The following is a 57,671-nucleotide window of genomic DNA, read 5'->3' on the forward strand; positions in this document are numbered from 1 at the left end:
GGCTGCCGCGCGATCCTTGCCGCGAAACATGGCGTTAGTGGTGGATAGCGTCGATGGCAGAATGCAGGCTCCACCCACGCCTTGCACCACGCGGGCCACAATCAGTGTGGACACGGAGCTGGAGAGTGCGGCCAGGATCGAGCCGCTAGCGAAGATACACAGCCCAGCGAGGAAAAACTTACGCCGGCCGTAGCGGTCCCCCATGCGTCCGGCGGCGAGCAGCAGGGCGGCGAATACCACCGAGTAGACGCTGCTGACCCACTGGGCTTCCGAAAGATCAAGGTTAAGTTCGCGAATAATCGTGGGCATGGATACACCCACGATGGTGCCATCGAGCACGATCAGCGCCAGCCCCACCGCGAGGATGATGAGTGCGCGCCACTTATGCGGGGTGGCGGCGTCCTCCTTCGCGGACGCTGCCTCATCTATAGAGTTATGTGCCATCATGATGTTTCAGCATAGTCGCCACTGCTACACCGCTTTATCTTCACTTGTATCGATGGCCATCACACACACGTGCAGCGGCCCCGCAGCGGTGGTGTGTGCGCTCCGGTATTAGACCACTGCGGCTTCCACCGTGATGGTGGAGAGCACCAGCCATGTCACCATGGCTGCAGGCAACATGCCGTCGAGGCGGTCCATGAGTCCCCCATGGCCGGGCAAGAGCGCAGACATGTCTTTGATGCCGAGTTCGCGTTTGAATTGGGATTCGACGAGATCACCAAGAGTCGCGCAGATAACGAGGCCGAGGCCGAGAAGAATGCCCGCCCAGATTGAGCCGGCGAGCAGCAGGGTGACACAGAGTGCACCGGTGATCGTGCCGAGGACGATCGAGCCGGCGAAGCCTTCCCAGGACTTCTTGGGGCTGACCGCCGGCGCCATGGGATGCGAGCCGAAGAATACGCCGGCGGCGAAACCACCGACATCGGAGGCGACCACGCACAGCATGAAGGTGACCACGTACCACTTGGGGTCCGCGGGCCCATCGTTGAGTCTGGAGATGAGCGCGGCGAAGGTGCCGAACATGGGGATCCAGGTGAGCACGAAAATACCCATGCTCATATCGCGGAGATAGTTCTGGGGGGCGGTGCTGCGGCCGCGGTGAAAGAGCCGGCCAAACATCAGCGCGAGGACCGTGGTGACATAGGCGGCGGCCATCCCGTCTACCCCGAAGGGCCAGGACAGCCAGACCATGCCTTGGCCGCCGATGATCAGCACCCAGTGCGGGACCACATAGCCGTGCTCGCGGAGGCGGTGCACCACCTCCCAGGTGCCGCCGGCGACGGCGAGCGCCACGAGCGGATACCAGCCATAGGGGATGAGGACGATGCAGGCGAGCACGAGAGCACCGAGGCCCACTCCCACACCGATGGCGGTTTTGAGGTCACGGCCCGCCTTGTTTTTCGGCTTCGGCAGGTGCTCCCCGCTGAGACCAAGGGGATTTTTGATCAGCTCGCCCCGGTTCTTCTCTTCCACTGCCCCTCCAAAGTGTGCAGTTAACGCGCTGAGCGCCACGCACTACCCGCCGGTAGGGCCGCAACGCTCAACAGGAGGACACACCGGCGCTGCACTGGCCTCGTACCGTGGCGGCGACTCGGCGATAAAGCGATTCGGGGTGCCCTCAGGATTGTCCTGCGAGGTGAAGGCCTAAACCTCCATCAGCTCGCTTTCCTTGCGCTCGACGTGCTCGTCCACCTTGGCCACGTGCTTCTGGGTGATCTTATCCAGCTGCTGCTCCGCGGATTTCACTTCATCCTCACCGGCGTCGCCATCTTTTTGAATCTTCTTCAGGTGCTGATTGCCATCGCGGCGGATATTGCGGATGGCAATCTTGGCGTCCTCTCCCTTGGATTTAGCCAATTTCACCATGTCGCGGCGGCGCTCCTCGGTCAGCTGCGGAATGGTCACGCGCAGCACCTGGCCGTCGTTGGTGGGGTTTACGCCCAGGTCGGAGTTGCGGATGGCGTTTTCGATCTCGCTCATCAGGCTCTGCTCATAGGGCTTGATCAGCAGCATGCGCGGCTCCGGAACGGAAATGGTAGCCATTTGGGTAATGGGGGTCATCGCCCCGTAATATTCGGCCATCACGCCGTTGAACATTGCGGGGTTCGCGCGACCGGTGCGGATAGTGGTGAGGTCCTCGCGGACAAACTCCACGGACTGCTCCATACGGCCTTCGGCGTCGAAGAGGATCTCCTCGATCATCTCACTCATGGTGTAGTTCTCACTTCTCTATATGTGGGTGCGCGGACGAGCGCGCGGTGGGCGTTCACTCAAGTGAGCAACAGACCGGCCCCGACGCCGCGGCACCTGAGACGGTCTGCTTCTCACAGGTTCATCGTCCCAATCTATCAGGATTGGACGAGAGTTCCGATGGACTCGCCCTTGATGGCGCGGGCGATATTGCCCTCCTGCAGCAGATTGAACACGAGAATCGGCATGTTGTTGTCCATACACAGGCTAAACGCGGTGGCATCGGCCACCTTCAGGCCGCGCTCGATCACTTCGCGCGGGGTGATCTGAGTAAAGAGTTCGGCGTCGGGGTTGGTGCGGGGATCATCCGAGTACACTCCGTCCACGGCCTTGGCCATGAGCAGTACCTCGCAGTCGATCTCCAGGGCTCGCTGCGCGGCGGTGGTATCGGTGGAGAAGTACGGCAGCCCCATGCCGGCGCCGAAGATCACCACACGGCCCTTGTCTAGGTGGCGCTTGGCGCGCAGCGGCAGGTAGGGCTCGGCCACCTGCGCCATGTTGATGGAGGTTTGCACACGGCAGTCGATGCCGGCGCGCTCCAGGAAGTCCTGGAGGGCGAGGCAGTTCATCACGGTGCCGAGCATGCCCATATAGTCCGAGCGGTTACGGTCCAGACCGCGCTGTTGCAGCTGGGCGCCACGGAAGAAGTTGCCGCCGCCAATGACCACGGCAACCTCCGCCCCCTCGCGGGCGACACTCGCGATCTGCTGCGCCACGTTTTCCACCACATCGGGATCGATGCCCACAGTGCCACCGCCGAACATCTCACCCCCGAGCTTCAGCATGACGCGCTTATATCCCTCACGAGTGGCACCCTCGGCCATAGTTGTCACCTTTCGTCGACGCGGTTGGTTCGTTTGCGTATTCTACCCGCCGCCCCGATGACGTGCTCCACGCACTCGGCTTATCGACGCCACCCTCGCTCTTCCTGCTCTAAGGACAAGAAAAAACCTGCACCCCGTGGCTACGGGATGCAGGTCTACTCGGCGCTCAGCGCCTAGAGATTAAGAGGAGTGCTGGCCAACCTCGAGGCGACCGAAGCCGGTGAGCTTCACGCCTGCCTCGTCCATGACCTGCTTGACGGTCTTCTTGTTGTCAGAAACAGAAGCCTGGTCCTCCAGGACGACGTCCTTGTAGAAGCCGTTCATACGACCCTCCACGATCTTGGCGATAGCCTGCTCCGGCTTGCCCTCTTCGCGGGTGATCTTCTCCTGGGTAGCACGCTCGGACTCGACGATGTCGGCGGGGACCTCGTCGCGGTTGAGGTACTGCGCCTTCATGGCGGCAACCTGCATAGCGGCGGCGTGAGCGGCCTGCTCGGCAGCCTCGCCCTCGCCGGTATAAGCCACCAACACGCCCACTGCCGGCGGCAGGTCGGCTGCACGCTGGTGCTTGTAGACGGCGATGTTCTCGCCCTCGAGGGTGACAGCGCTGGAAAGCAGCAGCTTCTCACCGATCTTGGCGGAGAGCTCCTGGATAGCCTCGCCGGCGGTGGAGCCGTCCAGCGGTGCGTTGTTGAGCTCCTCAGCGGAGTTAGCCTTCACAGCGGCAGCGGCGTCAGCCACCTTGGCTGCGAATTCCTTGAACTCGGCGTTCTTGGCCACGAAGTCGGTCTCAGAGTTGACCTCGATCATCGTGGAACCGGAGACGGCAATCAGGCCCTCGGCGGCGGTGCGCTCGGCGCGCTTGCCCACGTCCTTAGCACCCTTAATACGCAGCAGCTCGACAGCCTTGTCGAAGTCGCCATCGGTCTCAGAAAGAGCCTTCTTGCAGTCCATCATTCCGGAGCCGGTGAGCTCGCGGAGCTTCTTAACGTCAGCGGCGCTGTAGTTCGCCATACGTGACGATCCTCCTTGGTTTTGTTGGATGTTTAGTTGTCCACAACACGTGCGTTGCGGTCCCGCAGTATTCACGGGCCATCGCCCACTAACCCTAGATGAGAGCATGCCGCTCTGCAGTGAAGTGGAGTGGGCGTCGATACGCACTGCGCATGATGTGGTGTTATTCAGGGCGAATAACACAGCCCCCACCGCACAACCAACGACAGTGAAGTTGTATCGCAGTGCGAGTGAGGGCTCTGTGTGAGTGTGAGCTCGGTGAAGTTACTTCTCTTCAGCCGATGCATCGGCAGCTGCCTCAGCAGCCTCGGATGCCTCAACCTTCGGTGCAACCTCTTCGCCGGCCTCAGCCTTGGGGGCAGCGTCCTTGTCCCCAGCGGCTTCCTTGGCTGCGGCGAGCTCGCGCTCTTCGCGTGCCTGCTTACCAGCGATCACGGCCTCGGCCACGATCTTGGTAAGAACGTTGATGGAGCGGATGGCGTCATCGTTACCCGGAACCGGGAACTGGACCTCATCGGGATCGCAGTTGGTGTCCAGGATGGCAACGACCGGGATGTTGAGCTTCTTCGCCTCAGCAACGGCGATGTGCTCCTTGTTGGTGTCTACAACCCACATGGCAGAAGGGATCTTCTTCATGTCGGCGATACCGGTGAGCACGCGCTCCAGCTTCTGACGCTCACGGGTGAGCATCAGGATCTCGCGCTTGCCGCGGCCCTTATAGCCGTCCTCAGCCTGGTCCATGGCCTGCAGTTCTTTCATGCGGTGCAGACGCTTGGACACGGTCTGGAAGTTGGTGAGCATACCGCCCAACCAGCGGTGGTTCACGTAGGGCATGCCAACGCGCTCGGCCTCGTTCTGCACAGCCTCCTGGGCCTGCTTCTTGGTACCGACGAACAGAATGCTGCCGCCGTGAGCCACAGTCTCCTTGACGAACTCGAAAGCCTCGTCAATGTAGGTCAGGGTCTGCTGCAGGTCGATGATGTAGATGCCGTTGCGCTCGGTGAAGATGAAGCGACGCATCTTCGGGTTCCAACGACGAGTCTGGTGACCAAAGTGCACACCAGCATCGAGAAGCTCGCGCATGGTTACAACTGCCATGGGAATGCTCCTTTTCTGGGAAAATCTAGATTCGGTTAGTGTCAATTGTGCAGGTTTTTATCCTGCACCCTAGCGGCCACTTTTCACCTCACTGCACCCCGCACCTGACGGCGTGGGGACCATGCAGCTATGGCGGCACCCTTTAAAGGCAAGGGCACACGCGACCGCGCGTAGTCAGTAGGCCCGTCGGTGCATACGCAGCCGATGGACACACTGCTGGCTAAACATTAGCCCACGATGTGCGTGGGAGCAATTCCGCCTTTCCTTGCCACAATCATGCGTGTGCACAGCTCAGCGGCGAAATCGTCACATGCGCACCACCATGCACAGATCGCGCCCATCCGAGACGCGACAGAAGGAATCTCTCGCCAGAATCCCCCACCCTCGTGAGCATGACTCGTTTTCTTGTTGTTCTGGCCGTAATCGCGCTGCACGTTGTCACCGCACCGGTGGCCGTGGCCTACGTGGATCCCACTACGGGCCTGGCCCACGCCTCGCACGTAATTCGGCCTTTTGCGAAGCCCGCCCAGAATTGGCTTTCGGGCCACCGCGGGGTGGATTTAGCTGCCGATATCGGCGCGGCAGTCCGCGCCGCCGAGGAGGGCGTGGTGGCTTTCGCTGGGGTGGTGGCCCGCACCCCGACTGTCTCGATCGATCATCCAGATGGAGTGCGCACCACCTATCAGCCCGTGCACTATACGGTACGGCGCGGTGATCGGGTGCGCGCTGGAGAGATTATCGGCAGACTCGCCGCCCCCACCACCCACTATCCGGGACTGCAGTGGGGTGCACGCCGCGATGGCGAGTACATCAATCCTTTAAGTCTTCTCTCCCGCCCCACGATCCGGCTCAAGCCCATTCGCGGGACGGCCACTACATTAGTCCGCCCGGGGATGGGCGTGGCGGAAGGCCTCGTGCAATCGCGCCGTGGAGACGTGGGTATAGATCTGCGTGGTCTGCAAGGAGGCGTGCCCCAACAGTTCCTGCACTTCTCTTAAGTCCGCTCCCCCATCGAGCATGTGGGTGGCGGCGCTGTGCCTAATCTCGTGCGGACTGAGCGGCGCCAGACCGGCCTCGAGGGTGAGCGCTTCGACGACGCGCCGCACTTGGCGCTGATCGATGCGCTTGCCGCGCACGCCCACAAAGAGCGCTGTCTCCTTAGGCTGGGTGAGCTGCGGGCGACCCCGCTCCAGCCACTCGCGGAGCGCGCGGCGCGCGGGCGCCCCAAAGGGCACCACCCGCTGTTTATTGCCCTTACCCGTCACCGTGGCCTTCCCCGCCGGGATATCCAGATTCTCCCTATCGAGCGCGCACAGCTCGGCCACACGCATACCGGAGGCATAAAGCAGCTCCAGCAGCGCCCTATCGCGCAGCTGCACCGGGGTGTCGGTGGGCAAGTCGCTCAATAGCTCCTCAGCTTGGGCAACACTGGCGACGGTGGGTAAATGACGCCCCGGTTTCGGGGTGTGGAGCTTATGGCCCACATCCGTCGAGATATAGCCAGCCTTGTAGGCCCAGGTAGAAAAGGAGCGCAGTGCGGCGGTGCGACGGGCCATGCTTGCCCGCGAGAGCCCTTGCTCGAGCGCCTCGGCCAGCCATAGGCGCATGGTGCTGAGACTAAAGTCCGACCACGTGCGTAGTCGAGAAAGATAGCCCACAAGATCGGAGCGATAGCCACGGACGGTGGCGGTGGATCGATCGCCGACATAGGAGAGGTGATCGCAGTAGTCGTCAAGAGCGACAGTGAATGCTGGAGCCATAGTATGAGAACACGCTAGCGGAGACGTCGCGACAGGAGTATTCGACGTCTCCGCTGAGCGCTGATGTTCACCCATAGTGCACAGCTTAGCTATTAGCGGGAGTCAGCCCGAACCCGCTAACTTCTAACTTAGGCTGCCCTTGTATCGTAAGTTAAGGCATACCTAATGCGCAACCCCTTGGGTAAAACTTTTTTATTTTATTTTTCCAGAAATCCTCTTTGCCCAGTTCACGCCGTCTCTATGGGCGAGTCCGCGGCGCTGCAGCTCCACCAGAAGATGCACTGTCAGCGCCACACTAAGCCCAGCACTCTCCGCCACCTGGGCTGCCGTGCGGCTCTGATCGCTACGGCAGGGCAGGCTGTCATAGACCCTGAGTTCATTGCGGCTGAGTTGCTGGATCGGGTCGCTGGGAAAGGCCAGTTCGCACTGCCCATCCACGTCGACCTCCCCGATCCTGCCCACCAGCCCCATGATGTCGGCCGCACTGACAACCAATTGCGCATCGCCGCGCTTGATTTTGTCGTGGCAACCAAGGGAGCCCGCCCCAGTGATGGGGCCGGGCACCGCCATGGCGACAGCGCCGAGCCCTTGCGCCCAAGCCAGCGTATTCAGCGCGCCGGAACGCCAGCCGGCTTCGACCACCACAGTGCCTGCGCTGAGCGCTGCCACGAGCCGATTCCGGGTGAGGAAGCGATGCCGCGCCGGCGGGGTCAGCGGCGGGTATTCACTCACCCAGCAACCGCCGGAGCGCACGATGCGCTCGATAAGGGCCGTGTTTTTCGCCGGATAGCAGCGTCCCGCCCCGTGGGCGCCGACGGCGACGGTGCATCCCCCAGCGTCGAGGGCCGCGGTATGAGCGGCAGTGTCTACCCCCAGCGCGGCGCCGGAGATGATGGTCCAGTGCTGCTCGGCTAACTGGCGGCTGATCTCTCCGCTCGCGCGCTGCCCATAGGAGCTCATAGCGCGGGTACCGACGATCGCCACCGAGCGCGCCACCGCCGCAGAGAGATCACCGCCGCGCACCCATAGGCCATGGGGTGCAACAGCATCGGCCGCATAGCTTCGCAGATGCTCCGAGGTGCCGGAGGCGGCGAAGCCGAATGCGCGATCGAGTTGTTCCCGGGGCCACTCCGGATCATCGGGGCAGATAAAGCGGGTCTGCAGCTGCTTAGCCTGCCGCAGTAGTTCGTGTTCTTCGCAGAAGTGCGCGCGCCGTTCGGCACTGCGGGAGAGGACGCCCACCCACTGCTCCCCGTGGCGAATGCCGGCCGCTATTTTTTCAGGGCTGTGCCCTGCTGTTAGCAACGCGTGCAGGGCCCGGGAGGGGCCTTCGAGAACGTAGTTGAGATACACCCAGGCGTGGAAACGTTCGGAGTTTTTCATCGCTGTAGTTTTCCTTCCTCGGTGCGCAGTTCTAGAGCACGGGCCATGTGGTCGAGGGTGGGCCGCGCGGCGGCGCCGGCACCAGTGTCGTCGAGGTCTCTGAGCGTCCACGCCAACCGCAGGGCCTTATCCACCCCGCGTTGGGAGATCTCCCCCGCACTCAAAAAGGCCCCCACATAGGCCATGGCTTCCTCGTCCGCGGCATAGTGTCGTCGCAGCAGCGGCGCGGGAATCACAGCATTCGTGCATCCGTGAGGGTTCACCGGGGCCCAGCGCCGGGCCGCGATCTCCCGCGCTACGGCGACGCGCTGGCGCACGGTATCGGAGGTTTCGGAATTGTGATCGCTAAGCACCCCGCCTACCCGGTGGGTGCGGGCGATGACGTCGATGCGATCGCGGATGGGGCCGGAAATATTGTTCAGATACCGGGCGCGGGCCGCACCACTGCAGGTACACGCGGAATCGCTATCCGCCCCGCAGGCGCAGGGATTAGCGGCAAGGACTAGCTGGAATCTGGCGGGCAGGGTGACGACCTTGTCGCTGCGGTTGAGCACCACGGCGCCGTTTTCCAGCGGCACGCGGAGGCTATCCAGCACGGATGCGGCGATCGCATTGGCCTCATCGAGAAAAAGCACGCCATTATGGCTTAAGGAGATGGCACCGAGTTTCACCTTCCCGGAGCCGCCGCCGATCAATCCAGCGCTGCTGACGCTATGGTGCGGGGCGATCAGCGGCGGACGGGTGATGATGTCCTCGCAGCCGTGGGTGGAGACAGAATGCGCGGCCGTGGTTTCAATCTGTTGGTGGCGGCTCAGCGGCGGCAGGATGGAGGGCAGCGCTGCGGCCAGCATGGATTTTCCGGAGCCGGCCGGCCCCACGAGAAAGAGGTGGTGTCCCCCAGCAGCGGCCACCTCGACGGCGTGCTTCGCTTCCTTCTGGCCGGCAATATCCGCAAGATCGACCGTGGAGCGGCTCGACTGTGCGGTGTGCTCGGTGGGGCTTATCCGCTGTAGCCCACCGCTACCGTTGATCCAGTCATAGACCTCGCGGAGGGTATCGGCCACCAGTACCGAGGGAGTATCGATGAGTTCGGCCTCCCGCGCGTGGGCACGGGGAATCACCACCGTTTTCACCCCTACCTCGGCGGCTGCGCGCAGCATGGGAAGGATGCCGCAGCAGGGTTTGAGCTGGCCATCGAGTCCGAGCTCGCCGAGGAACATGGTGTGTTCCAGTGGCGTGGCAGTGCGCGCCCCCAATATCGCCATGGCGAGGGCTAGATCGCATTGGGCGCCGGACTTGCGCACATTCGCCGGCGAGAGATTAACGATGATCCGTGTCTTGGGCCATGGCAGATCGCTATTTTTCACGGCGGTGCGGATGCGGTCGCGGGCCTCGTTAATGGCCGTATCGCCCAGCCCCACTATGTCTGTGCGCGGCAGGCCGGGGCCAATGTGGGCTTCCACCGTCACGCTAAATGCCGTGACGCCATCGAAGGCGGCGGAGATCGTCTTAGCGAGCGCCATGGTCCACCCCACTGAACAATTCCACGCCCGCGGGGCTGATGAGCACGACATCGAAGCGAATCGGGGTATAGGGCTTGCGTTCGAGCCAGCGCAGCGCCGCGCGCTGCATGCGGTGTAATTTGCGGGCCGTCACGGCCTCCGCCCCACCGTAGTGGGTGCCGGTGCGGGTTTTGACCTCCACAAACACAATGGTGCCGTCGAGATCTTCCACGATGAGATCGATCTCGCCGCATCGGTAGCGCACGTTGCGGGCCACCACGCGGGCGCCGGTGGATTCATACAGCCGTGCGGCATGCTCTTCTCCGGTACGGCCGATCCGCGCGTTGTGCGCGGAGGAGGCCGCGGCGGGCCGCGGCGGGCGCTGGTGTGGGGTCAGGGAGCCGTCGCTGGACGTAGCTAGTGTCATCGAATTCTGCCTTCAGGTGTCGATTCAGAGGTATAGGGACCATCGCCTCGCTGTGGCGGGGATGCGCCCCTAGTGTGATTCCCGATCGAGCATCCGGCAGGGAAAGAAGAAAGATAAGAAAAAATCTGTGGATAGCGGGGTGCGCTATCCACAGAGTGCAGTACTACTCGGTGCCGCCGAGGCTATGAGCACGGCGGCGGCTCAGCTGTTAATCGATCATCATCATCTCTGGCTTATCCAGCTCTTCGATGTTGACGTCCTTGAAGGTGATGACGCGCACGAAGCGCACGAAGCGAGCGGAGCGGTACATATCCCACACCCACGCATCGGACATGCGCACCTCGTAGTAAACCTCGGCGCCTTCGGTGTGCGGGATGAGCTCCACGGCATTGGCGAGGTAGAAGCGACGCTCGGTTTCCACCACATAGGAGAACTGGCTCACCACATCGCGGTATTCGCGGTAGAGGCTCAGCTCTACTTCTGCTTCGTAGTTTTCCAGCTCTTCGGCGCTCATCGCGTTTCCTTCCACGTGCTACAAGCTTCCTGAATGTTTCTGTAACTATAGCGATGAACTGGGCTGGGTCCTTTGAGGCGCACCGCGTCCATGTGGAGTTTCGTGCCATAGCCCTTATGCCCGGCCAGTCCATAGCCGGGATAGCGCTCATCGAGCTCGAGCATGAGGGCGTCTCGTTCATGCTTGGCCAAGACGCTGGCCGCCGCAATGCAGCGCGCCGCGGCGTCGCCGCTGATCACGCGCAGGCTGGGCCGGGCGAGCCCGGGCACGCGGTAGCCGTCGATAAGCACAAATCCAGGGGCGATATCGAGGGCATAGATGGCGCGCCGCATTCCGGAAATATTGGCATGTTGCAAGCCGCGGGCATCGATATCGGCGGCGGAAATGTGGATCACTGACCACGCCAGGGCGTGGTGTTTAATCAGCGGCGCCAGCCGAGCGCGGGCGGCTGGGGTGAGTTTCTTGGAATCGGTGACCTCCGCTAAGGGGCGCAGAGGCCGATCGGGGAGCACGCAGGCAGCGATGGTGATCGGGCCGGCGCAGGCTCCCCTCCCCGCTTCGTCAACGCCTGCGACTGGACCAAGGCCGGCTGCAGTGAGCTCTGCCTCGTAGGTGCGCAGGTATTTCTTTTTCCGCACGCTGCTGTGGGGCGTTGGGCTAGTCGACGCCGCCAATGCGGGACAGCGGCAGGATGATGAAGCGTACCTTGCCGATGATGTTCTCCTCGGGCACCGTGCCCTGGTGCTGGTCGCCGAGGTGATAGCGGGAGTCGGCCGAGTTGGTGCGGTTATCGCCCATCATGAAGTAGTGCCCCTCCGGCACCTCGACGGGGCCGAAGTAGGCGCCACCGCAGGCATCGGAGCCATTGGCGCTATCCACCGGATAGGTCGGGGGATCAAGCACATAGGAATCATCCACCTTCGTGCCGTCGACCATCACGCCGGGATCGCCTTCTTGGCAGGACACGGTCTGTCCACCGGTGGCAACGATGCGCTTGACCATGTCATTCTCATCTGGGGCGACCACGCCCACAAACGCGCCGATATTCTGCAGGCCGCGAATGAGGGTATTCGACGAGCGGGTGGACACGAAGTTCTGGTTCCAAGACTCCGGGCCCTTAAACACCACCACATCGCCCTGTTCAGGCTTGGTGAAGTCATAGGTGAGCTTGTCCACCACAATGCGGTCCCCCGTGCACTCGGGGCAGCCGTGCAGGGTAGGCTCCATCGACGCCGAGGGAATGAGATACACCCGACCCACGAAGGTCTGGAGCACGAAGACGATCACCAGGGTCACGGCGATGACGAGAGGAATCTCGATGTACCACGGCTTGCCGCCATCGTCCTCCTCATCCTCCGCGTCATCCTCGGCAGCCGTGTCCGCCGCGGTGGTGTCCTCGGCGGCTGTGTCTGCTGCGGTGTCCTCGCCGTCTTGGGGCTGAGGCTGATCCGAGTGAGCGGAACTGCCGGCTGTGGCGTCCTTCGACGCAGCCGGAGGCGTCGGCGAATCGGAGGGGGTCGCGTCTAGCTCGTGATCGGGGCGCTCAGTCATAGGGATAAATACTAGCAGCCGGACGCGACAGCCCTAGCCACCACAATCCGGCGCTGCGCAGAGCCAAAAAATGCAGCCGGCACCCGCACCATGGCCTGCTCCGCGCTGCCTTATTCTGCGGGCGCAGGGATAAAAACAGACCGGCCGCCGCCCACCACGAAGGGGACGACGGCCGGTGCCAGAGGCGACGCGCTAGTACTAGCGGCGCTCCTTGATCTTGGCAGCCTTACCGCGCAGGTTGCGCAGGTAGTAGAGCTTCGCACGGCGGACCTTACCGCGGGTGATCACGTCGATGTGATCAATGTTCGGGGAGTGCACCGGGAAGGTACGCTCCACACCGATGCCGAAGGACACCTTGCGGACGGTGAAGGTCTCGCGGATGCCACCGCCCTGGCGACGGATCACAACGCCGCGGAAGACCTGGACGCGCTGGTTGCCGCCCTCGATGATCTTCACGTGCACGTCCACGGTGTCACCGGGACGGAAAGTCGGGATATCGTCGCGCAGCGATGCTGCATCTACCTTGTCGAGAATGTTCATGAAACAATCCTTTGAATCTTGTGCTGAATAGAGGAACCTAGCGGCTTTTCCCCACGTGCCGGGGCGCTCGGCTGGTTCGTATCCGAGACAGTGACAGAAGCTGCCATCAATGAGGCAGACAACTTTCGAGATTATGCCATGCTCAGCCAGCAATAACAAATGATCGCCACGCCGTATTCTCCATGCGTGGCGCACCCACCAGCCCCATTCGCTCCTATACTTCTATGGCATGAGGTCCCAGCTGCCCCGTAGACCTTTCGTGATCGCCTATCTGCTGCTGCCACTGGCAATTATGCTACCTGGGCTAGTGTGGATTCTGCTCGCGCTGCTGCCCGAGCTTCCCGCGTCCATCGCCACGCACTGGGGCCTGAGCGGCCCGCCCAATAACTTTGGTTCTCCACTGCCGCTAATTCTTATTCTGGCGGGGCTCTTCGGCCCCCTCGCCCTGCTCTTGGGCGAACTGGCGGTCCGGCGGCGGGTATGCGGCCTCGGCGCGGCGGCGGTGCTGTCGTCTGGTTTCATGCTGGCGCTACTCCTCGATGTCCTGCTGCCCCAACGCGGTCTCAATGAGACAGAGCTCGCGACGGTGCGCACGGCGTGGCTGCCGGGTCTGATCACGATGCTGCTCTCGGTGTTTCTCGCAGCACTACTCCGTGGCTGGGTGCGCCGCCAGACAATAGCGCCGCTGCGCGTCGAGTCTGCGCCCCGTGTCTGGGAAGAAACCACCCGCCGCATCCCATGGGGAACACTCCTCCTCCTGCTTCTTTCCCTGCTGCTGGTGCTCATCTCCCCCGCCACCATGATCTTTGTCCTCGGGATCATCATCGCCACCGCGAGTCTCGGCAGCCGCACGCGCATCGAGCTTGACGACGCCGCCCTGATCCTCCGCTCCCCCGAACTCATGGTGTTTCCCTACTCGGAGATACAGCAGGTCGAGACTATCGACCACGTCGGCTTCTGGGATTGTGGCGGCTATGGAATCAACCAGAATGGCTCGGACCTCTTCGTTATCCCCGGCCCCGGCAATGCGGTGCGCGTGCACCTGCAGCAGCAGCGCGCGACCATCGTGGTACCCGAGGGGCAGGCCGCAGAGATCGCCGCGGAGATCAACGCTCGTCTCAGCGAAACGAGCAACACGAGCGCCTAGAGCGCGTACACTAATCCCCATGCGCGGGTGCCTCATCGCCGCAGTGGCGAGAGGCTGAGAACACACCGCTAGAACCTGCTGTGGTTAGCACCGACGAAGGAAGCATGCCTATGGGCGACACCGTTGATTATCGCTGTTATCTGGTCACCGCCGCCGACGATCCCGTGCGGGTCGTGGACACGGCGGTGCGCTGCGCTCGCGCCGGCGCGGGCGTCGTGCAAGTGCGCTCGAAGCCTATTTCTGCCCGCGATCTCTATCATCTTTCCTGCGCCGTGGCCCACGCTGTGCACGAGGTGGCACCGACAACGCGCACGCTCGTCGATGACCGCGTTGATGTGGCCCTGGCGGCCCGTGCCGCGGGCGCGCCGATTGCGGGAGTGCACCTCGGCCAAGACGATATCCCCGTCCGCGCCGCCCGCGCCCTGCTTGGCCCCGACGCCATCATCGGGCTGACCACCGGCACCCGCGAGCTCGTCGCCGCCGCGAATGAGGTGGCCGAGGTGATTGATTACATCGGCTGCGGGCCTTTTCGGCCCAGCCCCACCAAGGATTCCGGTCGCGCCCCCATTGGTCTAGCGGGCTATCCGGAGCTGGTAGAGCTCTCCACCCTGCCCGTGGTGGCCATCGGCGATGTCCAGCCCGGCGATGCCGCCGAGCTTGGCGCCACCGGGGTGGCCGGCGTCGCGCTGGTGCGCGCCCTGCATCATGCTCCCGATCCCGGCGCGGCCGTGCAGCAGGTGCTGCGGGGGTTGAGCCATGTCTAAGGTGACGATCATTGGCGCCGGAATTGTGGGCCTGAGCACTGCTTTTAGTCTTGCGCGGCGCGGGCATCAGGTGCGGCTTTTCGATACCTCCCCCGCCTCGGGGGCCACCCACTATGCGGGCGGGATGCTGGCCCCGGTGGCGGAGGTGCAGTACCGCCAAGAGGCACTCTTTCCGCTCATGAAGGATGCGGCCCGGTATTGGCCGGAGCTCGTGGCGGAGCTCTCCGCGCACACCGAGCTGCCGCTGGGATTCGATGATGCCGGCACCCTGGTGGTGGCCGCCGATCACGCCGATGGCCAGCATGTGGAAGAGCTCGCGCTATATCAACACGCTTTCGAGATGCGTGCCGCCCGCATCACCACCCGCCAGGCCCGCAGCGAGGAGCCGGCGCTGAGCCCGCGCCTGACGGGTGCGGTGAGCATCCCTGGGGATTTTCAGATCTATCCTCGCGTCTGCGCCCGCGCCCTGCTTGATGCCTGTCGCACGCTCGGGGTGGAGCTTCGTGCCGAGGCGGTGACTCATCTCGACGCCGCAGAGCGCGTGCAGGCTCTGCACACCAGCGCCGCCACCTATGCGGTGGATGAGCACGAGCAGGTGATTCTTGCCGCCGGGCTGGGCGTGGGGGAAATCACCGGCTGGGATAATCCGGTGCAGCTGCGCCCGGTCTACGGCGATATTCTGCGCGTGCGGGTGCCTGCTCACCTGCAGCCGCTGTGCACCAAGGTGATACGCGGCTTCGTGGAGGATCGCCCCGTCTACATCATTCCGCGCGCCGTGGATCAGACCATCGCTATTGGCGCGAGCACCCGCGAGGATCATCTGCAAGAGCCCAAGGTGGGGGCGGTCTATGATTTGCTTCGCGACGCCATCCGCATCATGCCTGGGCTCGAAGAATGTGAGCTTATCGAGGCAGCCACCGGCGCACGGCCCGGCTCACCGGATGATCTGCCCTATCTGGGCCGTGCCCGCATCACCAATCTCATTGTCTCTACCGGCTATTTCCGGCACGGCATTTTGCTCAGCTCTTGGGCGGCGCGCCGCACGCTCGAGCTCGTGGAAGGCGGCGAGCCACAGGATCTCGAGCACTGCAACCCTTATCGGCACGAACGACCCAGCACGTTGTGAGGAGTATATCCACCCCTATGTTCACCCTGACCATCAATGATTCACCCCAGCGCTTCTCCTCCCCGATCACCGTGGCCGAGCTAGTGCGGCAGCACACCGGCTCCGCGGAGACCGCGGGCATCGCCGTGGCCGTGGACGCCACCGTGGTGCCGGCGGCAGAGTGGGGCGAGCATACGCTCTCCGCCGATCACACCGTCGATATCCTCACCGCCGCCCAAGGAGGCTAGTTTTTATGCTGCGTATTGGCGCACACGAGTTTTCCTCGCACCTCATCATGGGCACCGGCGGGGCCACCTCCCAGGACATCCTAGAACAGGCGCTTCTCGCCTCCGGCACGCAGGTGACCACGGTGGCTATGCGACGCCACGCTGGGCGCACCAACACCAGCGGGGAGTCTATTTTCGAGCTGCTTTCCCGACTGGGTATCGCCACCTTGCCCAATACGGCCGGGTGTCGCACCGCCCGTGATGCCGTGCTCACCGCGCGCCTCGCCCGGGAGGCCCTGGGCACGGATCTGATCAAGGTGGAGGTAATCGCCGATGAACACACCCTGCTGCCCGATGTGGTGGAAACCCTCGATGCCTGTGAGCAGCTCGTGCTCGATGGCTTCACGGTGATGGCCTATACCTCGGACGATCCGGTGGTTGCCCAACGCTTAGAGGATGTAGGGGTGCATGCCGTGATGCCGCTAGGCTCCCCGATCGGCACGGGACTGGGCATTGTCAATGAGCACAATCTCGAGCTGATCTGCTCCCGCGCCCAGGTGCCGGTGCTGCTCGATGCAGGGGTAGGCACGGCCTCGGATGCTGCCCGCGCCATGGAGCTGGGCTGCGCGGGGGTGCTCTTGGCCTCGGCGGTCAACCGAGCCCAGGATCCGGTGGCCATGGCCACCGCGATGAAACTCGCCGTGCAGGCGGGCGCCCATGCCCGCGCCGCGGGCCGGATCCCGCAGCGCCGCCACGCCCAGGCCTCCTCCTCGTTTGAGGGGCTGGCCAGCTGGGAGGACACCGTCCTCTAGGGCAGCGTGCAGCCCGCTTCTCCTAGAACCCGGCGCGTTTCAGCGCCTCGGCCATGGAGCCTTGGTCGCTGCGACGCTGCGCGCCGCCCCGCTTGCCACTAGGGCGCCGCCGGGGCTTCGCGGCAGACCCAGATCCACCTGCAGCTGGGGTGGCTGGGTGCGAGGCGTCGTCGTCAAGCCGCAATGTCAATGAGATGCGCTTGCGGTCTACATCGACATCCAGCACCTTCACCCGCACCACCTGTCCGGAGCGCACCACCTCATGCGGGTCGGAGACATAGCGATGGGCCATTGCCGAGACGTGGACGAGACCGTCCTGGTGGACGCCCACATCCACGAAGGCGCCAAAGGCCGCCACATTGGTCACCGTGCCCTCGAGAACCATGCCGGGAGTGAGATCGCTGATTTTTTCCACGCCTTCCTTGAAGCGGGCGGTGGCGAACTCGGGGCGGGGATCGCGGCCGGGCTTGTCCAGCTCGGCGAGGATATCGCTCACCGTGGGCACACCGAAGCGATCATCCGCGAAATCGGCGGGTGCCAGGCGGGAGAGCACGCGGCTATTGCCGATGAGCTCGCCGACGCTCAAGCCCGTGGACTCGGCCATGCGGCGCGCCACGGAATAGGCCTCGGGGTGCACGGCGGAGGCATCAAGGGGGTCTGTAGCCCCGTGGATGCGGAGAAAGCCCGCGGCCTGTTCGAAGGCCTTGGGGCCGAGCCGTGGCACCTTCTTCAGCTGCGCCCGAGAGCGGAAAGCGCCCTCCTGGTCGCGATAGTGCACGATATTCTGCGCCACGGTGGAAGAGATCCCGGCGACGCGCTCCAGCAGCGGCACCGAGGCGGTATTGACATCCACGCCCACGGCATTTACCGCGGCCTCCACGACTCCATCCAGGCTGCGGGCCAGCGCCACCTGGTTCACATCATGCTGGTATTGCCCCACACCGATGGATTTCGGGTCGATCTTCACCAGCTCGGCCAGCGGGTCCTGCAGGCGACGGGCGATCGAGACCGCCCCGCGCAGCGAAACATCCATCTCGGGAAATTCCGCGGCCGCCAATTCGGAGGCGGAATACACCGAGGCACCCGATTCGGAGACCACCACCGGGGTGGGGCGGCTACCGCCCGCCGCGGCGATCATGTCTGCGATCTCGTGGGCCAGCTTGTCGCTTTCACGGGAGGCGGTGCCATTGCCCACCGCAATCAGCTCCACCCCATGCTCGGCGCACAGCCCGGCCAGCTCGGCGCGGGCGGCGTCCCAGCGGTTCTGCGGCTGGTGCGGGTAGACGATCGTGGTGGCGAGCACCGCCCCAGTGGCCGAGACCACCGCCACCTTCACGCCATTGCGGTAGCCCGGGTCCATCCCGAGCGTGGCCCGCTGCCCAGCCGGGGCGGCGAGCAGCACATCGCGCAGATTGGTGGAAAAGACCTCCAAGGCGCCCTTTTCGGCGATCTCCTTCAGCCTCATGCGCGCATCCAGCGACGCCGAGACATAGAGCTTCGTGCGCCACGCGAAACGCACCGCCTGCTTCAGCCACGCATTGTGGGACACTGGGATATCCATGGCAGCGGCCACCATGGCCTCATAGTCGGCATCCTCTCCTGCCTCGATCGTGAGATTGAGAATGCCCTCCTTCTCCCCGCGCAACAACGCTAGGATGCGGTGGCTCGGCAGGCTGCTCAGCGGCTCGGAAAAGTCGAAGTAGTCCTTGTATTTCGCACCGGCTCCTTCCGCGCCTTCCACGACGCTGGCGCTCATCACGCCCTGGCGAAAGACGCGCTCTCGCACCTCGCCCACCAGATCGGCATTCAGGGCGCAGCGATCGATGAGGATGGCGCGGGCACCGTCGAGGATCTCCTTCTCCCCGGGATAGTCCGCGCTGGTATAAGCGCTGGTATCGATCGGCTGGGTGGGCTCGGCCAGAATAGCGTCGAGAAGCGGCTCGATTCCGGCGGCCCGCGCTTTATCTGCCTTGGTGGTGCGGCGCTTCTTATAGGGAAGATAGAGATCCTCCAGGCGCGCCTTGGTGTCCACGGCCTCGATCTGGGCCCGCAGCGCGTCGGTGAGTTTCCCCTGTTCCGCGATGGCTGCGAGCACGGTCTCTTTGCGCTCAGCCAGTTCCCGCAGATAGCTCAGCCGCTCGGCGAGGAGGCGCAACTGAGAATCGTCGAGCCCCTCGGTCACCTCTTTGCGATAGCGGGCGATAAAGGGCACGGTGTTGCCTTCATCTAAAAGCGCGATGGTGGCTTCCACCTGGCTGGGCTTCAGCCCCAGTTCTTCAGCGATAGTGCGAGCAATCATTCGCGCCAGTTTAGCAATCGCACACACCCGCGCGGGCTGGTGGACTGAGGCGAGTGCGGCGGCGAGACAGCCGCGCTGCCGAAGGGGCATGATAAAAGCTATGTACTACGCCGATCTGCACGTCTTCTGCACCCCTGATGTCCTCCTTGCCGCGAGCGAGCTAGTCCCCTCCCGCATCGCTGGGCTGGTCTCGCTGCACACCGAAGCCGTGTCCTTGTCCTGCGAGCCGGATAACATGCTGCTCAACGAAGCGGGCGGACGGCCGGGCACCCTCTACCGCGTGGTCGTACATGCCGCCGAGCCGCTGCGCACAGAGCAGGTGATGAGCTGTTTCGCCGAGGATACTCTGTGGTACGGCTCCAGCGGCACCGGGGAGATCGATCCGGGTGTGAGCGCGGCCTGCGCCTGGCGCTAGTGCTGGTCCTCCGCCGGCCACTGATCCACAAACGAGGCATTATCTGAGTGATCCGATCCACCGGGCAGATATTGCTGCATGTGGAGGAACTCGAGATGCCGGTCGTAGAGATCCAAGAGATTCGAGATCAGTTGCTGGCGGGTATAGCCATAGACGTCATAGCCCAGCGAGCCGCTCTGCGAGAACACCTCGAGCCGGTAGTAGACGGTCTCGGTGGTGTGGGCGAAGCCGGGGCTGAGCTCACGCACGGGATAGATCTGGTAGCGGAAGGACTTCTCCTCGGTACCGAAATCCACCAACAAGTCGAGCTGGTTGATCCCCGTTCCCTCTACTTCTGAGGTGGTCAGCAGCGCATCGATGCCCTGTTCCCGCATCTGGGTGGCCACGTCTTCGAGTGCGGGGCGGGCAATCGTTTCCACATACTCTTGGCTGCGTTGCTGATCCGGCCAGGTAGACGCGCGTTGAATGCGGCTGCGCCAATCCTCCTCCGAGTTCCTGCCGGTCCGCGAGGAGATCGCCGAGTGCAGGGCCACCTTTCGGGACTGCTGCTCGAATACCTCGAGGCGCAAGGACTTGCTCAGGCCGAACATCAGGAGATACACCACGATGGCGAAGGGAATACCCATCACGATCGTCGCGGATTGCAGCGCGGAAATGCCGTTGATCTGCAGCATCGTCACGGTCAAAAGCCCCACCACGGCCACCCAGAACACGCGCTGCCACTTGGCGCCATCCTGTTGGGAGTCGGTGACATGCGAGGCGAAATTACTCATCACCAGCGCCCCGGAGTCCGCGGAGGTGACGAAAAACAGCATGCCCACCACCAGCGATAGAGCCACCATGACGGAGCCGTACGGGAGGGCGTCGAGAAGCACAAAAAAGCCCTGCTGCGGATTGTCGTTGGTGAGCAGGCCGAATTCCGTATCGCCGCCCATCACCCTATCGAGGGCGGTATTGCCGAAGATGGAGGCCCACAGCGCGGTGAAGGTAAAGGGCACAACCAGGGTGCCCACGATGAACTGGCGCAGCGTCCGGCCGCGGGAGATACGCGCCAAGAAGAGCCCCACAAAGGGCGCCCATGCCACCCACCATGCCCAGAAGAACAGGGTCCACGCTTGCATCCACTCCCCGGTCTGCGCGGGCGTCGTGGAATAGGCAAAGGAGCTAAACGTCCAGCTCGGGAGCTTGGTGAGGTAATCGCCGATGTTTTGCATCATGGCGTCGAAAAGAAAGGCCGTTTTGCCCGTGACCAACACATAGACCATGAGCAGCAGCGCCAGATAGACGTTGATCTCGGAGATGCGCTTGATGCCCTTATCCACCCCGGCCACCGCCGAGACAGTCGCGGCGAGGATGGCCACGGTCACCAGACCAATCTGGGCGGCGTGCCCCTCAGGGATGCCGAAGAGGAACTGCAGCCCGAAGTTCAGCTGCACCACGCCGATGCCGAGGGAGGCGGCCACACCAAAGACCGTGCCGAGCATCGCGGCGATATCCACGGCGTCTCCAATCGGCCCGTGCACCCGCTTGCCCAGAATCGGATAGAGGGCGGAGCGAATCGCCAAAGGCATATTGAGCCGGTAGGCGTAGTAGCCGAAGGCCATGCCAAGCAGCGCGTAGAGCGCCCAGCCGGACATGCCGTAGTGGAAGAAGGTCCACACCACCGCATCGCGGGCAGCGGCCGCGGTTTCTCCCTCTCCCTCGGGCGGGCCATAGTACTGGTTAATGGGCTCCGCCACGGAGTAGAACATCAAGCCGATGCCGATACCGGCCGCAAAAAGCATCGCGGACCAGGAAAAGAGCGAGTACTGCGGCCGGGCATGATCCGGGCCAAGTTTGATGGACCCAGCCCGCGAGCAGGCGATGAACAGCATAAATATTAGGGCGGCCGCCACGGTGAGAATGAGGAACCAGCCGAAATTGGAGGTGATCCAGCCGGTGACGGTGTTCAGGGTGGATTCCGCGGAATCCTTATTCACCAATCCCCAGATGGACACCAGGATCACACCGATACCGGAGGTGATGAACACCACCCAGTTCGGTTTCGGTGGCCGGCCGCCGCTATCAAAGGTGCCCGCCCTATAGGTGCCCACGATGGCGCGGCGATTCGTCGGTTCCTCGTGCGGCTGGGTGGTCTGCTTATAGGTCCTAGGGGTATTGCTCGAAGACATCTCGCAACTCTCGTTATCGATGGCGTTGATCTCGTGCACGCACACACCCGCACTGGGGCTGCGAGACCCCGCCCCGCCTAGCGACGCAGGAGCACGCACCACCTCCGCGCGACGCCACAGAATTCTCTCTGGCGCGCCGCGCCCACGGGGGTATGGCGAATAACAGTGTAGACCCCACCGCCGACATCAGGTTGAGAGGGCAATATTATCGTCGCAGCACACCGGCGCATGTTAAGGATTCAGCTCGGCGAGAAATGCGCGATCAGCGGCGCTAAGCTCCACGTGCTCGAGCAGATCAGGGCGACGCTCCGCGGTGCGCTGCAGCGCCTGCTCCCGCCGCCATCTCTCCACCCGAGCATGATCGCCGGAGAACAGCACCTCGGGAACATCGAGTCCCCGCCAACTCCGGGGCTTGGTGTAGCTCGGCCCCTCCAGCAGACCAGTGGAGAAGGAATCATCCTCGTGGCTGTTCTTATTGCCCAGCACCCCGGGGATCAGTCGCACGATCGCCTCCGCCATCACGAGCACCGCCACTTCCCCACCGACCAGCACATAATCACCGATGGAGACTTCTTCTACCCGATAGCGCTGACGGGCATCTTCCACCACCCGCTGATCGATGCCTTCATAGCGGCCGCAGGCAAACACGATATGTCTCTCCCTCGACCAACGCTCGGCATCGGCTTGCTGAAAAGGCCGGCCTGCCGGGGTGGGCACGATGAGCAGGGGCCGCTGCTCCGCCACTGTCTCATAGTCCTGCTCCACCACGGCCGGCCCACGCACGTGCCGCTGGGCTGAACTGAGCAGTTCCACCTCGGCGGCGGGGCCGGTACCGGCGGCGACATCATCCAGCGCAGGCCCCCACACCTCTGGTTTCATCACCATGCCGGGGCCGCCGCCATAGGGGGAATCATCCACCGCCTTGTGGTTGCCGCTGGCCCACTGCCGCAGATCGTGCACGCCGACCTGCACGATGTCGTGCTCAATCGCCTTGCCAATCAGGGCGTGGCGAAGCGGCTCCACATAGCCGGGGAAAATGCTGAGAACATCGAGACGCATCAGAGATCCAACAACCCTTCCGGCGGGGTCAGCGTGATACTGCCGTCCTCCAGATCCACCTCGGGCACGATCGCCTCAACAAAAGGCACGAGGCTCTCGCCGCCGCTGCTGAGCCGAATATTCAGCAGGTTATGGGCCACACCGCGCTCGACGCTGAGCACCTCGCCGATGTGTGCGCCATCGACGTAGACCCGCAGGCCCTCGAGCTCGTGATCGTAGAAGCCCTCGTCCTCGTCCTCCTCGCGGGGCTCAGCGAAAAATCGCATACCGCGCAGGCTCTCGGCCGCGGTGCGATCGGCGATCTCTTCGAACTTCACCAGCAGCCGCCCCTTATGCACTCGTGCCGCGGCGATGGTGAGCTCAAGGGTTTTCCCAGTTTGCTGCCCCTCGAGCACCTCGCCGATGGCGAAGCGTTCCTCGGGAACATCGGTGGTGGGGTCGATGATCACTTCTCCCTTAATGCCGTGGGATTTGATCACGCGCCCAATCTGCAGCTTCTCATCCATGATTGTGTAGTTTAAAGCCCTTTCTGCCGTGGGTGAACTAGCGGCCACCCGCGCCCCGCGCCAAGGCGGCTCGCGCATGAGAAAACCGCACCACGCTTTCCCTGTGCACAATGTGCGGGGCGCGGTGCGGCTGGCGTCGAAAAGCGCGCAGAGTTTACTCTGCAGCCTCCTCAGCCTCGGCCTCCTTGGCAGCCTCTTCCTCAGCCTTCTTCTTGGCCTCGGCCTCAGCGGCGTCCTTTTCTTCCTTGGCCTTGCGCTTCTTCTCGGTGATGGCCTCGGCGGTCGGACCGTTGTTGGCCTCGGAGAGGGCCTCGTTGAACAGCTCCAGCTTGGACTTCTTCTCCGGGGCAACCTTCAGGGTGCCCTCGGCGCCCTCGATGCCCTTGAACTTCTGCCAGTCACCGGTGACCTTCAGCAGGGCGAGAACCGGCTCGGTCGGCTGGGCGCCCACGCCCAACCAGTACTGAGCGCGCTCGGAATCGATGCGGATGACCGAGGGGTCCTCCTTGGGGTGGTAGATACCGATGTTCTCGATGACCTTGCCGTTGCGGCGGGTACGAGCATCAGCCACAACCACGCGGTACTGCGGGGTGCGGATCTTACCGATGCGGGCGAGCTTAATCTTGACAGCCATGTATGGCTCCTTTTCTTCTTGTCACTTAGGCAGTACAGACGCGCCTACACAGATGGTGGGCGCCGGTTCAACCCTTGGATTTACCTGCGGGTGACACCATGGGGTCGCCAGGCGAGACGTACTCGGGGACTGGCAGTTACCGCAGACAACTCGAAGAATACTACCTGAGTCCCCTCGACAGACACAACCCACGCTTAAGTACTGCGCCCCTCCATCCGCGGCCCCGCAGCGCTGGTGTCTTTTCGTCAAACGCGCCCGCAGTCGGTAGGCTAAACAGTCGATATCAGCCCGCTGCCACAGGCTTAGACCTTGTCACTGTATATTTTTTCGGTCGGCTTAAGCTGGGCGGAAAAGATGAGCATCTAAGGAGTCGAGTTCACCCAGTGTCTGAGAGCAATGCGCTGAAATCGGTGTCATATCGCTACGACCTCGACGGTTTGCGCGGTGTCGCTATCGCCTTTGTGGTGATCTTCCATGTGTTCGTCGGCCGTGTCTCCGGCGGCGTCGACGTCTTCCTGCTGCTATCCGGCTACTTCTTCCTCGGCTCGCAGCTGCGCTACGCCGAGCGCATGCGCGCCTCCCTTAATCCATGGTGGCCGCTATGGCGCACCATCCGCAGGCTGGTGCCGGCGCTGGTGGTGGTGCTCTTCTCGGTGGCGGGCCTGGTGTGGTGGATGGTGCCCTCGCTGAAGGAGGGCACGCTGGTCAAGCAGCTGCTCGCCAGCCTGCTGTACTACCAAAACTGGGAGCTGGCCACCCAAGACGCCGACTATAACGTGGCCTCGGATAGCGTCAGCCCGCTGCAGCATTTGTGGTCCATGTCCGTGCAGGGCCAATTCTATGTGGCCGCCATCCTGCTCTCGCTGGGCCTGCTGGCGCTGCTGCGCCTGCTGCGCTTGCGCCGCACCCGGGTATCCACGGTGGCGGGGCCCATCCTCATTCTCATCACCCTGACCTCCTTTATTTATGCATGCATTCTGCACAACCAAGATCAGGGCCTCAACTACTATTCCACCTTCTCCCGCGCCTGGGAGCTCACCCTCGGCGCCGTCCTAGCCATCTATGGGCACAGGATCCAGCTGAATGAGAAGTTGCGCTCCGCCCTGGCGGTGCTGGGCTTGCTCATGGTGCTCAGCACCGGCCTGCTCTTCGACGGCGCGCAGGTCTTCCCCGGCCCGTGGACGCTCTATCCCCTCGGCGGTGCGGTGTTCATCATCCTCGGCTCCGGCCCGGTATCGACTCTGCTCAGCCGCCGCAGCATGCGCTGGCTCGGCGATATCGCCTATTCACTCTATCTCTGGCACTGGCCGCTGTTGATCCTCTCGGTGATCTACTTCGACCTCACCGAGCCCAGCATCGTGCTGGGCGTGGCGGTGATCGCCCTGTCCGTAGTGCTGGCCCATCTCACCTACACCCTCGTGGAAAAGCCGCTGCGCCAGCACCGCTCCCGCCCGATGAGTGATGAGTATGTGGCGTGGAGCGCCTTCCAAGCAATGCAGAATAACTCGGCGGCGCGACTGCGGGGGCTGGGCGGCGCCAGCGTGGCCACCGTATTCATCCTGCTGCTGTCCATGGCACCGGCCTATAACCAGCAGCTCAGCAACGCCGAGGAGCAGACCCTAGACCCGCAGCTCTATCCCGGGGCGCTGGCACTCAGCGGGGCGACTGTGCCGCAGGATGTGGACCCGCAGCCGGATCCGGAGCTGATTGGTGATCTCTACCCACAGATCGGCTGGGATCGCTGCATGGCCTTTTCTTCCCAGCCCCCGGCCTACTTTCCCACCACCGCCTCCAATCCCGATGGCGAGGATGGGCCCTGTGCCTATGGCGAATTAGATAATTTCAGCAAAACCATCTACTTGGTGGGCGGCAGCCACGCCGAGCAATATTCCTCGGCACTCATCGACATCGCCAAGGAAGAGGGGTGGCGGATCATCCCGCAGCTGCGCCAGGGCTGCCCGCTCTTTTTGCAATACGAGGGCGAATACGACCCAGAGAATACGTGCGCCCGCTATAACCACAAGTCCTTGGATCTGCTGCTGGCAGCCCAGCCGGATCTGGTGCTCTCCACCTCCACCCGCCCGCAGTTCTTGAGCGGCGAGGGCCCCGACCATGTGCCCTATGATTATGAGCGGGTGTGGGAGCTGCTGGACGAGGCCGGTATCCCCTTCTTGGGCCTGCGCGATAATCCCTGGGGCTGGAATGAGGACGGTTCGCCCTTCAACCGCACCCAGTGCATGGCCCAGGGCAATAGCACTGAAGAGTGCGGCGTGGACCGAGACCTCGTCTATGCAGAGGAGGATCCCGCCAAGGAGATCCTGGACGGCTTCGACAATATGCGCTCGGTGGATACCGCTGATTGGTTCTGCGAGGAGGACTTCTGCCCGCCGGTGATCGGCAATGTCTACGTCTACCGCGATCGCAACCACATCTCGGAGGCCTATGCCTACACCCTGAAAGAGAAGCTGCGGGCCGAGCTGAAAAAGATGTTTGCCGATATCGACCCCGACAAGCTCGGCGATCCGGACGCCACCCCCACCACCACCTTCTTCGATGAAAACGATCCGGTGAACATGCGCTAGGCGCCCTCGCCCTGGGCGCGACGGGCACACAGACAGCATCAGGCGGCCTGCACTCCTCCTCAAGGGAAGTCCAGGCCGCCTGTGAGTTATCGGGCCGCAGCGGCGCGGCAGCCGAGCTAACTACTTGCCTTTACCGAAGTCCAGCTTGCTCAGGTCGATATCTTCCATGCCCTTCGGCATCTTCGGCATACCGGGGAAGCCGCCGCCCATGCCGCCCATCTGCTGCTGTAGCTTCTCCAATTCCTCTGGGGAGGGCATGCCGCCACCCATTCCGGGCATTGCGCCCCGCTTCGGCCCGCGGTTTTTGCCCTTGTTGGTGCGCTTGCCCTTCTTATTCTTGCGCCCCTTCGGCTTCTTCTTCGTGGCCGAGCGGCCGCCGCCCATGCCCGGCATGCCGAATTGGCCGGCCATCTTGCTCATCATCTTCTTCGCCTCAAAGAAGCGCTCCACCAGCTGGTTCACTTCCGAAACGGCCACACCGGAGCCCGTGGCGATGCGCTTGCGGCGGGAGGCGTTGAGGATCTTTGGGTCCTCGCGCTCGGCGGGGGTCATGCCGCGGATGATGGCCTGGATTCGGTCAAGCTGCTTCTCATCCACCATGTCGGCCATCTGCGACATCTGGGAACCACCGGGCAGCATCTTGAGGATGTTGCCGATCGGCCCCATGCGGCGGATCATGAGCATCTGATCGAGGAAGTCCTCTAGGGTGAGCTCTCCGGTGCCCAGCTTGGAGGCGGTTTTCATCGCCTCTTCCTGGTCCAGCTTCTGCTCGGCCTGCTCGATCAAGGAGAGCATATCGCCCATGCCGAGGATGCGGCTGGCCATGCGCTCCGGGTGGAAGACATCGAAATCTTCGAGCTTCTCGCCGGAGGAGGCGAACATAATCGGCTTGCCGGTGACCTCACGGATCGACAGCGCCGCACCACCGCGGGCATCGCCGTCCAGCTTGGTCAGCACCACGCCGGTGAAGTCCACGCCATCGCGGAAGGCCTCGGCGGTATGCACCGCATCCTGACCAATCATGGCGTCGATGACGAAGAGCACTTCGTCTGGGTTCACGGCATCGCGAATATTGCGGGCCTGCGTCATCAGCGTCTCGTCGATACCGAGACGACCAGCGGTATCCACGATCACGATGTCGTGCTGAGCTCGCTTGGCCTCAGCGATACCTTGGCGGGCTACCTCCACGGGGTCGCCATGGGAGGTGCCCATCTCGTGCTCGCTGCCGAGGGCAGTGCCGGGATCGGGGGCGAAGGTGGGCACACCGGCGCGCTCACCAACGATTTGCAGCTGCTGCACGGCGCCGGGGCGCTGCAGATCGCAGGCCACCAGCATGGGGGTGTGCCCCTGTCCGGCGAGGTGCTTGGCCAGCTTACCGGCCAGGGTGGTTTTACCAGCACCCTGCAAACCGGCGAGCATGATCACCGTGGGCGGGTTCTTGGCCAAGTTCAGCCGGCGAGTCTCCCCACCGAGAATGTCAACGAGTTCCTCATTGACGATCTTGATCACTTGCTGCGCTGGGTTGAGCGCCTTAGAAACCTCCGCGCCGGTTGCCCGGGACTTGATGCGCTTGATAAAGCCGCGTACCACACTCAGCGAGACGTCCGCCTCGAGCAGCGCCAGCCGGATCTCGCGGGCGGTGGCATTAATATCAGCTTCAGTGAGCTTGCCTTTGCCGCGTAGATCCTTAAGCGCCCCTGTGAGCCGGTCTGATAGTGATTCAAACACGAAAAGTTTCTCCCCTAGATGTACGTCTTGTCTCGCTATACATTACCTATACCGGCTTTATGCTAGCCGTTGAGCAGGCAGCGCGTCACGTCACGTTCGATCTGCGCGGAGTCATACTCGCCGGCGAGACAAAACTGGGCAATGCAGGTAGCACCGGGCCGGCGCAGGCTCAGCCACTCCACCTCGGGTAGCACGCTCAATAGCGTCCCGAGAATGCCGTGCACATCGGGCGCGCGCACCTCCACGGTGCGGCCATACCAATAGGTGGCCACCATGGAGGTGTGCACCTGCGGCGAGGTGGTGTGTACTCCCGACTTATAGGACTGCACAAAATGCTGAATGTCGAGTTCCGCGCCGAAACGCGGTCGCGCCTTGAGGGCCACGCAGTCGCCATTGACGCCGGCTTTGCGCAGCCGCAGGCCGCTGGCATGAACGGTGGCCAACAGCGTCATCAGCTGGGCGCGGTTCGGAATACGCGCCAGGATCCGGTAGTGCGCGCCTCGGCGCACGACCTCGATGGTCTCTACCTGCTCAATCTGCGGCGGCTGCGGCACAACACAGGTGAGCATCCGCTCGGCATTGCGCACGAGAATGTCCATGCCATAGGCCAGCGTGGAGCTATATACCCCCGGCCCAGTGCCGCGCGCATCTGCCTTGGTCAACAGCGCCAAAAGGTTGAGGATGAGCTGATCGTAGTGCACCGCATCGAGCAGCTTATCGACGCTATCCTCGCTACTCACATCCGTGGTGGTGGCCAATTCCGCGAGGGTGGTGTGCTCGAGCACCAAGGTGCGCAGCACCTCCACATCGGCCGCGGCGAAACCCATGCGCTGGGCTTGTGCCACCACCATCTCCGCGCCCACGATGGCGTGCGGCCGGCCGCAGCGCTTGCCCATGTCGTGGAAGAGCGCGGCCAGAAGCAGCAGGTCTGGGCGTGCCGCCGCGATGGTTTCGCTGGCGCAGTTTTCCACCACGGCTATGGAGTGGCGGTCGATGGTGTGAATATGCGTGGGTTCTTTGGGCATGAGCCCCCGCACTCTCTCCCACTCCGGCACGAGCGGGCTGAATAATCCAAAGCGGTCCATCGACCGCACCACCTCGAGGGTGTGCTCGGGACTGGAGAGGACGGTAAAAAAGTCCTCGACTGAGGGCTTTGGCCACGGCTCCGGCAGCGGCGGGCAAGTGCGCAGCGAGGACCACACGGCCGTGGACACCCGCAGCCCGTGGCGGGCGGCTGCAGCAGCAACGCGCAGCGGCAGGCCCGGATCCTCGAAGTTAGTATCGCGCGCCAAGGACACGTGATCGCCTTGGGCAAAAACATCTAAGTCCACCGGCTGGCGGCGGCTGCGGGTCAGCGGGACGCGGGTGATCACATCGCGGGCGCTATCGAGGGCCCGCGTCAGGGCCACATCCACGTTGTGGGCGGCCTCGGCGATGGCGCTGGACAGCTCATAACGATCGGTAAAGCCGAGCTTATCGGCCACGTCCACGGCGAACTCGGGGTCGAGGACATCGCGATGCCGACGGGCGGCGGTGTGCAGCAGCGTGCGGGCGTCGATAAGCAAACGGCGCTCGCGGGAAAGATCGGGGGCGTCCACGAGATTGCCGAGGGCGAGCGCGCGCAGCAACTCAATATCGCGCAGCCCGCCGTGCCCGTTTTTCAGATCCGGCCGAGTCATGGACACGCACGAGCCCGAGCGCCGCCAGCGCTTAATGGCCTCATCGGCGATGTGGTCGAATTTGCGCGGCAGCACTTGCCGCCAACGGTGCCGCACCGCGCGGATGGTGAAGGCGCTGAGCTCCTCATCGCCGCTGACATGGCATAGATCCAGCAAGGCGAGGCTGGCGCTGGGTTCGGTGGCCAGCACCGAGAGGCAGTCGGCGGTGGTGCGCACGCTGTGGTCAAGGGCGATGCGCGAATTCCAAATGGGATACCACACCTCGGAAAGATCGCCGTCGAAATCATCGGGAATGAGCAGCACCAGATCGAGATCGGAATGCGGCGTCATTTCTCCGCGCGCGAAAGAACCGGTGGCCGCGAGAGCACATCCTGGGGGCACCTGCACCGTGGCTACCGTCTGGTGCACGAAATCGAGGGTGTCGCTGCGGAACACAGCGGCGGTATGGGAGAGCTTCATAGTCATCAGCATAAAAACAGCCCCCGGTACCCAACACATGTGGGCCCGGAGGCTAGAGAAAATAGCGGCGTAAATTTACAGGGCGTCGGAGCCGCGCTCGCCGGTACGCACGCGCACGAGCTGGTCGATCGGACTCACCCAGATTTTGCCGTCGCCGATCTTGCCAGTGCGGGCGGCCCCGGCGATGGTATCGAGAACCTCATCGAGCTGGGAATCATCCACAATGGTCTCGATTTTGATCTTCGGCACGAAGTCGATGGCATATTCGGCGCCACGGTAGACCTCAGAGTGGCCCTTCTGCTGGCCGTAACCCTGGGTTTCGGTCACGGTCATGCCCAGCACGCCGATCTGGGAGAGGGCTTCTTTAATGTCGTTGAGAGTAAAAGGCTTAACGATGGCGGTAACAAGCTTCATGGGACAGTCACTCCTTGGAGATAGCGGTATCGGTGTCCGCGCCGAGCTGTCATCGATTGGCCTCGTATGAGGTCGATGCGCTCCGCGCCTTCGCCGTGCACGCGGCGCCAGCGCCGCGTGAATAGGTTGTACCTACGAAGTGTAGTTATTTCTCATAGTCTGCGTCGGCGGCACCGGACTCGCGATGAACTCCGGTGCCACCCACCGGGACTGCGCTAGAAGCGCATCGAGGAGGTCTCGTAGGCGGTCTCGCCGTGGATGCGGTAGTCGATTCCGCTTTCCTCATCGGTTTCTTCGATGCGCCAGCCCATGGTGCTGCGGATAATCAGGGCCATGACCACGGTGACCGCGGCGGAGACAACCATGGCCGCGAGTGCCACCGCGAACTGCACCACCAGCAGTGCGAAGCCATCGCTACCGCCGCCGTAGAAGATGCCGATGTTGGTATCCAGCAGCGCCAGGCCGATGGTGCCCCACAGGCCAGCAACCAGGTGCACACCCACCACATCGAGGGTGTCATCGAGGCCGAAGCGGTATTTCCAGCTCACTGCCCACGCTGCGAGTCCACCGCCAACGGCGCCGAGAACGAGGGAGCCCACTGGGTCGAGAGCACCGGCGGCCGGGGTGATCGCCACCAGGCCTGCCACCACGCCCGAGGCCGCACCGAGGGAGGTCATGTGGTGATCGCGGAAGCGCTCCACTACCAGCCAGCCGATAATTCCGGCGGCGGCTGCGGCGGCGGTATTCATCCATGCCAGACCCGCTAGGCCATCGGCGGCGAAGGCGGAACCGGCGTTGAAGCCGCACCAGCCGAACCAGAGCAGACCGGAGCCGATCATCACCATGGGCAGGTTGTGCGGGCGGTGCACGTGGCGCGGGAAGCCCCGACGGCGTCCACTCACCACGGCCAGCACCAGCGCCGCGGTGCCTGCGGCAATGTGCACCACGGTGCCGCCGGCGAAGTCCACCGGTCCAATGAGGGCGTCCTCGCCCTCGGAGCCGAACAACCATCCAGCAATGGAGTGGGAGGATTCGGAGAGCAATCCGCCGCCCCACACCATGTGCGCCAGCGGGAAATAGGCAAAGGTGACCCACAGGCCGGCAAAGACCAGCCAGGAAGAGAACTTCACGCGCTCCGCGATGGCACCACTGATAAGGGCCACGGAGATCACGGCGAAGGTCACCTGGAAGGCGACGTCGATAATCGCCGGGTACCCGGCTTCACTCATCACGTAGTCGCCGGCGCCATCGGTCATCACATTGCGCAGGCCGAAGTCCGTGAAGGGATCGGCCACAATGCCGGCGAGGTCCTTGCCGCCATAGGACATGGACCATCCATAAAGAATGAAGATGGGGATGACGACCCCCATCGCCCCAAAGGACATCATCATCGTGTTCAGTACGGACTTCTGGCGGGACATTCCGCCGTAGAACATGCTGAGTGCGGGAGTCATAAGCAACACCAAGGAAGCGGACATGAGCATCCAGCTTGCGTTTCCCTCCATGTTTTCTTCCTTTCTTGCTGCTGTGTCTCGTTATCGTCGGGTATCTATCACCAACAAAAAATAACTATAGACCAATAGAAAAATAAATTCTATTGGCCTATAGAAAGCGGCACCCCCTCATAAGAAAACCGCCCCTATCTGCACAGATAGGAGGCGGTAATCATGCGGTCACGGGGGTAGCTCTAGCCCAAGAGTGCGTCGACGAAACTTTCCGGCTCGAAGGGCGCAAGATCGTCTGCTCCCTCGCCCAAGCCGACGAGCTTCACGGGCACACCCAGCTCTTCCTGAACTTGGAACACGATACCGCCCTTGGCGGTGCCGTCGAGCTTGGTGAGCACCACACCGGAGATGTCCACAACATCGCGGAAGGTGCGCGCCTGAATCAGCCCGTTCTGGCCCACGGTGGCATCCAGCACCAGCAGCACCTCGTCCACCTCGGCCTTCTTCTCTACGACGCGCTTGACCTTGCCCAGCTGATCCATCAGGCCCTGCGAGGTGTGCAAACGCCCGGCGGTATCGATGAGCACCACATCGGCGTGCTGCTCGATGCCCTGTGCTACGGCGTCGAAGGCCACCGATGCCGGATCGGCGCCTTCCTTGCCGCGCACGGTGGTCGCACCCACCCGAGTACCCCATGTATCCAGCTGGTCGGCGGCGGCCGCACGGAAGGTATCGGCGGCGCCCAGCACCACGTCGTGGCCCATAGACACCAGCACGCGCGCCAGCTTGCCGGTGGTGGTGGTTTTACCGGTGCCATTAACACCCACCACCAGCACCACGGCCGGCTTGCCCTCATTGGGGATGGCGCGAATGGAGCGATCGAGCTCCGGCTGGCAGGCCTCAATGAGGGTCTCGCGCAGCATGGCCCGTGCCTCCTGCTCGCTGGACACACCGCGGGCGGCGATCTTCTCACGCAGATCATCCACGATCTTCATCGTCGCCGTGGAACCGAGATCAGCCATAATCAGCGTGTCCTCGATCTCCTCCCAGGCATCCTCATCCAGATCGCCGGCGGAGAGAATACCCAGCACAGACTGGCCGATCACATTCTGCGAACGCGACAAGCGTCCACGGAGCTTGCCTAAACGCCCCTCGGCGGGTGCGATGTCCTCGCGCTCGACCTCGGCCGGCTCGGGCTCCACCACGGCGGTATCGGACTCCTCCTCCGCCGCCGCAGCAGCAGGCTTATCGACGCCCTCTCGCTGCTCAGTATCGTCCTCGGCAGCAGTCTCGCCCTCGGAAACGACCGGCTGCTCATAGCTCTCGGACGACGCGGACTGGGTCAGCGGCGCCGGCCCGTCACTGACGCTGCGGGCCTGATCCTCCTCGACCGGGGCTGGCGCAGGCTGCTCGGTGGCCTTTTCGGCCTCCACCCGATCGATCTCGGCGTCCTCGACGGAACTGATCTGCTCCGCAGCGGCGGTGGGCTCGGACTCGGCCGGGGCCTCAGGCTCGGCTGGGATTTCGCTATCAGCCGAGGCCTCGTGCTGAGCGGCCGGGGTCTCGGCCTCGGACTCGGTGGGACGCGGCGGCTGCGCCACGGCGTCCTGCTCTACCCGATCAACCTCGCCCTCCTCGACGGAGCTGATCTGCTCCTCCGCTGCGGTAGGCTCGCTAGGCTCCGCTACAGGCTCCGGTGCCGGCTTCTCCACTGCGGTGGGCTCGGGCTGCGGGGTGTCCTGCGGGGTCGTGGAGGGTTGTGGGCTGTCGAGGCGCTGGCCGTCGAGAAGCTCGGGCTCCTTCTTCTTCGGGGTAGAACCGCTACCGGCGGCGGGGGCGAAGTTAAAGCCGCCCTGCGCCTGATAGTTACCGGATTTCTCCTCGCGGGTGAGCTCCTTGGTCTCCTCCTCTTTCTCGAAGGAGACAGTCTTGGCCTGCTTGCGCTTCAAGCCGATCACAATGACCGCGATCAGCAGCAGAATGACAACAACCGCCGCAATAATATAAGTGGTATTCATAGCGTCAATCCTCACTAGTGGGTCTTCATTGGGATATCCCCGTCCACGTTAGTATCTCTAGCTCGCTAGCGATGGATACTTTTCCGCCAGCACCATCGCCTCGCTCGAGACCACGTCGCCGGTCACCAGATCCGGCACCACGGTGGCCATCTCGGCCCAGCCCGGGCCCACCTCATCCAATAGCTTGGACTTGCCCAGCATGTCGTGGGCATGCATACGCGCCGCGAGAGCGAAAATCATGGACACCACCGGCGCTAGCGCCCACAGATCCTGCGGGTTATCGGTATCCACGCCATCCAACTTGTCGAAGCGGATACGTGCCGAGTTATAGAGCCGGCGCTGCGCGCCCTTGATCCCGCGCATCAGCGTCAAGGCCGGCTTGATCAGCTTGTGCCGCACCAAGATCTCAGAGAGCTGCTCGCGGTGCTTGAAGGTTTCAAATACCGCCATCAATCGCGTGGAATCCGCCATCATCGGCCCCGGCACGATCTCCGCCTGGGAGAAGAACATCTCCAGCAGCATCTCCTGCTGCGCCGGATCCATGTGCGCGATCTGCACCGTCGAACGGTCAATGCAGGCGGTGTCCAAGGTGGCGTCGCGGCCGGTGCTCAGCGTCTCCACCAAGCGCTTGCCGGCGGCGTCCTCCAGCTGCTTCATCACGGCCCGCAGCCGCTGGCGAGTCTCGGGGCTTATGGACTCTTCCTCGAGGGCTGCGGCCAGCTCCGGCAGCCCAGCCAGGGTGCTGAGCACACCGATCCAGGCATTGCGGTGAATCTCCGTGGCGTCCACGGTGGCCTCGGCTCCCTCGTGGGTGCCGGACATCGGGGTGGCCACCAGCCCGGAGGAGACTACGCAGCCCGGCTGCAACTCGCTGGGCACCAGCGAGGAGGCCAGCCCTGACAGGGCCTGCTGCGGGTGGGTACGCACCACCGCGGTGATGGCACGCCGCATCGGGGTATCGGCCCTATCCTCGGAGGCGAGGAAGTCCCAGAGCATCGGCATAATCGCGGGATCGTCGGGAGCGGAGTCGGACTCGCCGGCGAGAAACGCGGAGAACTCGGTAAAGCCCGCAGAGCCACTGCGATAGTAGCCCTCTTGGGCGATGGTCGATGCCGTTTCTGCGGGAGTGCGCGCGGGACGCTGCACGCTATAGGGATCAGAGGAAAAGAGCTGAATGGCCAGATCGCCAGCGCCCCGATAGGCCTCCGGCAGCGGGGTCTGGGCGCTGATCTCGTCGATCGTGTTCGCCAGCGCCCAGGGGGCCGTCAACGGCCAGATCCAGGCGCCCACGCGGTGATCGCTCGGCAGATCGCTGCAGTGCAGGGTGTCGTCGACAAGCTCCACCCCGGAGGTCAAGGGAGCAGGGTTGATATCGGCGAGGCCGACGGAGACCTTCCGATTCACGGCCTTGTCTACCCACTCCAGATCCATGCGGCCGGCGGGCATGGCGTTCATCGAGCCCACAAGCCGCGACATATCCGCGGCGAAGGTGTAGTCATCGAGGCGCGTCATCTTCGCGGTGCGCAAGGGGGTGCCGTGGTTATTCCGCACGGAAATACTCGGCTGGCTCACGCCGCCGCCGGCGGGCACGCGCAGGCGCACCATGCCCTGCGGATCGAACTCGGCGGGTTGGACGCGGGCGCGGGTGGTGCGCCACGAGGCCGGTTGGGTCTGCAGCGGCAGCTCGAAAAGTAGCCGCGGCGGGGTATAGCGCAGCGGCAGCTGATCGCCTTCCTCGGTGGTGATGGCGAAATCCACACCCGCGGCATCAGCGGCCACCTCCACGCGGGAGGGCACCACATCAAAAGGTTTCTCGCCGTGGCTAATGCGCAGCGTCGCCGGAGACAACCCTCCTTGGGCGGGGATACGGAAAGTCAGGGACCCACCAGCTACCTCGCTCTGGGTGTGCAGTCCCTCCACCAGGGCGCACTCGTGACGGAAGGACTCATTGCGGGGACCGCGCAAACGGATGAGGTACTCCCCCACCCACGGCGACTCCCACGCGGAAGGATCAAAGATATCGAAGACGCCGCCCTCTGCGGGCACCTCCAGCGGCTCGGCTGGGGCCACCTCCATGCCTTCCTCGCCGATGCCGGCGAAGGCCGAGATGGTCAGATACCACGTTTCTGCCTGTCCCGACACCGTGGGCGGGAACTCAGCAAGCAACGATTCGGAGTGCACCGGCAGGCCGCTGGTGGTGCGCACGCAGGCGGCGGCCGGGGAGGGATCGCGGAAGATCACGCGCTGGCGGGCGTCCACGCAGCGCACATTCTGCTCGCCGGCGCCATCGCGGTCGATCTTCAGGCTCGCCGCATCGGAGGTATCCACGCGCACGCACTGCCACTTATCCCAGCCCTCAACAGCCACCGTGTCGATGATCGGCAGGTCGCGGCCGGTGACCACGTCCACCACTTGGGCGTCATTCGGGCACACGACGCACAGCTCGGGATAGTGCAAGGAGGCCTTGTCGGTGACATTCGCGCCCTTGGGGGTGAAGATCAGGGTGGGATCCTCTGAGTCGATCACCGGCACCACCCAGTTCAACTCGGTGGTGACATCGTGGATGGCGATCTCGCGGGTCTGGTGCTCCACCGCGATATCGAGCGCCTCAGAGTAGGGGCGCTGCTCGCCCCAGGGGCGTCCGGTGCGATAAACGGTGGTGGTTCCGTCGATAGACACCCGCCATTGAATCTCCTCATTCGGCTGGTTCACCACCTTTTGCTCCGGCAGGCGCAAGCACACCTTCCGGCGGGCGGCGTTCCACATGATGCGGGGGCGCAACTCGCGAGTGCCCACGCCCACGGCGTGCTGACGGTCCTCGGTGCCCACGGGCCGCTCGCGCAGCTCGGCGATCACATGCTCCGCCACTGGCTGCACCATGGCCGGGCTCGGCCACTCGTCACGACGCACCCGCCATGTCGCCCCTTGGGAGGCGGCGAACTGACGGAAGGTCTCCACCGACTGCAGCACCTCCGCAAGCAGCTCGGGGGCGGCTTGGGCTACCGCAGCCGTGACGGGAAGCTCCTCCGTCTCCGCCAAGAAGGCCACGTCTACCTCGCCGTTCTGGGCGTCGAGCAGCTCGAGCAGTCCGGGGATCTCGGCGGCAGTCACGCCGATGTGGGCGGCAAGCACCAGCACCGGAGTCTCCGCCATGCCCTCGGGTACGGTGGTCTCGGTGGCTGCGATTACCCGGCGCGCCGCACTATCGGCGGCGGCCACCATGTCCTCGGTGGTGGGCAGCGCCATGCCGGAGAGGTATTCGATGAAGAAGCTCTCGGCGTCAATCATCGTGGAGGCCCGGTTGAGCAGGGTGGCCAGCGCGAGGTTCGGCGAGGAGACCATGAGCTCCTCCAGCTGGGCGCCGTCGGCGAGCTGCCGCGATAGAAACGCCCCATAGAAGCGCTCGATGCGCTCGAGTGCATCCGAGCTCAGTTCCCGGAGGGGAAAGGTGGGGGTGTGTTCGAACTCCTGCTTGAGTTCCAGCTCGGTGCGGAAGGCCCACCCGAGTAGAAATTCCGTGGAGGAGGAATCGGCGGCTGTGTTGGTTCTGCTACCGGCGCCGGTGCTCATAAGTTGGTGTGGTCCCCTTCTACTGCTTGATCACATACTGTGCGGTACTCGACGCAGCGCGTGGCATGCCTGCGCTAAGAGTCTTAGCGTAGTCCACGTGCCGCGCCAGTTCACCACGACTCCCGATTGCCGGTGCGGGCACGCCCCGAGGCGCTAGGTTGTGGGCTCGCCCACGGCCGGATCGACACTGCGGGGCTCGCTGTGCGGGCTCATGCGCTGCGAGAGCACCTGGGTGACGCCATCGCCGCGCATGGTCACTCCGTAGAGCACGTTGGCGATGTCCATGGTGGGTTTTTGGTGGGTGATCACGATCAGCTGCGAGGTTTCGCGGAGATCCTCGAACAGCGCGATGAGGCGCCGCAGGTTGACGTCGTCAAGCGCCGCCTCGACCTCGTCCATGACATAAAACGGCGAGGGTCGGGCTTTGAAGATCGCGACGAGCAGCGCCACCGCGGTCAGCGATTTCTCGCCACCGGAGAGCAGCGAGAGTCGTTTCACGCGCTTGCCCGGCGGGCGGGCTTCCACGTCGATGCCGGTGCCGAGCATGTCGGAAGGGTCGGTGAGCAGCAGCCGCCCTTCGCCTCCAGGAAAGAGCGTGGCAAAGACCGTGGGGAATTCCTGCTCCACATCCCGCCACGCCTCGGTGAAGAGGGTGAGGATCTGATCGTCCACCGACTCGATCACATCCTCCAGATCCGCCCGGGCCTGCTCCACATCGGCCAGCTGGGAGCTGAGATAGTCATAGCGTTCCTCCAGCGCCTTGTACTCCTCGAGGGCCAAGGGGTTGACCTTGCCCAGGGCGGCCAGCTGCTTTTCTGCCTGCTTCAACTCACGGGTGGTGGCGGCGCGATCAAAGCCCGGGCCGGGGGCGTGCTCGCTGCGCAGCGTCGCAGCATCCACCCCAGTCTGCTCGCTGAGCTTGACGACGCTTTCCTCCAGCCGCACCCGAGCGGTGGACAGCGCCATCTCCGCCTCGTGGCGGGCATCGCCAAGGCGGGAGGTTTTCTGGGTGGCCGCAGATAGCTCCTCGCGCGCCCGGCGGGCGCTGCTGACCACGGAGGCCTTGCGCTGCTCCAGCTCGTGGCGCTGAGTGGACACGGCTTCCCGTGCCGCCGCCACCCTGCCGCGCATCCGCTCACTTAGCTCCGCCACCACGGCGGCCAGGCCCGTCTCCTGCTTGCGCTTTTCCACCCGTGCCTCGTGCCGGGCGCGCTGCTGCTCGGCCTGCATCGCCTGCGACTTCAGTGCCGCGGCCCGGCCGAGGGCTGCGTTTTCGCGCTGCTCGAGCTGGCCCAGCCGCAGCCGTGCCTCGGTGTCCATGGAACGCAGCTGCTCCACATGCGCGGCCAGGTTGTCTTTCTCGGCGCTGGAGACCTCGGTGGGGCTGTCCTCATCCTCGGCCGAGGCCAACAGCTCGGAGACGGTGCGATAATCCTCGCGCGCCTGCTCGAGCTCCCTGCTAGCCCTATCGAGCCGCTCATAGAGGCTGGTGTGTTCCCGCTCCTGATTATCGGTGGCCTTGATCAGCCGATCGACCTCGGCGGCCTTGGTTTTATCCACCGCGTCGAACTCGCGCAGCGCGGCGGTGGTGGCGGCCACGTTCACACGGGCATCCTCAGCGGCCTTCTTGGTGCCGCTGAGGGTGCCGGCCATATCCTCGCGGCGGCGCAGCAGAGTGGCCAAGGTGGCCTCAGTATCGCTGATCTGCTGGGCGATCTCCACGCTGGTGGAGCCCACAGCCTCTGCATCGCCGCTGCCGCTATCGGTGATGAGCCAGCCATGCCCCAGCACCGCCCCAGCAGGGGTAACGGCGCGGAGCCGCGGATCGGCTTCCACCAGCTCCCGGCCAGCGGCGATATCGGGCACGATCACCACATCCACCAGCATCCGCGTCAGTGCCGAGGACACCGCGGTGGATAGTTCCACCTCATCCAAGAGCCAGCGATGCGCGCCGATATCGGTGTCAAGACGCCAGGGATCGGCCTCGCCGCTGGCGATAAACGCCGTGGCGGTGGTGTTCTCGGCGGCGAGCCGGGCCCGGAGCTGGGCATCGGGCAGCTCGCCCACGAGCGCCTCGGCGTGGCAGCCCAGTGCCGCCGCCAATGCCGGGGCGAGGGCGGTATCGACCCGCACGTGTTCGGCAAGCTGGCTATAGTCTGCGGCGACATCCGCGGACAGGGCGGCGCGGGGACGCTGCTGGCTTAAGACCTCCACCTTCGATTCCAGCCGGGAGATGGCCACGTCGAGTTCGCGGTGCTCGGCGCTGACCTCCTCGAGTCGCTGCTCGGCGGCGCGGGCCTCGGCCTGCGCCTGGCGGGAGTCCTCCACCAGAGGGGCGCGTTGCAGCGTGGTGTGCTGCAGTGCCTTCTTCGCCTGCGCGAGCTCCTTGTTCAGTTCGTCGAGGGAGCTGGCGGCCTGGCGTACCTGCTGTTCGCGTTCCTCCACGCGCCGCTCGGCGGCGGCGATGGCTTTGTGCGCACTATCGACGCGCTCGACCAGACGCGCTACCCCGGCCTGATGATCGGCGATGGCGGCGATGCGGGTGCGGTGTTCGCGTTCGGCGCGCTCGTAGTTCTCCCGTGCCGTGGCCAGCTCGCCGGAAATCTCCTCAAGTTGGGCGGCCGCCATTTCTTTGTCTTCGGAGAGCTCATAGGCTTCTTCCTCGGCCAGCTCGGCTTTCTCGCGTATCTGCGCGGCATCCGGGCCCTGATAGGCCTCCTCGGCGGCGCGGCTGGTGCGCTCCCTGGCGATGCGTAAGGTGGCGTCCACCCGCTCGGCGAGGGAGGACAGCTCGAACCATAGGTTCTGGGCCTGCTCGAGCTGCGGGGTCACCTCGTCTACCGCGGCGTCCCATTCAGCGGCGGCGGCCTGCACCTGCTCCAGATCTGCACGCGCTTGGGCGTGGCTATCAATAGCGCGGCGGTGGTGTACTTCCGCATCGGCGCAGGCGGCGTCCAAGCGGGTGATGGTATCGCCGGCCAACTGCAGCCGGTTGTGCCGTACCGTCGCCTGCACCGTGGCAGCCTTCTGCGCCGCCTCGGCCTGACGCGCCAACGGGCTGAGCTGCTTGCCCAGCTCCTCGGTGAGGTCGCGCAGGCGATCGAGGTTCGATTGCATCCCTACCAGCTTGCGCTGCGCCTTTTCCTTGCGGCGGCGATGCTTGAGCACCCCAGCGGCCTCTTCGATATAGGAGCGGCGCTCCTCCGGGCGGGATTCGAGGATCTCGGCCAGCTTTCCCTGGCCGACGATAATGTGCATCTCTTTACCGATGCCGGAATCACTGAGCAGCTCTTGAATATCCATCAGCCGGGCGCGCGAGCCGTTGATCTCGTATTCGGAAGCGCCATCGCGGAACATCCGGCGGGTGATAGAGACCTCGGAGTAGTCGATGTCGAGGGCGCCATCGGAGTTATCGATCGTCAGCGTCACCTCGGCGCGCCCGAGGGGCTTGCGCCCGCCGGCGCCGGCGAAAATGACATCGTCCATCTTGCCGCCGCGCAGGCTTTTCGCGCCCTGCTCCCCCATCACCCAGGCCAGCGCATCCACCACATTGGATTTGCCGGACCCATTGGGCCCCACGACAGCACAAATGCCGGGCTCGAACTTCATGGTGGTGGCGCTGGCGAAGGACTTAAAGCCCTTCATAGTCAGCGACTTCAAATACACCTTGAATTCCTCCCGGCATGGCCCCAGTTCGCACCCCTCGTTAGGCAGAGGCGCTGGGCTGCCCATCCACGAACTGCCCCGATAGGCAGCACGCGCATGGGCCAGCGTGCGATGATCACCGCACAGATTTTAGCGGGTGTGAAAACCGCTCGCCCCGCGCGGGTCGGTGTAGTGCGGGATCACCGTCTCCACTGAGCCGGGCCGGTGATGGCTGCTGGGCTGCTCGCTCAGCCGCTGCACCAGCTCCGCCACGGCCGTCTCCGTGCCTTCGGCAACCACGCAGACCCGGCCGTCCACTAAATTTTTCGCATACCCAGCGAGCCCGAGCTCTTTCGCGTTTTGCAGGGTCCACCAGCGAAAACCTACGCCTTGGACGTGGCCGTGCACCCACGCCGTAACCCGCGTGACGGCGGCATCCGCGGCGTCCGGCTCCCTGCCGCTCGCTGCTGCTAAGGAGTCATCCCTCGACGGGCACATCGATTAGAAATCCTTTGCTTTTTCTTCGCGCCAGGTCAGCGGATCGGAGCCGTCCCAGCATTCCATGCCGTCCCAGCCGCGCAGGCCGGGCACATCATCGCGGTGGAAGACGGGGTTCTGGCCCTTGGCCCGCTGTTCGGAGAAGTTCTTGAGCACGGCCACAGCCACGCCGCCGAGCGGGATGATGACCACCAGGTTGATCGTGGCCATCAAACCGGAGAACACATCGGCCAGCGACCACACCAGCGGCACTGTGCCTAGCGCGCCACCGAAGACGCACAGTCCCACTACAACGCGGTAGATGGTGAGGGCCTTCGGGGACTTGGTGAGGAATTCGATATTGGATTGGCCATAGTAGTAGTTACCGATCACCGAGGAGAAGGCCAGGAAGATGATCACGACGGTGAGGAAGTGGATGCCCCAGGTGCCCACGGTGGAGGCCAGTGCGGTTTGGGTGAGCTCGATACCGCCATCGCTGGCCGCGTAGTCGCCGCGGGAGAGCAGGATGATGAAGGCGGTGATGGTACACACCACGAGGGTGTCGAAGTACACGCCCAGGGTCTGGATCAGGCCCTGCTTGGCGGGGTGAGAGACACTCGCGGTCGCAGCGGCATTGGGCACCGAGCCCATACCGGCTTCGTTGGAGAACAGGCCACGCTGCACACCCCTCATGATCACTGCGCCGAGGGTGGCTCCGGCGAACTCGCGGATACCGAAGGCGTTGAGCACGATATTTTCCAGCATGCGGGGCACCTCGGTGATGTTCAGCGCCACCACAATGAAGCCCATGAGGATATAGGCCACGGCGATCACCGGGACAACCACTTGGGTGAAGCCACCGATGCGGCGGATGCCGCCGAAAATCACCACGTAGGTCGCCGCCGCCATGAGGGCGCCGATGATCATCTTGGCGGTCATGGTGTCCATATCGAAGGACAGGGTGACGGCCGCGGCGATGGAGTTGGACTGCACCGCATTGAACACGAAGCCATAGGTGGTGACGATGGCGATGACATAGATTAGCGCCAGCCAGCGTGCGTTGAAGGCCTTGGTGATGTAGTAGGCGGGTCCGCCGCGGTAGGAATCCTCATCGCGCACCTTATATACCTGCGCCAAGGTGGACTCCACGAAGGCGGTGGCGCCGCCGAGCAGCGCAAACAGCCACATCCAGAACACCGCACCTGGACCACCAGTGGCGATAGCGATGGCCACACCGACAACGTTGCCGGTGCCCACGCGCGAGGCCGCGGAGATGGTGAAGGCCTTAAAGGCGGAGACGCCCTGCTTGCCATCCGAGATATCGGAGGGCTTTTCCGTGATGGACTTGAACATCTCCGGTACGAACCGGAGCTGGACGAGCACGGTGCGCACACCGAAGTACAGGCCCGCAATGACCAGAAGGGCGATGACGAGGTACCAGAAGTACTCATTAAATGAGTCAATCGCAGCGGTTAAAGATTCCATGAGGAAAAATATACCGCCGGACACGAATTCTTCCTACCGTAATGCTAGTCACGCAAGCGGTTAGTGCTGGCAGCGGCCACAAAAATAGGTGGAGCGCCCCACCACTGTGATTCTTCTTATCTCAGTGCCACAGCGCGCACAGGGGAGCCCTTCTTGCCCATAGGCGTTGAGCGATCGCGCGAAATAGCCGGACGCACCATTGACGTTCACATAGAGATCATCGAAACTGGTGCCGCCTTGAGCAAGGGCCCGCCGCATCACCTGCTGCCCGGACTCCAGCAGCGCCCGCAGCCGCTGTAGGCTGATGCGCTGGGCAGAGCGCGTCGGTGCAATTCCTGCTGCCCACAGCATCTCATCAGCATAAATATTGCCGACGCCGGAAACGATGGTTTGTTCCAAAAGCAGAGCCTTAATCGGGCGCGCCCGCTGCTTCAGCCCCGCCGCCACCTGCGGCATTGATACTTCGGGATCGAGCAGATCGCGTGCGATATGGCTTATCGACGCCGGTATGCGCTGCTCCTGCTCGCCCAGAGACACCAGCTCATCTAGGCGCCAGTAGCCAAAGGTGCGCTGATCCACAAACCACACGGCAGGCCCGTACTCCAGCTGCAGGGCAGCCCGTAGGTGCGGATGGGAGTCGTGGGCATGGGGATCCGTGCTGAGCAGCATCTGCCCCGACATGCCGAGATGCACCACTACTGCTTCCTCGCCATCGAGACGCAGCCACATAAACTTTCCGCGCCGGGAGACCGCCTCAATCTGGCGACCACACAGCTGGGCGGCGAACGCCTCCGGCGAGTCCTCATTGTGGCGGATAGCCCGCGGATGCAGGATGCGGGCCGCTGCGATGCGGCGCTGTTCCAACCTTGGAGCCAGGCCGCTGCGCACCACCTCTACCTCGGGTAGTTCCGGCATGGGGGTACTAGTCCACGCTGGCGGCGTCGAAAAGCGGCAGGGTATCCCAGTCGTGCTCGAGAGCGGGCACCGCTTCGCGGGCGGCCTGCTGCTCGGCCGATTTCTTATTGGGGCCCTCTCCCCTCCCCACGAGGCGGCCCTCGATCACGGCATAGGCGGTGAAGTGGCGCTGGTGATCAGGCCCCACAGCGGTGCAGTGATACAGCGGTGCCTCCCGCTTATTCTCGGCGGCGCGTTCTTGTAGCGCCGTCTTATAGTCCACGTGCAGCCCCGTGCTGCGGGCGGTTTCAATCTTGCGCCCGAAGAGGGTCAGCACCACCTGCTCGGCCACGCCGAAACCATGCTCGATATAGATGGCACCCAGCAGCGCCTCGGTGGTGTCGGCTAGGATGGAATCCTTATTCGCGCCATCGGTCATCAGCTCGCCCTTGCCCAATAGAATATGGGGACCGAGATTGATCTCACGGGCGATATCCGCCAAGCCATAGCGGGAGACAATAGAGGCCCGCATCTTCGAGATATCGGACTCGGGGCTGTGTGGATAGTTGTGATAGAGCCGAGTGGCCACGGACAGCCCGAGGACGGCGTCGCCAAGAAACTCGAGCCGCTCATTATTGGGCAAATGCTCGTGCTCATTGGCAAAGGATCGGTGCGTCAGGGCGAGCTTCAGGCTGTCATCGGAGAGCTCCACACCGAGCGCCTGCAGCAGCGGGGCATGATCGACCTCGTGAAAACGCTGCTCCCATGCCTTTTCGCGGGGAATACGCTGTTTACGACGACTCACTGAAACTTCTCCAATCCTGCCCACCGCGGATCAATGCGGTCTTCCTCTTCTTCGCCCGATACCCCATCGGGGGCAGGCACGAGATCATAATCGCACTCGTCGCCGTAGTCCTCGCAGGTGGGGCTAAAGGGTAACTCGAGCCCCACCGTGGTGGTCAGGGCATCCAATAAGTCGATGCGGCCGGAATCAATGTGGCCGAGAGAATCCTCCAACGCATCGGCGGCATCTTCGTCACCGGCGGCGTCATCATCAATAAAGTCGGCGGATTCGGAATAGACCCGCGAAATACGGAAGTCCTGCTCCACGCTCAGCGGCTCGAGGCACCGGGCACACTGCCCGCTCAAGGTGGCGTGCACGGTGGCATCAACCATGATGGCATCACCAAGCGGGGCCAGGGTGGCGTCGACGGCCAGCTCCGAGCCCTGGTCAATAGCAATCAATTCCAGCCCGATGCGCTCAGGCGCGGGGCCGGTGGTGGATTGATAGTCCGTATTCGCCGAAGGCGAAAGCAGATGTGCTACATCGAATGTCAGTGGTGATGTCATGCACTCTAGACTACGTTGCTTGCCCCGCGCGGGCGAAAGCGCGGGAGTCAACGGCGACTGCGGGCTAGAGTTCCTCGCCGTAGTCGTAGCGCTGGTTATCACTCGAACGGCCGCTTCCTACGGCGCCGGCGCCGCGTCGCAAAGCGGTGCGGTCGCGGGAGACCACACGCAGGGTGGCGTTGAGACTGTCCTCGAACTCGGCCAGCTTGGCATCCACATAGTCATCACACTCGGCGCGCAGTCGATTGGAATCGGCATGGGCGGCATCCACTACGCGGTGCGCCTCCTCGTTGGCGCGACGCACCACCTCGGACTCGGAGACCAAACGCTGCTGCTCCGCCAAGCCCTCGGACACGGAGCGATCATAGGAGTCATTGCCCTGGGCCACGAGACGCTCTGCCTCCGCCTCAGCGCGATCGATACGATCCTCCGCCTCGCGGTGAGCATCATCGGTTACCCGTCGGGCCTCATCTTCTGCCTCGGCTACGAGACGGTGGGCCCGATCCTGGGCGTTATTGACCATGGCCTCGGAGTCGCGGTTAGCGGTATCCATAATCTCGTTGGCGTCGGCCTGCGCCTCGCCGACGATGGCATCGGCCTTGGTAGTGGCCTCGTGCACAATCTCGTCGCGCTTATCCAATACGTCCTGCGCATCATCGATTTCTACTGGCAGGGCATTGCGTAGCTCATCAAGCAGCATGAGCATGTCATTACGCGGCACCATGCAATTGGGGGTCATAGGCACGCCATAGGCCTGCTCTACGGTTTGGACCATTTCATCAAGGGTTTCAAAGACGCGATACATGGGCCTTACTCTACCGTGACGCAGCCGCCTCGGGGTGGAGTGACATGGGCGTATGCAGGCGAAGAAAACGCCTCTACGCTTTCTTAACCCCGCAACGACAGACACCCTGCCCCGCGGCCACAAGGACCACAGGACAGGGTGTGTCAGTAGCGGGATATCATCCCGCGGGGAGGGTGTTAGATAACGCCCTGCGCCAGCATCGCGTCGGCAACCTTCTTGAAGCCGGCGATGTTAGCGCCGATGACGTAGTCGCCGTCGTGGCCGTACTCCTCGGCGGTACGCTTACATGCGCGGAAGATATTGCGCATGATCACGTGGAGACGCTCGTCGGTGTACTCGAAGGACCAGGAGTCGCGGGAAGCGTTCTGCTGCATCTCCAGTGCGGAGGTAGCAACACCACCGGCGTTGGCGGCCTTACCGGGGCCGAAGGCGATCTTCCTCTCGCGGAAGACCTCAACAGCCTCCGGGGTGGAAGGCATGTTGGCGCCCTCAGCAACGTACTTACAGCCGTTGTCGATAAGCTTCTGGGCGTGCTCACCGTTGAGCTCGTTCTGGGTGGCGCAGGGCAGGGCCACATCGCACTCGAGATCCCAGATAGAGCCGTCGGAGTGGTAGGTAGCACCCTCGACCTCGTCGGCGTAGGCGGAGATACGGTCGCGGCGAACCTCCTTGATCTCCTTCAGCTTGGCCACGTCGATACCGTTCGGGGTGTGGATCCACCCTTGGGAATCGGAGCAGCCGACCACCACAGCGCCAAACTCTTGGGCCTTCTCGATGGCGTAGATAGCCACGTTGCCGGAACCGGAGACGATCACCTTGGCGCCATTGAGGGACTCGCCATCGGCAGCCATCATTTCCTTGGTGAAATACACCAAGCCATAACCGGTGGCCTCGGTACGCACCAAGGAGCCACCCCACTCGAGGCCCTTGCCGGTGAGGACACCGGACTCGTGCTGGTTAGCCAGACGACGGTACTGACCGAAGAGGTAGCCGATCTCACGGCCGCCCACTCCGATGTCACCGGCGGGTACGTCGCGGTACTCGCCGATGTGGCGGTGCAGCTCAGTCATGAAGGACTGGCAGAAGCGCATGATCTCGGCGTCGGATTTGCCCTTGGGGTCGAAGTCGGAACCGCCCTTGCCGCCGCCGATAGGCAGACCGGTGAGGGAGTTCTTGAAGATCTGCTCGAAGCCGAGGAACTTGATGATGCCCAGGTTCACGCTGGGGTGGAAGCGCAGGCCGCCTTTGTAGGGGCCGAGAGCGGAGTTAAACTGCACGCGGAAACCACGGTTGACCTGAACCTCTCCCTGATCATCAACCCACGGCACACGGAAGATCAGCTGACGCTCCGGCTCGCAGAGACGCTGGATCAGACCATAGTCCGCATAGTGCGGATCGTTGTCGAGAACGATCTTGAGGGAGTCCAGAACCTCGAGGACCGCCTGGTGGAACTCGGGCTCGCCGGCGTTACGCTGACACAAGCGGTTGTAGTACTCCGAGATCTGTGCGTCAACAGACTGCACATCATCGTTCTTAGTGGCGGTATTCGTCATAATTCTCCAATTCCCATATCCCTCGTGAACTCGAGGGATGAATTTCTATCGTCTTACCGATATCCAGTCTCTTGCTCAGGGGGAGTATGCGCAACTTAGCCATGTGTTACGTATGTCACACCTTCATGGTTCGCCGTATCACCCCTCAGTTTCCGCAGGTTGTCCACCACAATCAGCTCCGGCATATCGAAGCCGAGAGGAACCGGGCGGCAGTCAATCTCCCCCCATTCACCCCCGCTTTGCCAATTGTCCAATAGGTTTAACACCGCGCTGAGCACAGTCGGGTTGTAGGGAGAATACATATGCCCGCCGAGATTCTGCGGGCACACCTCCTGCAGCACCAGATTCTGCGTTTTCTGGCCAGAGATCTTTTGCACGTCCACATCCCAGATCATTTCGTCCACCCGCGTGGAAATAGTGGTATAGCGCGGCCCCGGCACGGTCTCTGCTGGGGTGTTCTGCTCCTCGATCGCCCGCGACCCGCGCAGTAGCTGCTGCAGGCTCGGCTGCAGCACGCGATCAAGGCCTCGGCTCAGCACTGCGCTCGACTCCCCCGCCGCCTGCTCGTGGAGATGATCCACCACGGTTCCGAGATGCGCCGGGCCGCCGCCGCGCGTCGGCGAGGCGATTCCGATCCAGCTGCGGGTGAGCTCACCCCGATCTATAGAGTTCACCCACATGCGGGCCACCGAGGCGCCTTGGGAAAAACCAATGATGTGCACGCCCGTCGCCCCAGAGGTGGCCAGCGCCGCACGTACCAGCTCATCCACCTGTGCCGCCGATTCTTCGAGCGGGCGATAGCCGAAACCCCGATCTGGGTCCGGCCCCATGCCATAGTCCAGTCCAAACACACACCAGCCGGCGTCCACGAGCCGTGGCCCCAATTCCGCGTAGTCGCCATAGAAGGTGGAATCCGTGCCATGCACCAGGATCACGGCCTCCTGCCGCTCTGTGGTGGCGCGGCAGGAAGGATCATTGGTTCCCTGCGGCTGTAGTGGGCGAACCTTGGAGTCGAGCAGCACCCGTTTCGCAAGAGATGGCCGCGCCACGCGGGGGCCTTCCACCCCCGTGCTCGCACCGGCGGGAGGTGTTGCGGCTGCGGGAGTCACGCCCACGGGGCTCAAAACAGCCCCGGCCAGTGCCATGACCGCCAGAATCGCAGCGACTGCCCTCGTGCTGCGGCCTATCGTCGCTGCGCGCCGCGTGCGCCATCGTGTATTTGTCATCACCGCTCCTTTAAGGACTACGGTCGAGATTTCTCTGCTCCCGCGCCGCATCGCCGCCGCGCAGCACCGTGTACTGACTTTCTAGTGAGAATAATAAGCCAGCGCAGCACAGAGGACTCCGAAAGCGTGCCTGTGGGAAGCGATGGGCCTTATACACTGTGAAGCTATGACTAATCGCCCGATGACGTTTCTTCTGGCCCCCGATTCTTTTAAGGGCACTGCCACAGCACAGCAGGCCTGCGCTCATCTTCGCGCCGGTATTCACGAGGTGCTTCCGGACGCCGAGGTCATCGCCTCCCCCATGGCCGATGGCGGCGAGGGAACATCCAGTCTCTTTGCCGGAACCCCGATCACTCTGCCCACAACCTCCGCCGATGGCAGGCTTATCGACGCCACCTATACCTTCATTCCGGCCCAGGGCTCCAACCCAGCCACCGCGGTGATCGACGTTGCTGCCGCCTCTGGCCTGCCCCAGGTCGGCGAAGGACACAGCCCGCTGAGCTCCGATACCTATGGCACCGGCGTGCTCATCGCCGATGCGGTGGAGCGGGGCGCGCAACGCATCGTGCTCGGCTTGGGCGGCACTGCCACCGTCGATGGCGGCACCGGCATTCTCGTCGCCCTCGGGGCGGTGCCCATGGATCACCGCGGCTATATGCTGCGCCAGGGCGGCGGGGATCTGCGCAATCTTGATTTCATCGATACCGCGCAGCTGAACGTGAAGGCCGCCGCCGTGGACTGGGTGCTGCTGGCGGATGTGACGAACCCCGCCACCGGAGCGCAGGGGGCGGCGGCAGTATTTGGGCCGCAAAAGGGTGCCAGCGACGCAGATATCGAGGTTCTGGATGCCGGTATTGCGCAGCTGTGCTCGGTCTGCGATGTGGACCCTGCCACCGCCGGCGGTGGCGCGGCGGGAGCGCTCCCGGTGGGCCTGAGCTGGCTATCGGGGCTGATCCATGGCACGAACGAGCACATTCAGCTCGTGCCCGGCGCGGAGTTTGTGGCCGCCCACCACGGCCTTGCCGAGAAGATTGCTGCCGCCGATGTGGTGGTCACGGGCGAGGGCCGAGTGGACGATACTTCCTTCGGCGGCAAGGTGGTAGGCCATATCAGCGAGTTGGCTGCTGCAGCTGATACCACCGCCGTGGTGGTGTGCGGGCGCTATGAGGCACAGCAGCGCCCAGCGATGGTGCAGGAACTCGCCCCTGGGATGGATGTGGCCGAGCAATTGCGCGCCGCCGGCAAGCAGCTCGCCGCAGACTGCGCTCGGAACTAACCGCCGCGGCGTTGAGCTTAGAGCCCTAGCTGGCCCATTAGGTCCTGGTATTGCTGCTCCCAGTCCTCGATGCTCTCCCCGGTGATGTCATTGAGCCCCTCAAGGGTCTCGAGGCCGCCGAGGTCGCCAAAGAGGTCGAGGCCGCCGTCACCAAAGAGTGATCCCACGAGGGAGTCCACTCCATCTTCATAGGCCTCGCTCAGCTGCCGCATATTCACATAAGGATCGCACACGAGCCAGGCCCCATCCTCCTTTTTCAGCAGGGTGGGGTATTTACTGTCCTCAAAGCGGATGCGCTGACGATCGTTGCCCACAAAATGCAGTTTTTCCACGGTCACGGCCTCCATGCCCGGCTCCGCCCCAGTGTCCCCCGCCAGCTTATCGAGCAAAGCGAGGTGATCAGGGTTGCCCTTGTGCTCCTCGCACATGTACTCATTGGCTTCCACGAAGGTGCTTGCCGAGTCATAGGCAGTGAGTGTCTCTTGGATGCCGTCGACCTCCGCGGCAAGGGCGCGTTTCTCACTGCCGGCCATCATCCACGCGGCGATACCAACGACGAGCGCCACCACGAGACCGATGGCGAGTCCGATGAAAAAGGGGCCGAAGGCAAATCGGCCGCCGGATGCCCCGCCAGCCCCACCCGACCCCTGGGGGCCGGTCGGGCCACCGGGGCCACCGGGGCCGCCGGCGGGAGCAGGCGTATCCCACTGGCCGTCATAGGTCTGGTTGCTCGCACCCTGCGGTCTAGGCTTGCCGGGGCGGGGTAAAAAACGGGTGTCCTCTGCTGCGTTCTGGGGACGATATGCGTCCTCGCGGCCATTCCAAGAGTTCTGGGGCGCCATGAAATATCCTTGTTCGCGGTGTGCTCGGGATGTCGGTCGTGGCCTCACTACCGCAGCTTCGCTACCGCGGTCTCACTACCGTGGTCGAGCTACACACTTGTTTTAGCCACAGAAGCACAGTGTAGCGCCCCTCACACGTGCTGGCAGCGATATCACTAGCGAGCTAACAGAACGGAACAGTAACGATGGCTAGGGATGTACCTGCACGGTCCAGGGATAGCGAGCCGGAAGCTCGAAAGCCATCTCGTTTTCGAGGGCAGCGGGATCGCGCGGAAGCGTAGCGGCGGGGGTGAAGAGCCGGGAGAGAACCATGACCAGCCCGTTGAGAGAGTGGGCGGGACGCTCAATATGCATGAGCATCCGAATCACCTCAGCATTAGCGAGCTCTCGGCCCTCATGCTGTTCGGCGTAGGTGTCGCGCAGCGCCTTTTCCACCCCCTCGAGAAGGGCTGGGTTCTGCTCGACGGCGCGGAGCTGTGCTTCTCCTACTTTGTTGTACTCGATGAGGCGAGAAAGTAGCAGTTCACAGCGTTGCTTGAGCTCGGGAATCTCTGCGGTGGGAACGAGACAATCGAAGATGACCTGTGCCATGCTTGCATGCTAGTCGAGGGTGCAGCTAATACGCTAGAGTCCATGAGTTCTCCCATGTATTCCCGACCCGCCCCCTTGCAAACGATGGCGGACGGCACAATCAAGCAGATTAACCCGTTCTCCGGCACGGAGGTGTGGACGGTGCCCGGCCGCGGCAATCGCCCACTCGCCGTGCCGAAGGTGGAGACCACGCCCCTACGGGACGAGGACCGGGACACCTCCTGTGCCTTTGGCGCGGCCCGCCTGCTCGAGACCCCGCCGGAGAAATCACGCATCGTGCGCACCGATCTCGGCTGGGAGATCAAGCGCGGGCTGCTGCCGAGCGAGCTGGATGAGAATTACGCCTTCCGCCGAGTGCCGAACCTCTTCGAAATCCTGTCCTTTGATTATTGGCAGGCCAATTATGACCTGACCATCGATGAGGAGACCTCACAGCGCATGCACACCTATATTGCGGATCCCGCGGGCCGCGAGCATGTACTCAATATTGTGCGGACCCGTATGCGCGCCTCCGGTATCCCCGAGGCCCAGGTGATGGCCACCACCGAGGAGGATTTACTGGCCAAGGCGCCGGGCTATTTCGCCGGCGGCCATGACGTAATTATCGGACGGCGCCATTTTAAGGACGACGCCACCGACACCTCAGGGTTGGCCTCATCGGGCACCCTCAGCGTGGATGAGCACCGCGCCTTCATCCGTTTCACCGTGGACTCCATGCGGGATCTCTACCGCCACAACCGCTATGCCCCCTATGTTGCGGTGTTCCAAAACTGGTTGAAACCCGCCGGCGCCTCCTTCGATCACCTGCACAAGCAGCTGGTGGCCATCGATGATCGCGGGGTACAGGCAGAGGGCGAGATCTCACGGCTGCGCGCGAATCCCAATATGTATAACGAGTGGGCTGTAGATTATGCCCACCGCCACAATCTCGTGATCGCCGAGAATGATCACGCCGTGTGCTTTGCCGGGTTCGGGCACCGCTACCCCACTCTGGAGATCTTCTCTAAGTCGGCGCGCTCCGAGCCGTGGAATCACACTGATGATGAGCGCGATGGCATGAGTGATCTCATCCACGCCTGCCACGCCGCCACCGGCGCCGAGGTTCCGTGCAATGAGGAGTGGCACCACAAGCCCATCAACTTGGATTTGCCGATGCCGTGGCGGGTAATGATTAAGTGGCGCGTCTCTACGCTTGCCGGTTTTGAGGGCGGCACCAAGATTTATTTGAACACCATGTCGCCCTACACGGTGCGCGATCGGGTGGTCTCACGGCTCTACGAGCTGCGTGAGAAGAAAAAGGTGGCCTCTAACCTGCGCATTGCCACGGAGGTGGAGCTGCGCCCCAACTCGCTGCGCTATACCCCCTCCCTGCCGTAAGGCGACGGAAAGGAGGCGCGGCTAGGCGCTTATCGACGCTTTATTGCCCGCTCTCCTGCTCGCCGCGCAGCCGCGCCCAGGTCTGCTCGGCCTCGGGCGCGGGCTCGACGTTGATCCCGTCCGCGGCAGGAACAAAGGGCATGGTTACTGCCTGCACCGAGCCATTACGGGTGGCCGAGAGCGCCTTGGTGGCGTTGTTCATCGAGATCAACCCCTCCGAGGTAGTGATGTGCGGCCCCAAGTCGTGGACGATATCCATCAGCTCCGGAATGTCCCACGGCACGCGCTTTTCTGACAGGCGCGCTGCAAACGCCTCTATGAGCATGTGCTGACGATCAATGCGGGCAATATCCGACTCATTGTCGATGCCATAGCGCGCTTGGGAAAAGGCAAAGGCCGTGGCGCCGTCGACGGTATGGCAGCCCTCTTTCAGCCCCGCAATGGCGGCGGCGTGCGCCGCCGAGGCGCACAGCTCCACCCCGCCGAGGCGGTCGATGGCCGTCTCAATAGCCTTCGAATCCAGCACCATCGAGCCTTCCACGCTGATCCCGGAGAGATCGTGCACTGTTTTCTCGGCGCAGGCGATCCCATAGGGGGAGGCTTGGGCGGCGCTATCGCTCGAGGCGCCGAAGGCATAGGCGGCGTTGATCTTGGTGTACTGCGGCTCGGTACTGCTGCCATCGGAGCGCTCGCATGTCGGAATATCCACCAAGGTGTCGCGCGGGATCGAGACCATCTCAATCGGGGTTCCCGACTTCAACCGAGCCAGCACCATGACATCGGTACGGCCCACATCACCAGGGCGTTCGGAGCGGGAGTTCAGCAATTCAGCATTACCGCCGGCGCGGGTATCCCGCACCATCACGAGGTAGATGCCGTTGTGACTGGGGGGTGCGGCCGTGTCTGCTGCCGGCCGCTCGGAGGTCGCGGTCTGATAGCCGGAGAACATCCAATACGCAGCACCCAAGGCCACAATGGAGCCGATTATAAGGAGCACGAACACTGCCACAAGGGCAATAAGTCCACGTCGTACCATCCGGTGCATAGCTGCCATGCTAGCACCTCAGAATGGCAATTCTCCGCTTTACAATCGCCATTTATTACCCCTATGTTGGGGCAACATGAGGAGTTGACTATATTCCCCCAGTCTCCATAACCCAAGGATAATCATACTTTTCAACAAAACACGAGCGTTACCCCTCCACGGAGAAAACATTCAATCCACCATCCTTAGCTCAAACTTGGACATATCTGTCTGGATTTTCGATAAGATCACCATGTCCAAAATCTGCCCCGTCTATTACGTTTGGTGGCCGACTACATGCTTGACGCGATACGGTCTGTATCGACGAATCGGAAGCCCTCGGACTTAGAGAGCCAATCCGCACCTCCTCGACCGCTGAGCATACGACAAGCCCAACGCAATCTGCGCCAGCGCATAGTGGTCATGGATGCGTTAAGCGTGGCTTTAGCTGTGTTCTGTGCAGATTTAGTGCGCTTTGGTAACCATGACTCTTATGCCCAGGCAGGTTCTCGACAGATTCCTTATTTACTGATCACTCCATTGATCGCCATCGGATGGTTCATTACCCTACGTATCATCCAAGCCGCCGATGAACGCGTGATCGCCGACGGGGCGGAGACCTATACGCGGGTGGTCCACTCCACCTTCATCGTCTTCGGCCTTATCTCGATCGCGAGCGTTCTCACAGAGACGGATCTTTCTCGCGGTTACCTCTTCGTGGCCCTATCTTTGGGACTTGCGCTCCTTCTTCTCAGCCGCTGGTTATCGCGGCGACAGTTGTGGCACAACTACAAAAAAGGACGCTGTGAACGACGCGTGATTGCTGTCGGTAGCTCCACTCTCGGCGAGCTACTGAACACCGCTGTCAATAGCCAAGCTACTCCATGGCGAATCGTAGGCCTGTGCAGCACCGAACCCTCAGAGGAACTCCAGCGGCTGCCAGGTGTGCACGCTTCCACCCCAACGGTATTCAGCTGGCGCGATATTAAGTGCCTCGCGCAACGCACCGGCGCCGATACCGTAGCGATTGCAGGCGCTTACACCATCGGTTTGCAGGGCATGCGTGAGCTCAGCTGGGACCTAGAGGAGCTCAACGTGGATATCTTGGTGGCGCCAGGCATCATCGATGTGGCCGGCCCTCGCATGCTGGTACGTCCCGTGGCGGGAATCCCGCTCATCCACGTCGATAAGCCGCGCTATCGTGGCGCCAGCAGACTGGGAAAGCTGCTGCTGGACAAAGTCGGCGCAACACTGCTCATTCTGTTCTTCTCTCCCGTGCTACTGATCTGTGCACTCGGGGTGAAACTCACCAGCCGCGGTCCTGTGTTCTACGTGGCGGAGCGTTTAGGCCTTAATAACGAACCCTTCGGCATGATCAAGTTTCGCTCTATGGTCAATGACGCCGACAAAATGAAAGAGCAGCTACGTTCACAGAATGAGTGCGAGGGTGGGGTGCTGTTCAAAATGAAAGACGATCCCCGCATCACACCTTTCGGTAAGTTCTTGCGTCGCTTCAGCTTGGACGAACTGCCCCAGCTCTTCAATGTTCTCGGCGGCAGCATGAGCCTGGTCGGTCCTCGTCCACCACTGCGCGAAGAAGTAATGCAATACGATCCCTTCGTCGCCCGCCGCATGCTCGTCCGCCCCGGTATGACTGGGCTATGGCAAGTCTCGGGCCGGTCCAACCTATCGTGGGAGCAGTCCGTACGCTTGGATCTGTCTTATGTTGAAAACTGGTCGCTGTTGGAAGACATCCACATTTTGTGGAGCACCCTGCGTGCTGTGCTTTCCCGCGACGGCGCCTACTAGCCCCCCCCTTACCCGACGGTGCGCCCCGCTACTCCTCGGCCCACCACCTGCTGCCCTACCCCACCGAAACATCTGTCAAGGACGCCCTTCATGACTATCACTTCATTTAAGAATTTCTTTTCTCACCGTTGGTGGATCATTCTGCTGGTGATGTTGCTTGGTATCCCCGCCGGTCTCGGCGTCTCCTATCTGCGGGAAGATCGCTACGTCTCCCAGGCCACGGTGTATATCTCGGTGAACCAATCTACCGGCGAGGCCGCCAATCCCTACCAGGCCAGCTTGACCTCACAGCAAATGGTGAAGTCCTATGCGGAGCTAGTGACCAACGCCGCTGTCACCAACAAGGTGGTTGATCGAGTGGTGCCGCCGATTTCCCGAAAGCAGGTGGAGGACGCAGTCTCTGCCAGCGCCAATGCCAATTCGGTGCTGCTGGAAATCTCCGCCACCACCGATCAGGCGCAGCTGTCCAAAGACATTGCTGACGCCACCATCGAGATATTCACCGACATGGTGAAAAAGACCTCAACCCCAGAGGGACAATCCCTGCCTACTATCTCCGCGAATGTGGTGGCACCGCCGTCACTGCCGACCGAGCCGAGCAACCCTAGCCCCGCGGCTTTCGCTCTCGCCGGCGCCTTCCTCGGCCTCGCACTCGGACTGCTTATCGCACTTATTGTGCACATGACCGACCGTCGCCTGCGCACCCACTCCGACGTCGCTGAGATCACCACCCTGCCGCAACTAGGCACCATCCCAGAGGACAAGCACATCAGCGAAAACAAGCAGATCGACTTCAGCGGCGGCTTCTCCCGCACCGCGGAGTCCTTCCGCACCCTGCGCACGAACCTGCAGTTCTGCGCGATCGACAACAATCCGCGGATCATCCAGATCACCAGTGCTCTCGCAGGCTCTGGCAAGTCCATCACCGCACTCAACCTGGCCGCCTCACTGGCTGAGCAGGGCGAGAAGGTCTGCCTCATCGAGGGCGATCTGCGCCGGCCTCGTCTCACCGAGTACATGGGGATCGACGCCCCTGTAGGTTTGACCAGTGTCCTGCGCCGCGAGATGGACCTCGAGGATGCGCTTATCGACGACGCCTCCGGGGTGACTCTCCTCGCTGCCGGTCCGATCCCGCCAAACCCGGCCGAGATTATTGGATCCAATGCCATGGCCGAGCTGCTGCAGCAGCTCAAGGACACCTATGACTATGTGATCGTGGATTCAGCGCCCGTGCTGCCGGTGACCGACGCCGCGCTACTGGCCCGCATCGTCGATGGCACCGTGATGATCGCTCGGTGGAATACCACCACCCGCGATAACCTCACCTCCTCTATCGACGCCCTCGAGAAAGTGAACGCCAAACTGCTCGGCGTGGTGCTCAGCCGCACCGTGGAGTCCGGCCGCAAGTCGGACTACA

The 57,671-nt window shown here is 63.1% G+C and carries 48 protein-coding genes, 1 pseudogene and 1 riboswitch (2 of these 50 cut by a window edge); of the genes and pseudogenes, 12 read left to right on the forward strand and 37 right to left on the reverse strand.

Annotated features, from left to right (window positions below):
- The 6 genes from GBB11_RS01765 to rpsB all read right to left on the reverse strand — a co-directional run.
- Positions 1-447 carry the 5' portion of an MFS transporter gene (locus GBB11_RS01765; RefSeq protein ID WP_369408535.1) on the reverse strand. The gene continues 1,176 nt to the left of window position 1, outside the view, so only the first 447 of its 1,623 coding nucleotides appear in the window; it begins with the start codon at positions 445-447; its stop codon lies off the left edge, out of view.
- A 108-nt stretch (positions 448-555) separates the two neighbouring features.
- On the reverse strand, positions 556-1,476 hold the full coding sequence (locus GBB11_RS01770) for a phosphatidate cytidylyltransferase (RefSeq protein WP_151548791.1): 921 nt from the start codon (positions 1,474-1,476) through the stop codon (positions 556-558).
- A 171-nt stretch (positions 1,477-1,647) separates the two neighbouring features.
- A complete protein-coding gene (gene frr, locus GBB11_RS01775) occupies positions 1,648-2,205 on the reverse strand; it encodes a ribosome recycling factor (protein ID WP_151549008.1) in 558 nt (185 codons plus the stop codon).
- A gap of 146 nt (positions 2,206-2,351) precedes the next feature.
- Positions 2,352-3,077, reverse strand: a complete 726-nt coding sequence (gene pyrH, locus GBB11_RS01780; RefSeq protein ID WP_192796087.1) for a UMP kinase — start codon at positions 3,075-3,077, stop codon at positions 2,352-2,354.
- 180 nt (positions 3,078-3,257) lie between these two features.
- Positions 3,258-4,091: a translation elongation factor Ts gene (gene tsf / locus GBB11_RS01785; RefSeq protein WP_151548792.1), complete on the reverse strand. Its 834-nt coding sequence runs from the start codon at positions 4,089-4,091 to the stop codon at positions 3,258-3,260.
- A 264-nt stretch (positions 4,092-4,355) separates the two neighbouring features.
- Positions 4,356-5,189 (reverse strand): 30S ribosomal protein S2, encoded by an 834-nt coding sequence (gene rpsB, locus GBB11_RS01790; protein ID WP_151528530.1) that lies wholly within the window; start codon positions 5,187-5,189, stop codon positions 4,356-4,358.
- Positions 5,190-5,581: 392 nt separating this feature from the next.
- Between rpsB and GBB11_RS01795 the strand changes: the two are divergent.
- Positions 5,582-6,049, forward strand: a pseudogene (locus GBB11_RS01795) (M23 family metallopeptidase); the annotation flags it as partial.
- A gap of 18 nt (positions 6,050-6,067) precedes the next feature.
- Here the strand turns inward: GBB11_RS01795 and GBB11_RS01800 are convergent.
- The 8 genes from GBB11_RS01800 to rplS form a co-directional block, all read right to left on the reverse strand.
- Positions 6,068-6,949, reverse strand: a complete 882-nt coding sequence (locus GBB11_RS01800; RefSeq protein ID WP_151548794.1) for a tyrosine recombinase XerC — start codon at positions 6,947-6,949, stop codon at positions 6,068-6,070.
- Positions 6,950-7,141: 192 nt separating this feature from the next.
- Positions 7,142-8,332 (reverse strand): DNA-processing protein DprA, encoded by a 1,191-nt coding sequence (gene dprA / locus GBB11_RS01805; RefSeq protein WP_151548795.1) that lies wholly within the window; start codon positions 8,330-8,332, stop codon positions 7,142-7,144.
- Positions 8,329-9,855 carry a YifB family Mg chelatase-like AAA ATPase gene (locus tag GBB11_RS01810; RefSeq protein WP_151548796.1) on the reverse strand — a complete coding sequence of 509 codons (1,527 nt, stop codon included), beginning with the start codon at positions 9,853-9,855 and terminating at the stop codon, positions 8,329-8,331. The genes dprA and GBB11_RS01810 overlap by 4 nt, the downstream gene beginning before the upstream one ends.
- On the reverse strand, positions 9,842-10,261 hold the full coding sequence (locus GBB11_RS01815) for a YraN family protein (protein ID WP_151548797.1): 420 nt from the start codon (positions 10,259-10,261) through the stop codon (positions 9,842-9,844). The genes GBB11_RS01810 and GBB11_RS01815 overlap by 14 nt, the downstream gene beginning before the upstream one ends.
- 208 nt (positions 10,262-10,469) lie before the next feature.
- Positions 10,470-10,775 (reverse strand): DUF2469 domain-containing protein, encoded by a 306-nt coding sequence (locus tag GBB11_RS01820; protein WP_151528524.1) that lies wholly within the window; start codon positions 10,773-10,775, stop codon positions 10,470-10,472.
- Positions 10,772-11,413, reverse strand: a complete 642-nt coding sequence (locus GBB11_RS01825) for a ribonuclease HII (RefSeq protein ID WP_151548798.1) — start codon at positions 11,411-11,413, stop codon at positions 10,772-10,774. The genes GBB11_RS01820 and GBB11_RS01825 overlap by 4 nt, the downstream gene beginning before the upstream one ends.
- A 19-nt stretch (positions 11,414-11,432) precedes the next feature.
- Positions 11,433-12,326, reverse strand: a complete 894-nt coding sequence (lepB, locus tag GBB11_RS01830) for a signal peptidase I (protein WP_225979091.1) — start codon at positions 12,324-12,326, stop codon at positions 11,433-11,435.
- Positions 12,327-12,524: 198 nt separating this feature from the next.
- Positions 12,525-12,866: a 50S ribosomal protein L19 gene (rplS, locus tag GBB11_RS01835; protein WP_018019112.1), complete on the reverse strand. Its 342-nt coding sequence runs from the start codon at positions 12,864-12,866 to the stop codon at positions 12,525-12,527.
- A 229-nt stretch (positions 12,867-13,095) separates the two neighbouring features.
- Here rplS and GBB11_RS01840 point away from each other — a divergent pair, with 229 nt between their 5' ends.
- The 5 genes from GBB11_RS01840 to GBB11_RS01860 all read left to right on the forward strand — a co-directional run bounded on the left by GBB11_RS01840 (position 13,096) and on the right by GBB11_RS01860 (position 16,921).
- Positions 13,096-14,013 carry a DUF1648 domain-containing protein gene (locus tag GBB11_RS01840; RefSeq protein WP_151548799.1) on the forward strand — a complete coding sequence of 306 codons (918 nt, stop codon included), beginning with the start codon at positions 13,096-13,098 and terminating at the stop codon, positions 14,011-14,013.
- A 13-nt stretch (positions 14,014-14,026) separates the two neighbouring features.
- Positions 14,027-14,132, forward strand: a riboswitch (TPP riboswitch).
- Complete coding sequence (locus tag GBB11_RS01845) at positions 14,124-14,777, forward strand: thiamine phosphate synthase (RefSeq protein WP_151548800.1); 654 nt, start codon at positions 14,124-14,126, stop codon at positions 14,775-14,777. It overlaps the preceding riboswitch by 9 nt.
- Complete coding sequence (gene thiO, locus GBB11_RS01850) at positions 14,770-15,903, forward strand: glycine oxidase ThiO (RefSeq protein ID WP_151548801.1); 1,134 nt, start codon at positions 14,770-14,772, stop codon at positions 15,901-15,903. Before GBB11_RS01845 ends, thiO begins: the two co-directional genes overlap by 8 nt.
- Before the next feature lie 17 nt (positions 15,904-15,920).
- Positions 15,921-16,130, forward strand: a complete 210-nt coding sequence (gene thiS, locus GBB11_RS01855) for a sulfur carrier protein ThiS (RefSeq protein WP_151548802.1) — start codon at positions 15,921-15,923, stop codon at positions 16,128-16,130.
- 5 nt (positions 16,131-16,135) lie between these two features.
- Complete coding sequence (locus GBB11_RS01860; protein ID WP_151548803.1) at positions 16,136-16,921, forward strand: thiazole synthase; 786 nt, start codon at positions 16,136-16,138, stop codon at positions 16,919-16,921.
- Positions 16,922-16,943: 22 nt separating this feature from the next.
- Here the strand turns inward: GBB11_RS01860 and GBB11_RS01865 are convergent, their stop codons facing one another.
- Entirely contained in the window at positions 16,944-19,220 is a 2,277-nt protein-coding gene (locus tag GBB11_RS01865; protein ID WP_151548804.1) for a Tex family protein, read from the reverse strand.
- An 88-nt stretch (positions 19,221-19,308) separates the two neighbouring features.
- Here GBB11_RS01865 and GBB11_RS01870 point away from each other — a divergent pair, with 88 nt between their 5' ends.
- Positions 19,309-19,635, forward strand: a complete 327-nt coding sequence (locus tag GBB11_RS01870) for a hypothetical protein (RefSeq protein ID WP_151548805.1) — start codon at positions 19,309-19,311, stop codon at positions 19,633-19,635.
- Here GBB11_RS01870 and betT read toward each other — a convergent pair.
- The 4 genes from betT to rpsP form a co-directional block, all read right to left on the reverse strand.
- Positions 19,632-21,806 carry a choline BCCT transporter BetT gene (gene betT / locus GBB11_RS01875; protein WP_151548806.1) on the reverse strand — a complete coding sequence of 725 codons (2,175 nt, stop codon included), beginning with the start codon at positions 21,804-21,806 and terminating at the stop codon, positions 19,632-19,634. The two genes, GBB11_RS01870 and betT, sit on opposite strands and share 4 nt — an antisense overlap.
- 231 nt (positions 21,807-22,037) lie before the next feature.
- Entirely contained in the window at positions 22,038-22,865 is an 828-nt protein-coding gene (trmD, locus tag GBB11_RS01880; RefSeq protein ID WP_151548807.1) for a tRNA (guanosine(37)-N1)-methyltransferase TrmD, read from the reverse strand.
- Positions 22,865-23,371, reverse strand: coding sequence for a ribosome maturation factor RimM (gene rimM / locus GBB11_RS01885; RefSeq protein ID WP_151548808.1), 507 nt, complete (start codon positions 23,369-23,371; stop codon positions 22,865-22,867). The genes trmD and rimM overlap by 1 nt, the downstream gene beginning before the upstream one ends.
- A gap of 154 nt (positions 23,372-23,525) precedes the next feature.
- The gene (gene rpsP / locus GBB11_RS01890) at positions 23,526-24,005 is read right to left on the reverse strand and encodes a 30S ribosomal protein S16 (RefSeq protein ID WP_151528513.1); all 480 of its coding nucleotides are present in this window, start codon (positions 24,003-24,005) and stop codon (positions 23,526-23,528) included.
- A gap of 383 nt (positions 24,006-24,388) precedes the next feature.
- Here rpsP and GBB11_RS01895 point away from each other — a divergent pair, with 383 nt between their 5' ends.
- Positions 24,389-26,587 (forward strand): acyltransferase family protein, encoded by a 2,199-nt coding sequence (locus tag GBB11_RS01895; protein ID WP_151548809.1) that lies wholly within the window; start codon positions 24,389-24,391, stop codon positions 26,585-26,587.
- A gap of 120 nt (positions 26,588-26,707) precedes the next feature.
- Here the strand turns inward: GBB11_RS01895 and ffh are convergent, their stop codons facing one another.
- From ffh to GBB11_RS01970, 15 genes are all read right to left on the reverse strand, one after another.
- Complete coding sequence (gene ffh, locus GBB11_RS01900) at positions 26,708-28,315, reverse strand: signal recognition particle protein (RefSeq protein ID WP_151548810.1); 1,608 nt, start codon at positions 28,313-28,315, stop codon at positions 26,708-26,710.
- A 62-nt stretch (positions 28,316-28,377) separates the two neighbouring features.
- The gene (locus GBB11_RS01905; protein WP_151548811.1) at positions 28,378-30,453 is read right to left on the reverse strand and encodes a [protein-PII] uridylyltransferase; all 2,076 of its coding nucleotides are present in this window, start codon (positions 30,451-30,453) and stop codon (positions 28,378-28,380) included.
- Positions 30,454-30,528: 75 nt separating this feature from the next.
- Entirely contained in the window at positions 30,529-30,867 is a 339-nt protein-coding gene (locus GBB11_RS01910; RefSeq protein ID WP_151548812.1) for a P-II family nitrogen regulator, read from the reverse strand.
- A gap of 215 nt (positions 30,868-31,082) precedes the next feature.
- On the reverse strand, positions 31,083-32,372 hold the full coding sequence (locus GBB11_RS01915; protein ID WP_151548813.1) for an ammonium transporter: 1,290 nt from the start codon (positions 32,370-32,372) through the stop codon (positions 31,083-31,085).
- A 182-nt stretch (positions 32,373-32,554) separates the two neighbouring features.
- Positions 32,555-34,330 carry a signal recognition particle-docking protein FtsY gene (gene ftsY / locus GBB11_RS01920; RefSeq protein WP_151548814.1) on the reverse strand — a complete coding sequence of 592 codons (1,776 nt, stop codon included), beginning with the start codon at positions 34,328-34,330 and terminating at the stop codon, positions 32,555-32,557.
- Between the two features lie 57 nt (positions 34,331-34,387).
- On the reverse strand, positions 34,388-37,900 hold the full coding sequence (locus GBB11_RS01925; protein ID WP_151548815.1) for a hypothetical protein: 3,513 nt from the start codon (positions 37,898-37,900) through the stop codon (positions 34,388-34,390).
- Positions 37,901-38,053: 153 nt separating this feature from the next.
- A complete protein-coding gene (gene smc, locus GBB11_RS01930) occupies positions 38,054-41,566 on the reverse strand; it encodes a chromosome segregation protein SMC (protein WP_192796290.1) in 3,513 nt (1,170 codons plus the stop codon).
- Positions 41,567-41,695: 129 nt separating this feature from the next.
- Positions 41,696-42,043, reverse strand: coding sequence for an acylphosphatase (locus GBB11_RS01935; RefSeq protein ID WP_151548817.1), 348 nt, complete (start codon positions 42,041-42,043; stop codon positions 41,696-41,698).
- A gap of 3 nt (positions 42,044-42,046) precedes the next feature.
- Positions 42,047-43,507 (reverse strand): sodium:alanine symporter family protein, encoded by a 1,461-nt coding sequence (locus tag GBB11_RS01940; RefSeq protein ID WP_151548818.1) that lies wholly within the window; start codon positions 43,505-43,507, stop codon positions 42,047-42,049.
- Between the two features lie 60 nt (positions 43,508-43,567).
- Complete coding sequence (gene mutM, locus GBB11_RS01945) at positions 43,568-44,422, reverse strand: bifunctional DNA-formamidopyrimidine glycosylase/DNA-(apurinic or apyrimidinic site) lyase (protein ID WP_151548819.1); 855 nt, start codon at positions 44,420-44,422, stop codon at positions 43,568-43,570.
- Between the two features lie 7 nt (positions 44,423-44,429).
- Positions 44,430-45,206 carry a ribonuclease III gene (gene rnc, locus GBB11_RS01950; RefSeq protein WP_151548820.1) on the reverse strand — a complete coding sequence of 259 codons (777 nt, stop codon included), beginning with the start codon at positions 45,204-45,206 and terminating at the stop codon, positions 44,430-44,432.
- Positions 45,203-45,751 carry a DUF177 domain-containing protein gene (locus GBB11_RS01955; protein WP_151548821.1) on the reverse strand — a complete coding sequence of 183 codons (549 nt, stop codon included), beginning with the start codon at positions 45,749-45,751 and terminating at the stop codon, positions 45,203-45,205. Before GBB11_RS01955 ends, rnc begins: the two co-directional genes overlap by 4 nt.
- A 64-nt stretch (positions 45,752-45,815) precedes the next feature.
- A complete protein-coding gene (locus GBB11_RS01960; protein ID WP_151528499.1) occupies positions 45,816-46,556 on the reverse strand; it encodes a DivIVA domain-containing protein in 741 nt (246 codons plus the stop codon).
- Positions 46,557-46,732: 176 nt separating this feature from the next.
- Positions 46,733-48,109 carry an NADP-specific glutamate dehydrogenase gene (gdhA, locus tag GBB11_RS01965; RefSeq protein ID WP_151548822.1) on the reverse strand — a complete coding sequence of 459 codons (1,377 nt, stop codon included), beginning with the start codon at positions 48,107-48,109 and terminating at the stop codon, positions 46,733-46,735.
- 95 nt (positions 48,110-48,204) lie between these two features.
- On the reverse strand, positions 48,205-49,335 hold the full coding sequence (locus GBB11_RS01970) for a triacylglycerol lipase (RefSeq protein WP_192796289.1): 1,131 nt from the start codon (positions 49,333-49,335) through the stop codon (positions 48,205-48,207).
- A 166-nt stretch (positions 49,336-49,501) separates the two neighbouring features.
- Here GBB11_RS01970 and GBB11_RS01975 point away from each other — a divergent pair, with 166 nt between their 5' ends.
- On the forward strand, positions 49,502-50,611 hold the full coding sequence (locus GBB11_RS01975) for a glycerate kinase (RefSeq protein WP_151548824.1): 1,110 nt from the start codon (positions 49,502-49,504) through the stop codon (positions 50,609-50,611).
- A 17-nt stretch (positions 50,612-50,628) separates the two neighbouring features.
- Here the strand turns inward: GBB11_RS01975 and GBB11_RS10795 are convergent, their stop codons facing one another.
- On the reverse strand, positions 50,629-51,453 hold the full coding sequence (locus GBB11_RS10795) for a hypothetical protein (RefSeq protein WP_192796288.1): 825 nt from the start codon (positions 51,451-51,453) through the stop codon (positions 50,629-50,631).
- Positions 51,454-51,642: 189 nt separating this feature from the next.
- Complete coding sequence (locus GBB11_RS01985) at positions 51,643-52,044, reverse strand: hypothetical protein (RefSeq protein WP_151548825.1); 402 nt, start codon at positions 52,042-52,044, stop codon at positions 51,643-51,645.
- A gap of 42 nt (positions 52,045-52,086) precedes the next feature.
- Between GBB11_RS01985 and GBB11_RS01990 the strand changes: the two genes are divergently transcribed.
- A complete protein-coding gene (locus GBB11_RS01990) occupies positions 52,087-53,421 on the forward strand; it encodes a DUF4921 family protein (protein WP_151548826.1) in 1,335 nt (444 codons plus the stop codon).
- 40 nt (positions 53,422-53,461) lie between these two features.
- Here the strand turns inward: GBB11_RS01990 and GBB11_RS01995 are convergent, their stop codons facing one another.
- Positions 53,462-54,466 carry an LCP family protein gene (locus GBB11_RS01995; protein ID WP_192796287.1) on the reverse strand — a complete coding sequence of 335 codons (1,005 nt, stop codon included), beginning with the start codon at positions 54,464-54,466 and terminating at the stop codon, positions 53,462-53,464.
- Positions 54,467-54,868: 402 nt separating this feature from the next.
- On the opposite strand from GBB11_RS01995, the gene GBB11_RS02000 reads away from it, so the two are divergent.
- Together GBB11_RS02000 and GBB11_RS02005 are read left to right on the forward strand one after the other, a co-directional pair.
- Positions 54,869-56,254 carry a sugar transferase gene (locus tag GBB11_RS02000; RefSeq protein WP_225979093.1) on the forward strand — a complete coding sequence of 462 codons (1,386 nt, stop codon included), beginning with the start codon at positions 54,869-54,871 and terminating at the stop codon, positions 56,252-56,254.
- A 90-nt stretch (positions 56,255-56,344) separates the two neighbouring features.
- Positions 56,345-57,671 carry the 5' portion of a polysaccharide biosynthesis tyrosine autokinase gene (locus GBB11_RS02005; protein WP_151550446.1) on the forward strand. Its footprint extends 92 nt past the window's final position, so only the first 1,327 of its 1,419 coding nucleotides appear in the window; it begins with the start codon at positions 56,345-56,347; its stop codon lies off the right edge, out of view.

It is taken from the genome of Corynebacterium sp. 74A, assembly GCF_008930665.1.
GTDB lineage: Bacteria > Actinomycetota > Actinomycetes > Mycobacteriales > Mycobacteriaceae > Corynebacterium > Corynebacterium megadyptis.

Bases quoted from the DNA above. Each gene is read 5' to 3' on its own strand.
- GBB11_RS01955 (WP_151548821.1), bottom strand. From the start codon at position 45,751: ATGACATCACCACTGACATTCGATGTAGCACATCTGCTTTCGCCTTCG.
- GBB11_RS01910 (WP_151548812.1), bottom strand. From the start codon at position 30,867: ATGAAGCTTGTTACCGCCATCGTTAAGCCTTTTACTCTCAACGACATT.
- rpsP (WP_151528513.1), bottom strand. From the start codon at position 24,005: ATGGCTGTCAAGATTAAGCTCGCCCGCATCGGTAAGATCCGCACCCCG.
- frr (WP_151549008.1), bottom strand. From the start codon at position 2,205: ATGATCGAGGAGATCCTCTTCGACGCCGAAGGCCGTATGGAGCAGTCC.
- rpsB (WP_151528530.1), bottom strand. From the start codon at position 5,189: ATGGCAGTTGTAACCATGCGCGAGCTTCTCGATGCTGGTGTGCACTTT.
- GBB11_RS01975 (WP_151548824.1), top strand. From the start codon at position 49,502: ATGACTAATCGCCCGATGACGTTTCTTCTGGCCCCCGATTCTTTTAAG.
- thiS (WP_151548802.1), top strand. From the start codon at position 15,921: ATGTTCACCCTGACCATCAATGATTCACCCCAGCGCTTCTCCTCCCCG.
- GBB11_RS01970 (WP_192796289.1), bottom strand. From the start codon at position 49,335: ATGACAAATACACGATGGCGCACGCGGCGCGCAGCGACGATAGGCCGC.
- GBB11_RS01840 (WP_151548799.1), top strand. From the start codon at position 13,096: ATGAGGTCCCAGCTGCCCCGTAGACCTTTCGTGATCGCCTATCTGCTG.
- GBB11_RS10795 (WP_192796288.1), bottom strand. From the start codon at position 51,453: ATGGCGCCCCAGAACTCTTGGAATGGCCGCGAGGACGCATATCGTCCC.
- trmD (WP_151548807.1), bottom strand. From the start codon at position 22,865: ATGCGTCTCGATGTTCTCAGCATTTTCCCCGGCTATGTGGAGCCGCTT.
- GBB11_RS01820 (WP_151528524.1), bottom strand. From the start codon at position 10,775: ATGAGCGCCGAAGAGCTGGAAAACTACGAAGCAGAAGTAGAGCTGAGC.
- GBB11_RS01985 (WP_151548825.1), bottom strand. From the start codon at position 52,044: ATGGCACAGGTCATCTTCGATTGTCTCGTTCCCACCGCAGAGATTCCC.
- pyrH (WP_192796087.1), bottom strand. From the start codon at position 3,077: ATGGCCGAGGGTGCCACTCGTGAGGGATATAAGCGCGTCATGCTGAAG.
- GBB11_RS01940 (WP_151548818.1), bottom strand. From the start codon at position 43,507: ATGGAATCTTTAACCGCTGCGATTGACTCATTTAATGAGTACTTCTGG.
- mutM (WP_151548819.1), bottom strand. From the start codon at position 44,422: ATGCCGGAACTACCCGAGGTAGAGGTGGTGCGCAGCGGCCTGGCTCCA.
- rimM (WP_151548808.1), bottom strand. From the start codon at position 23,371: ATGGATGAGAAGCTGCAGATTGGGCGCGTGATCAAATCCCACGGCATT.
- GBB11_RS01800 (WP_151548794.1), bottom strand. From the start codon at position 6,949: ATGGCTCCAGCATTCACTGTCGCTCTTGACGACTACTGCGATCACCTC.
- GBB11_RS01915 (WP_151548813.1), bottom strand. From the start codon at position 32,372: ATGGAGGGAAACGCAAGCTGGATGCTCATGTCCGCTTCCTTGGTGTTG.
- GBB11_RS01870 (WP_151548805.1), top strand. From the start codon at position 19,309: ATGATAAAAGCTATGTACTACGCCGATCTGCACGTCTTCTGCACCCCT.
- GBB11_RS01815 (WP_151548797.1), bottom strand. From the start codon at position 10,261: ATGACACTAGCTACGTCCAGCGACGGCTCCCTGACCCCACACCAGCGC.
- thiO (WP_151548801.1), top strand. From the start codon at position 14,770: ATGTCTAAGGTGACGATCATTGGCGCCGGAATTGTGGGCCTGAGCACT.
- GBB11_RS01990 (WP_151548826.1), top strand. From the start codon at position 52,087: ATGAGTTCTCCCATGTATTCCCGACCCGCCCCCTTGCAAACGATGGCG.
- GBB11_RS02000 (WP_225979093.1), top strand. From the start codon at position 54,869: ATGGATGCGTTAAGCGTGGCTTTAGCTGTGTTCTGTGCAGATTTAGTG.
- gdhA (WP_151548822.1), bottom strand. From the start codon at position 48,109: ATGACGAATACCGCCACTAAGAACGATGATGTGCAGTCTGTTGACGCA.
- GBB11_RS01845 (WP_151548800.1), top strand. From the start codon at position 14,124: ATGGGCGACACCGTTGATTATCGCTGTTATCTGGTCACCGCCGCCGAC.
- GBB11_RS01995 (WP_192796287.1), bottom strand. From the start codon at position 54,466: ATGCACCGGATGGTACGACGTGGACTTATTGCCCTTGTGGCAGTGTTC.
- tsf (WP_151548792.1), bottom strand. From the start codon at position 4,091: ATGGCGAACTACAGCGCCGCTGACGTTAAGAAGCTCCGCGAGCTCACC.
- ftsY (WP_151548814.1), bottom strand. From the start codon at position 34,330: ATGAATACCACTTATATTATTGCGGCGGTTGTTGTCATTCTGCTGCTG.
- GBB11_RS01860 (WP_151548803.1), top strand. From the start codon at position 16,136: ATGCTGCGTATTGGCGCACACGAGTTTTCCTCGCACCTCATCATGGGC.
- GBB11_RS01935 (WP_151548817.1), bottom strand. From the start codon at position 42,043: ATGTGCCCGTCGAGGGATGACTCCTTAGCAGCAGCGAGCGGCAGGGAG.
- dprA (WP_151548795.1), bottom strand. From the start codon at position 8,332: ATGAAAAACTCCGAACGTTTCCACGCCTGGGTGTATCTCAACTACGTT.
- GBB11_RS01905 (WP_151548811.1), bottom strand. From the start codon at position 30,453: ATGAAGCTCTCCCATACCGCCGCTGTGTTCCGCAGCGACACCCTCGAT.
- GBB11_RS01925 (WP_151548815.1), bottom strand. From the start codon at position 37,900: ATGAGCACCGGCGCCGGTAGCAGAACCAACACAGCCGCCGATTCCTCC.
- lepB (WP_225979091.1), bottom strand. From the start codon at position 12,326: ATGACTGAGCGCCCCGATCACGAGCTAGACGCGACCCCCTCCGATTCG.
- GBB11_RS01865 (WP_151548804.1), bottom strand. From the start codon at position 19,220: ATGATTGCTCGCACTATCGCTGAAGAACTGGGGCTGAAGCCCAGCCAG.
- GBB11_RS01960 (WP_151528499.1), bottom strand. From the start codon at position 46,556: ATGTATCGCGTCTTTGAAACCCTTGATGAAATGGTCCAAACCGTAGAG.
- rplS (WP_018019112.1), bottom strand. From the start codon at position 12,866: ATGAACATTCTCGACAAGGTAGATGCAGCATCGCTGCGCGACGATATC.
- betT (WP_151548806.1), bottom strand. From the start codon at position 21,806: ATGTCTTCGAGCAATACCCCTAGGACCTATAAGCAGACCACCCAGCCG.
- GBB11_RS01810 (WP_151548796.1), bottom strand. From the start codon at position 9,855: ATGGCGCTCGCTAAGACGATCTCCGCCGCCTTCGATGGCGTCACGGCA.